Source organism: Lentzea sp. NPDC005914, from assembly GCF_040629405.1.
Lineage (GTDB): Bacteria > Actinomycetota > Actinomycetes > Mycobacteriales > Pseudonocardiaceae > Lentzea.
In genome coordinates this window covers 1-52130 of sequence record NZ_JBEXVQ010000055.1, presented here as the reverse complement: position 1 = coordinate 52130, position 52130 = coordinate 1, and the positions used below count along the sequence as shown (strand labels likewise).

The window sequence follows — 52130 nt, the reverse complement described above, 5'->3', positions numbered from 1 at the left end:
ACTACGCCACCACCACGAGGCCATGGTCCGATGGTCGATGATCCGCATCACCGTCCGACGACTCACACAGCCTCAGTAGCTCGGAAACAAGCACTAACAAACCATGATCACACCTTGGTCATGATCACAGACGACGCGACAGCATCCGTCGCGACCTGACCAAATCGATCACGCAATCAGCGACAGGACCACAATCGGCTAGCGCCATCAAGGCCACGGCTGATTCCGAACGGGAACGTCAAGGGCGGACGGTACGTGTCGGAGACGGTGGCGTTCGTCTCGCTTGATCGGCGAGCCCGCGAGGAGGTGCTGTTCGGTGATGGTCTGGAACTCACCGCCATGTTGCACCTGGCCTACGCCGAACTGGGTGACCTGGGCTTGAACTTCACTGCGGTCGACCAGGACATCACCACCACTGTGCGCAGAGCGCAGGCGGGCTCGTCCTGGTGCTGGCTGAACGCGGCGCCATCGTCGCCGCGTTGACGATGACCTTCCCGCCTGAAGAGCCGCTGCAGCGGCTCAGCCGCGAGGCGACGCTGCCGGACCGTCCATGGCTGAACCAGCCCGCCGTCGATCCGCACCACCGCGGTGGCGGCCGCGCTTCGCGGTTGTGGGCGGTGTCGGTCGGCGCATCTCACATCGGACTGGACACCGCCGTGCCTGCGACACCCTCGTGGACATGTACGAGCGGTGGGGCTTCAAGAGCAGGAGGTCGTGCAGTGGCCGGGCAAGACCTACCCCAACACGGTCATGGTGCTACCGCTCCGGCGCTGACGGATCAACGCCGTCCGGTATCACCGGTACCCGCGACCTGTTCATGACCTGACCGACGTGCCGTGCCTGGCCGGTGCCGGAGTCTCGCTGCTGGTGCTGCGGCACCCTGGGCTTGCGAAGCCGCTGGGTAGCGGATCACGGGGCAAGAGAGGCGAGAGCGGCCGCGGCCAGGGCGACCAACAGGAATGCCACTGCGATCAGGAACAGCCGCGTGGAGGTCTCGAGTTCCTTGAGCGCCTTGGCGAACTCGGCCAACCCTTCGAAGCTGTGCTTGATGGTCGCTCCGACGCCCGCCTGCCGTTGCCCGGCGCCGCCGTCGTCTCGCACGGCGGAGGGCCGGTCGAGCTGTTGGTCCAGCGCGAGCCGCACCTTCTCCTTGACCGGGCGCTCGTACTTGAACAGCTGGACTCCGGCGATGACGAGCAGGATGGCGCACGCGGTGATTCCTGCGAGTGCGACGCCTTCGGCGATGGACGGCATGGTGGTCTCCTAAGGACGGAACGACGCGCCGATCTTCGTGAGTTGGCAGGTGATGTCCTGGACATAGGTGAACGTGTCCTGTGGACATCCGCCGACGACGTGGCCGATGAGTTCGCCGGCACCGCGGGTGGCGGGTGCGCCGGACTGTCCCGCTTTGCTGATGCCGATCGCGGTGTCAACGACGTCTTCCCAGGCGGCGTGGTTGTAGCCCTCGTAGACTGCGAGAATGGCCCGCTTCGCCCAGGAAGTCCGTCCGAGCACTGTGATGTGGTCACGCGGCAACACGCTTCCGGTGACGGTGAGCGCGGAGCGGCCTTCCTCGTGTTTGTCCGGCAGCGCGAGCACCGCGATGTCGGCCTCGGGTGGACAACTCGCCGGGCGGCACATCGGGGAAGCGAAGGTCAGGACGGTGTAGGCCGATCCTTGCACCGTCACCGACGGGGCTTGGCAGACCAGGCCGTGGCTGGAACAGCTGTAGCTGTGGCACTGCTGTCCGGAGACACGAGCGCCGCAGCCGTTCTGGTCGCATCGCACTTCGACGGGCCCTCCCACCACGGAATGCAGCATCGCCGCGCAGACGACGTGGCCCGCTGTCGTCACGCCGGGCGCGCCCGACGCAGTCGTGACGCGGCAACCGAGCGTGCCATCGCGCGCCCTGCCTAGAACCGCGGAGACGGCCGTGCCCGGCGTGCAGTGGTACGGCGACGGGCGGTTGATCCCGCACACCTGCACAGCTATGAGTTCCTCGAGTGCGTTGAGCGGCTCCAGCATGTCGATCAGGTCGAGGTAGAACTGCCATTGCGCCCGGAACCTGGACAGCTCCATGCCTTCCGTCGACGCCATCGTGGCGTCGACGAGCAGTTCGGCGCACAGCGGCGACGCCTGGCTGTCGACGACGGCCAGGCTGATGCCGTAGATCCCGCAGACGCCGGGATGATCCGCCCACTTCTGCACGTTCTGAAGGCGGCCTTGCCGGTCGAGGCCGGGAGCCATGGACGTATCTTCCTGCGGCGCGGTGGTGAGGAACTCCAAGTCGCTCGCGAGGCTGCGGATACGGCCGTCGACGCGGCGGAGAGCCGGCATGACCTCTCTGGAAAGTCTGCCGGCCTCGGCCCAAAGGTCTGCGATCGCCATGGCGGGCCCTCCTCCGGGGGATTGTCTGTGCGGACGTTGTCGCGTCGGAGCGGCGGGTCATTACACAACTGGCACGCGGTTCTCGCGATCTGCCGGTGTTCAGAGCGTCTCCCACTACAACCACCGACGGCCACACAGAGCGCGGGAGCACGCTCCACGACGACCCGATTACCCGCTCACAGAATCAGGCTGTGGGGCCGTTTGTCGTCTGCGAGTACTCGGCGGCTTGATCAACGAGTACGAACCTGCGGCGGCCTGAGGCGCAGGTCAGACCGCCAGGCCTAGTTTTGGCACCCCACACCCAGGTCTGCATCCACGGCCAAGGAGTCGCCGACCGCCTCACGCCAAACGTGCACCGGCCGTTAGCCGAACGCGCTGCTATCTGGGTTCGGTATCGAGCACAGTGGACCAGCGGTCCAGTTCGCGCTGGGCGTGTCGCGTGTCCTGATGGTCCACGCCCTTGATTCTGATGTGATCTTCGACGAGCGCGGCGAAATGAGCCTTCGCTTCGGCGATATCGCCTGCCTGGCCCAGCCAGTGCGCCCAGCCGTGGCGGGTCCCCAACGTGTCGCGGCTGTCCTTGCCCAGAATGTCTTCGCAGTCGGTGAGCACGACCGCGTACAAGGAGCACGCCGATCGAGCGTCGCCCGCCTCACCGGTCCACCAGGCCAAACAGGCTCGAATGTAGAGACTGTCCTTGTGCCGGGCGCCCATGACTCGTTCGTGCACCGGTAGAAGATCGGCGTACATGTCCCTCGCACTGGCCGGATCACCCGCTTCGCCGACCCAGCGCGCCAGACCGATGCGCGCCTGCAAAGTTGTCACGTGTTCGTCGCCGAGCACCTGGGCTGCGTCCTCGGCCAATGACGCGTACAGATTCCTTGCCGAAACTACTTCTCCTAGTTCACCTGTCCACTTGGCAAGGCTGTCACGTGTCTGGAGCGTCTGCGGATGATCCGGTCCAGATATCCGTTCCAGGTCGGTCACGATCACCGCGTAACGATCGCGGGCGTCGTGAGGATCTCCCGTTCCTCCTATCCACCATGCGAGGTTCGAGCGAACTCCTAGCGTTTCAGGATCGTCGCCGCCTCTGACTCGTTGATAGTCTATGACAAGATCCGTCAGCATGGCTTTCGCCGTGGCGTCGGCGCCTAGGTATCCGGTCCACGCCGCGATGCGCACACGTAATCTCAGGCTGGTGATGTCGTCAGTAGGAAGGTGCCCGACAATGGTCAGTGCGTGCGGCTCGAGTCTCAGCCATGTGTCGATCGCCTCCCGGTCGGCGAACGCGGTCGGACAGGCCGCGAGGAGTAGGGCCGCGGTGTTTCCGGCCCATGCCGAGGCGAGTCCGGTCGACTCGAGGTGATCGCGGGCAAGAGCATGGAGCAGTCGGTGCACGCTCACGGTGAGCGCCGAATGCCAGCTGAGCAGACCTGACCTGTCCAGTTCCGCGCACGCCTTCCGGAGCATCAATGGGTCGTGAATCAATTGCTCTAACGCTTCGGTCACCGGGCCGTGGATACCTGAATCGACGTTCGCCCGTAGAATTTCGAACACTGGAATATCGTCCGGGGTCAACCATGCGCAGAAGTCGAACACGTCCTTCGCTGACGGAGACAACCGTTCATGGGCAAGATTCCAGGCAACAGTGACACTGCCGTCGTAATCCGGCGCCCTGCCCGAGGCGAGTACGGCCAGGCGGTTCTGGTGATACAGGTCGATGTACTCGCGTAGCGCCATTCGGTGCGCCGAACTGAACGCGCCTGCCTGGGCCAGGGCGAGCGGCAGATCGCCGAGCTCTTCTGCGACCGTCTCGGCGGTGGCACGGTCGTCATCATTGGACAATGACATGAGGACCTCGACCGAATCCTCGCGTTTGAGCGACGTGACTTCAATCCGGTGCCACGATCTCGGCCATTCTCCACTTCGGGTAGTGATGATGATGTCACCGGGGCCGACTGTGGGCAGTAATGAGGTGAAGCCGTATGCGTCGACAACGTTGTCGAACAATAGCAGCCATCGTCCGGGCGCGCTCGCGAATGCAGCGAACGCGGCGTGGATCGGGTCAGTGATCCACCGTGCCTGGTCTGGAGACAGAATTTCCAGCAGTTTCCTGAATTCATTCGGGATCGTGACCAGGTTCTCCGCGTGGATCCACCATATGATTTGGTACTGAGTGGCGTGTGACCGTGCGAATGCGCGCGCGAGACTGGTCTTGCCGACTCCGCTGATGCCGTGTAATACCTGTATGGCTGGCGTGGCGGTGGGTTCGCGTCGTGAGCGGTCGAAGTTGGCATCGATGCGGCTCAGCAGTCCCGCTCGCCCGACGACTTCGGTGAAGCCGCTCAGATGTCGTGAAATGGCCAGGAATGACTCAGGGATTGTGATGCCCCGGGTCTCTTCATTTAAATTGACATTATCGATGTGACCAGCCTGAACGAGGTTGTTGATTAGGTTGGCGGTGGCGGTGTTCAACACCTTAGTTTCACGGTTCTGATCTTCCACTGCGATCCTCTGAAGTTTTGAGGAACTGGCGAGAAGGTGAAATCGAGAGTGACCGTCGAGCTCGGCGTAACCAGCGGGCGGGCTGCAGTAGCGGCCATCCTGACGAAGTCCACACTGAACTGTTCCTCGCGAGCTGTCATCGGTAGCCGCTATCAGGTAGCTCCTCAAGCGTGGGCTTGTCGCCTTCGCCGACCATTGGCTCCTTCCGGGTGCGCGGCGAACCGGAGCACCCTAACTTCCTCATGATTGGTATCTCGGCAAGAGAGGAACAATCACCCGATGAGATGAGTAAGAGGAGGTCGGCTGCTCAGGTCTCTCGGCTTGGTGGGTGGCGGCGTATCGCGCATGCGGCTTCTGCCGACGCCAGGAGACGGTAAAACGCCGTAACGGCTGTGGTGAACATCTTGGCCTTCCCTGCATCGGCGCCATCGAGAGCTTTGACAGCTGCGCGTGTTGAGAACCAACCAGCCAACGAACAAGCCGGATGAGGATCAGGTACAGCAGTCGTAACGCTATGCCTGACGATCATGCTCCGTGGTGGACGATGCGCAATCGCTGGAGGTGAGCGAACCGTTGCAGAGTTCTGGCACCCCGCACCATAGGTTCGCCAGCCGAGAGATCAACAAAGGCGCCGTGGCCGCGTCCGAGGACACCCGAATGCCGGACCGCCAGGTCGAGCTGGAACTGGAGCGATTGTCCGTGGTCGCGTTCGCGATGTTCCATCGGGGCGCGCAATGGGTCACCGCAAGTGACCTCGACGACGATCTCGAGGCCCTGCTCGGCGCGACGCAGCCGAAGCCTTACGGGATGCGCAAGCCACTGAGCGAGGCAGACCGGATCGTCGGCCGGTTCTTCTCCGTGCAGTGCGCCAAAGCGATCCGCGAAGAGGAGACACTGCGCACCTACGAGTTCCTGCACGCCACCTTCGGCGAGTACCTGGTCGCGAGGTTCACCTGGCGCATCCTCAACGACCTGCACGCGAGCGAAGCTTCCCGATACCACCGCGTGAGCGGAGCACAACCGGACGACAGCCATCTGCACGCACTTCTGTCACTGACCCCGCTCACGTCCAGCAACTCCGTGATCGACTTTCTCATCGAACTCGCAGGCACCTCCGACGAGCGTGACTCACTGCTGAAACTGACCAGCGCCATCCTCGCGCTCGCACAGCACGGCAGGCCCAGAACCACCGAGGCGTACCAACCCGTCGTACGCACAGTGCCCGCCCGCCACGCCATCTACAGCCTCAACCTCGTCATCGTGGCAGCGATCCTCGGACGCGGTGCCCAATCCAAGGAACTGGGCATTCCCGACTGGTCCACTCAGGCGACCTTCTGGAAAGCCCAACTGTCCCCTTCGGACTGGCGCACCTTGTTCAGCTCCGTGAACGTCCGCTGGTCCAACGAGTCGTCGGTGTCCATCACGATCGGGAGCATGCTGCCAGACAAGGTCGAGTTCACCAGCTTGCACAGCCGCGTCACGCTACGCGAAGCCGCTTTGGACGCACACTTCACCGGAGACGCGTCGATCAACAAGTTCAAGTACGCGTTCGAGGCACTACCGGAAGGCCGCTTCGACGTCGAGTACGCCCGTGCCCTGATCGAACTCTTCGCCAGTCCGGTCGCCCCGACGGTCCGCGCCACAAGGTATCTGCACTGGGCCAGCCTCTTCCCGGACCTCGTGCTCGACGCCCTGCGTCGCGACATCACCGTCGACGCCGCCACACTGGCGAAACTCGCCGACACGGAGATGGGCGCGAGCAGCGCCTTCGTCATTCAGATCCTGGACCGCGTCGGCCGTGGAGGCGACGACAACGAGCTGCTGACGATCTTCAGATCGCTGGCCGGCCGCAGGCTTCGGGGAACAAACTACGGCCTGGCGCTCTTTGATGCCTGGCTGCGCCTGTACGAGAGCGGCTTCATGCCGGGCCAAGCCATCACCGAGATCGTGAACCTTGCTTCCGCGGTTGACCTTGTGCAGATCGAAGCAGCGCGCCCTGATCTGATCAAACGTCTGGACCTCGTCCTGACGGAAGCCGGCATCACCGGCGACAACCCAGACGCCACAGCCACCTAGGGCGTTGTCTCGGCAGGGTCCGAAGTGAGGCGTAGAAGATCTGGTTGGCGGCGTGGCCGTAGCGGTAGGACCGCGCCGCCGGTGCCACAGAGCGGACGCTGGAGCAGCTCAACTGTCCGAGGCTGCTCGCCGAGCGTTCCTAGCCTCGGTGTGCCTTCTCGAATTCCTCGATGATGTGGGCCGGGATGCGGCCGCGATCGGAGAGATCGTGGCCGTTGCCCCTTGCCCAGTCGCGGATGGCCTTGGTCTGTTCCTTCGTGCGCGACTCGGCCACGATGGTGCGGGTGGCATTCGCTGACTTCTTGGTGCGGCCGTTGGTGCGGCGAGCGCCGGCCACGAAATCGGCGAGAGAGTCACGGAGCTTGGTGGCGTTGTCCGGCTTGAGGTCGATGTCATAGGTGACGCCGTCCAGGCCGAAACTCACGGCCTCAACGTCTTCAGCGGTGGTGCCATCGAGGTCGTCGATGAGCTGGACGAGCACCTTTTGCGCCATGACCTTGTCCGTTTCCATGAGGGGCTGGGTTGAGCGAGGGTAGCAAGATCAACCGACTCCGCTAGTGCCTTGACACTCGGCTGGTGACCGCCAATAGGACCTGCGGCGAAATCGTGTGGCGATGGTGCCCTGGCGGGGGATTGTGGAGAGAGGTCCATGGACGTGGCGCGGCCGCCCGCGCTGAGGGAACAGGTGCGCGACAACGCCTTCCGTGAGAGCCCACCACGACAAGCATCCCGTGATCAGTACGGCGGCCGCGCAAGTAGCCCATTCGTGGTCAAATGGACGTGGCGCTGGTAACGGTAGGACTGTGGTGTCCTTGCTTTGATCGCGGCATGTCCGCAGAGCCCGGGTGATCATTCGCGCCGCACGCGGTTCATCTCAGCAGCCGTCTTCGGCGCTTGTCGGGGCGTGTCCTCGAATGCCAACGCCGTTGAGGTAGGTGATTCTGGCTCGACCGGTGGTGTAGTCGGCGGGTGAGGCGTCGGCGAGGCCGAACGCGATCGAGCCGCCGGGGCCGTTGACGATCACGCCGTTGGTGCCCTGGCCGAAGTCATGGTCGAGGTGCTCTTCGATCTGGTGGCCCGAGAATGCTGTGCGCAGTTCGTTCAGCGTCGAGTTGGCGCGGATGTTGCCGACGTGGGTGTGCAGCGTCTTGTCGCCTGACGAGTTGCTGATCGCAAGCACTCGGCCGGAGGGCGACTCGACGCTGAAGTCAAGCGGGTGCCCGTCGTGGGCGTAGCGGACGCAGGGGGCGTCTGGTCCCTCGTACAGGTTGCCTTTGTTCACGTAGCCGTGGGCGAGAAGATCCGCGGCCGTGAGGGCGAGGGAGAACTCGCCGATCCCGTCGAAGCGCACCTCGGACGCGTCGGCGGTGGGTTTCGGCTGGACCGGAACCGCAGCGGGCAATTCCTTGATCATCTCGACGACCTGGTCGATCGCTTTCGGGTCGGCTGGAAGGTCCAGATGGCCGCATGCGGCGATGAGCATCGCGGCGAGCGACAGACCGTTCACTGCCAGGGACCGGTCGCCTCGTTGCAGGTCCTGCATGGTGATGTAGTCGAAAAGGAGGGTGGGGACGTTGATCTGCATGGCAGCCGCGTAGAGCATGGCGAAGTCGGCCCGGCACGGGTCTGAGCGCGACTGCACCTTCGCTCCGCTTGGAGGTCCGACGCCTGAAGTCGCGTACCCGTGCGCTGAGCTGACCGGAACGACGCCGTCGGTAGACAGCGGCAGCGAGTACAAGTGGAATCCGAACAACGTGCGGTCCACGGTGATATCTCCGGCGATCTGGCTGATGGTCACACCATGCGGCAGGTACGGCGGCAGCGGGCCGCAGCCCTCGAGCAACGGCGCTTCCCTCTCGTGCCAGGCCAGGCAATGCCCACCGCTCGCGCCTGGTGGTTCTTCCCTGCCCATGTGGGTCAGCAGGGTTTCCCTCAAATCCGCGGCCGCTGTTCCGCCCAGCGGTGACCCGAGGTGTGGCGTGCCGAGAGTGATCACCCGGAGAACCTTGTCGGCCGGCAATGTCGCATAGCGCGTTGCCAGGCCGCCCATGGAGTGCGTGACGAGGACTACCTTGCCGTCGCCGCCCGCTTTGTCGTGGGCTTGCGACACATCGTTGATGTACTGGGCGAGGCACGGTGCGATGTGCTTGTCCGATGCCCAGTACAGCGACCACGGGAAGTAGTCGAACGCGAATGTGCTGATCCGGTCGCCGAGCTTGTCCCTCAGCATCTCCGTCGTCTTGGTCAGCGGCTTGCCTCCCCAGCCGTGCACCGCGATGACTGGCCGCCGTGATGCCGACTGGCCGGATTTCGCCGGGGTGGAGGAGGTTCCGACGCAGTCGTCGGAGGGTGCGGCCTGGGATCGTGGTGGTGCGGCAGGAAGAACAGCGAGTAGAAGCGTGATCGTCGCTACCGTGAGCCTTCGGCGTCGGGTTGTCACGGTGCGGCCTCCGTCCGACTGATCCGCCACTGGCCGTCGACAGCGACGAGTGACACCGTCCAAACGGCCGCTGCCGCGCCGGTCGAGCGTGCGGTCACTTTCGCGGAGCCGTCCGGCTCGAGGCGGAAGGTTGAGAGGTCCAACTCGAGCGAGGTGATGGAGGCCAGTTGGCCTGCCGCGCCGGCGTCCAACGGCTGGTCCGGTGAGATCGCGATCGCCTGCCGCAGCCGATCCTCTGACCCGCTCGTGAGGTTCTCGCATAGCGTCGTCGCCTGCTCCTTGGTGAGAGGAGGCGGAGCGGACGTGCTGGACGGCGCCGCGGCAGAGGAAGACGTGGACGCGTCGGTCACCCCGTGGTTGTCGCGCAGCAAGAACACGGCGACCGCTCCGATGACCACCAGCGCTACAACGAACGTCACGACCAGCGTACGACGAGTCATGGGTCCTTCCTCACGAGCGTGGACCGGCCCGAACCATCCTCTGTAGACACACGAGTGCCGTGCCGGCGTTGCTCATATCGGTGGCCTGTGCATCGCCGTGACCGCCTGAACGACGTTTCACTCAACTGGCTCAACGCAATCGCTTATCGCGCGCGGAACTCGCGAACCTGTAACGCGAACTCGCCGGGGTGCAATAACAAGAGGCCGCTGTCCGCAGAACGGAGGGTCGCCGTGGCGACAACCGTGAGCTTCGCAGGCCGCTCGGCGATCGCCGTGGTCGTTCTGCTCGTGCTGGGCGGGTGCAACGCCATCCAGCCGCCATCATCCGCCCCCGAGGTCGAGGTCGTCGCGCCCGGAGTTGAGGTGCGCGCACGTGATTTAGGCGCTGGCGAGCCGCCCGCACCCGATCTGCGTTTCATCTCTCGCCTCTACTCGCTGAACGCCTCCGGCCCCGCGTCCTCCCAGGCGACGATCACCGTCCAGTTGTCACCGCCGGTCGCGCAGAGCGACGCGGTTGTCGTCGTGACGAGAGCGAGCAGCGCCGCTCCGTGGGAGTACCTGCCCGCCGTCGTTGCTCCGAACCGCACCTCCGTCTCCTTCGCCACCGTCCACATGAACGATTTCGGAGTGCTGGCTTACGACCTCGGTCGGGCGGTTGAACTGTTCCAGCGGGACTTCCTGGACGCTCTCTCCGACCTCGAGACCGAGGAAGCCGGTAAACCGGCTTGCGACAACGAGGAGAGCGCTCGGGGCGACGGGTACGGCGCCACGTCCGACTCCGGCAGCATCTTGTTGTGGTGTTTGGGAAGAGACGCGACCGGTCGTCGAGTGCTCAAGGTGACCAACCACCGCGGCTATCCGCTACTCGCATCCCACCAGGGCATGGACCTGATCGAGAGCGGCGTGGACTGGGTCCGATGGTCCGCGCTCAGCCGGATAGCGGCCGGGGACAAGGCGATCCTTGCTCCAGGTGGCACGATTGTCTTCGACGCCGACCTGGCGCCCGGCGGGAGCGCGCGGATCGCGACCGGGTCTGATCCCGTGGCGCACTCGCTCTACGCGTTGGAGGCCAGCATCACGGCGTTGGCGAAGGTTCTGGTCCGTTTCGGGGCGGCCTCCGGCGTGCAGGCGGTTGAGATCACCGACAAGGTCCTTGTTGGCCAATCGTGTCCCGCCACACTCGGCAAGGCCGTCGATGCGATGATCGCGGGCTGTCTCGACCAGAAGACGATCGTGGATGTGTTCGGTTCCAAGGGGCTGCTGCTCACGCCGATCACGGCCGCCGAGCCGGTGGTTGACTTCCTCACCCGGCAGTGGAACGCGATCGTGGAGCGGTTCAAAGGCAGCAGCAACTATCACGTCGAGGTCACGCGCGCGAAACCCGCGGTGGACCTAACCGTCTTCGTCGGACAGTGGACGGGACACACGCGTTCTCTGACCATCACGCCGGACGGCCGAGCGAAAGAGCACGTGGGCGACGGTTGTTGTCACCCGATAATCGACCTGGAGTTCAGCGTGTCAGCACCGCGAGGTATCCCTGCTGCGGCAACCGCGACCATCACCGTCACCTCGGTGGCCGTGCACGACTGGCCGATGACGCAACCCGCTCCGAGAGTCGGGCAGGCAGCAACGATCGGACTCGCCAATGGCGTGATCACCGAACCGCTCGCAGGCGGTACGTACTGTGACCACGCAGCGTCGATGGCCGGAATCTGCGGCGCGTGAAGTGACGCCGATGCCCCTTGTTGCATGATCGCATCGAATGTTGGCCCGAGATGGGTTCACCGGCCGGAACGCCAGCGGCACCCCGACCACCGCCGCCGTCACCAGCCACAACATCAGGCGCTGTTCCATCCGAGCCTCAGCGGTGCCGTGCGGCGGCTGCGGATACTGGGCCTGTTGATGATTGACACCACAGGAACGGTGCCCATGCCGGGCTCGTCGCGATTGAGCTCCGACCAGGTGTCCCCGCCGTTGTCGCTGGTGTACCAGACGGTCTCGTTGGGCAGGTAGAGCGTGGCGTAGGCCTCGGTGTAGCCGTCGCCGTCCTCTTCGTACTGCCGTTTCAATGCGGCCCGGACCTCGCGCGTGCGCGGGTCCAGGTCGACGTGGACCTCCAGCGGGGACTCGACCGTCACCAGCGGCGTGGAACGGTCCTTCTCGTTGCTGCCCACGATGGCGTAGGAGCGGTCCAGCGCCAAGGCGTCCACGTGCGCCTGCTCGGAATGCAGGTCCAGCCGGTTGGACTGCCAGATGTGCCACAACTCCCGATCGGCGGCCGCCTCGCCGCCGAGCCGGAACCCGGTGACGTCGAGGCGTTCATCCAGGGAGTCCACGATCAACTGGGGCCAGTTGATCACGACCGAGCGGAGCCGGGAGTCCAAGCGCCGCAACAACTCGGGGTGCATGTAGGACAGCGGCTGTTAGCCTTCGTAGTAGGCGTCCAGCAACTCCAGCTCTGGGAATTGTCGGTTGTGTAACTGGGCGAGGCAGGTCACCCACTGTTCGGGGGACAGCTCGAATTTGGTAGAGATCGACAATCCGAACACCACCTACGCAGGTACGGTGCCCGCTATGTCGAACGTTCCACTGTGGGTGACGTACTCACTGGCCGTCATCGCGATCCTCGGCCCGATCGGCGGTGCGCTGTTCGGCGCATGGATGACCGCTCGACGTGATGACAAACGGTGGCAGCTGGAGCACGACCGCGAAGAGCGTGCCTGGACACGAGAGCAAGAGCAACGCGTGCACGACGCTCGTATGACCGCCTACGCCGAGGCCTTGCTAAGGGCACAGCAGTGGCACCACGAACTGGAGGCCTACCAGGCCTATCTCTACAACCCAGACGACGAGCGCAGGCCGGACCGCGCGGCTTTCCCGGGTCTGGAGCTGGCGGCGCGAAACGGTCTGGTTGGCGTAGACCTTGTAGGGACTGAAGAGGTCGCCGCAGACTTGCGAGACTTGATCGTCAACCTGAAACAGTGGTTCTACCGCTTGGAGAGCATGCACGAGTTCGCTTCTCAAACCCAGCACTACTACGGAAACGAAGTTGACTCCACCGACGCTGACAACGCGCTGGATGCGCTTCGCACCCGGATGCGTTCTGAGGCAACGAAGGTGAACGACCTGGCCGTCACCCCAACACGATCATCCGGCTCGACTTCTTGACCTTCGAGCCACGTAGCTTCCAGCCGCCGACCGCCATCGCGGCCGTAGGTACGGCGTCGATGCGCTTGCCGGTCTTGCCTCGTTCGGGCTTGTCGGGTGTGTCAAACGAGCGGCTCTGGCTCGTAGTCGGTGGTGACGTGGAGTGGCCGTCAGGGCAGAAGGATGCGGTGGCGGAGAAGGTTGAATCCGGCGCGTCCGTGCATCTGTCTCATGATCCTCTTGGTGCGGGTGTTGACGCCTTCGGTGCGGCCGTTGTGGTAGGGCAGGGTGACGGCACCGTCCACTGCGGACCGGTCGATCTCGAGACCGTTGGTGAGTCTGCGTAGATGCGGCAGATCGACTGCGCGCGCCTGCGCGATCCACTCGGTGAGCTTCATGTCGTTACCCGCGGCCGGTGTCAGCAGTGCGGCGAAGCCGGGTATCAGCCTGGCGAGTGCGGTCATTTCTGGGCAGGCTGCGGCGATTTTCTCCAGCAGGGTCGTGTCCTTCGGGCGCAGGTTCGTGGGTTTGGTGAGCAGGAGGCGGCTGGCGTGACGGGCGGTCGTGACGGGGCGGTCGCCTTCGGCTCGGCCCTGGTTGAGGTAGCGGACCAGCAGGTTGGCACTGCCGGTGTAGCCCAGTTCGCGGATCTCCGCGAGCAGTTGGGTGACAGGGACCGCGGGGTCGGCCGCGCGGCGGGCGCGCAGATGATCGCGGTAGGGGTCGACCAGGGTCGGGCGGTAGGTCGGGGTGATGCGCAGGGCCTGAGGTTCGGGCATGCGGGCGTAGCGTTTGACCGTGTTCAGGGCAACGCCGAGGCGGCGGGAGCAGTCGAGCAGACCGACCCCCTGGCCGAGTAAATCGTGGACCTTGTTCCAGCGTTCACGAGTGGTCTGCTCGTGAACGCCGCCGGGGCGGGGCGGGTTGACGGTGGCCCAGCATCCGGCGTGCGCGCGTACCTCGAGCAGAACCTTGTCACAGAGATTCCGCCACAAGTGCCATCGATCACTGACCTGCACCGCGTCGGGCAGGGCTCGGCGGACAGCTTCGGCGTAGGTGGCCGAGCCGTCGCGGCACACGATCTCGACACCGGGGTGCTTGCGCAGCCATGACTCCAGGGTGGCGGCGTCGCGACCGGGCAGGACCGCGACACGTCGGCCGGTCTCGGCATCGATGATGATCGTGGCGTAGCGCTGGCGGCGGCGCAGGGCGAAGTCGTCCACGCCGATCACCCGCGGAATCGTCAAGCGGGCAGCGGCAGGCACCGCAGACGGCGCAACGCGGTGCTACGGGACATGGGCACAGCGAGCAAGCCGGCCAGGCGTGCCGCCGCACGGTCACACAACTCTTGCGCCACATGGGATATCTGCCGGACAAGCCGCACCCGTGCGGCGCTGATGGCGTTCCAGCAGTCCGGGAATCTGATCCCGGAACGTCTGCCGCGGGCAGTTCCGAGCCGGGCAGACCAGCCGCCGTACGCGCAGGTGGACGACGACCTGGCGGCCATCGACCGGCACGTCCTTCACCGTCCGCTGGTGATACCCGTGCACCTTCGCCGTCGCAGTCCCGCAGACCGGACACGGCACGGCCACATCCCGACTGCGGGCCGTGACCACCACCATGCCGCTGACCTCCGTCACGTCCTCGATAACCAACGCTGACAGTCCGGAGAACACCGTCCCCACAAGGGAATCGACAGCCATCACAAGATCATGATCGCGAACAGCTACTCGTCGTCACCACCGACTACGAGCCAGAGCCGCTCGTTTTACAGTCCCGCTAAGATCACCTACGTGCGGCTGCCGTACCAGGAATGGCTCCTCGGTGCTTTGCGAGCCTGGATGTTAGACCGAATGAGCGAAGTGTCTTGCCGTCGACCTGACATGGGTGTTTTGGCCGTTGTGGGCGGTGCTGCGAGTGGGCACTATTAGCCCCCGTCTCGTAACCCAGGGGACCGAATCATGGGCAGATAGTTCCGCCGGTGTTACGGCCGCGCCTGAAGACGCGATGACGTAGTTAGGACGACCGGACCAGTCGGCCGTGGTGTTGCGCGGCCAGCGAAGGAGCGGGCGATGGCGGCGACATATGGCGCGCCAGGGGTCTACATCGAGGAGCGGCCAAGCGGGTCGATGCCGCTGCAAGGCGTGAGCACCGCGGTAGCGTCGTTCATCGGCTTTACCGCGACGTACAACCCCGACGAAGGTGATCCTTCCGACGCTACTGGGGTGCGGCCGCAATTGATCACCAGTTGGCCGCAGTACGAGCGGGTCTTCGGTGGATTCGTTGTAGGGAGCCGACTGCCATTCGCGGTGAAGGGATTCTTCGAGAACGGCGGCGGTGTCTGCTATGTGGTGCGTATTCCACGTGAGAATGGCGAGGCCGTCTCGCGGCGGTCGTTGCCAGCCGCGGGCAACGCCGAACTCGAATCACTGACAGTAGAAGCCCTCGACGCCCTCTCCTGTGAGGTCCAGATCGACCAGGAGACGCCCGAGGAGGGCCAGGAGGCCAGCCAGGCGTTCACGGTCCGGGTGATCGTCGACGGCAAGATCACCGAGGAGTTCCCCAACGTCAGTGTCGGCAAGGGCCAGCGCGGTGTCGAGAAGATAGTCAACGAGAAGTCGAAGTTGATCAGGGTCGCGGTGCACAGCAGCCCTGGGGTGTCGTTGGCCGAACGGTCGCCTGCACCCGGCAGGTACGCCGTCGACCCGGTATCCCCGCCGGTCGGCAGCGTGACGCCCGACGACTTCGAGGGCTCGGAGACCCAACGCACCGGCTACCAGGGGCTGGCGATCGCCGAAGATGTGACGATGGTGGCGATTCCGGACCTGATCACTATCGCCACGAAACCGGACGGTTCGTTCGACCGCGACCTGTACCTGGCCGCGCAGGGCAAGCTTGTCGACTGGTGCGAGAACAGCCGCACCAAGATGGCGATACTCGACGCGCCACCAGGGCTTACGGCCCAAGGTGCGCTCGACTGGCGGACTGACCTCGCCCGCGACAGCGCGTTCGGTGCGGCGTACTACCCGCATCTCATCGTGGCCAATCCGTTGGCCCGGCCGGGTGCGACCGCAGCGGACAAGTTCGTCACGGTTCCCCCGAGCGGTCATGTCGCGGGCGTGTGGGCCCGCACTGACGCCGCACGTGGTGTCTGGAAGGCGCCGGCGAACGAGGTGTGCCGGGGCATCATCCGGCTCGAAACCGATGTCACCACCGGCGAACAGAGCTTGCTCAATCCTCAGCAGGTCAACTGCATCCGCTCGTTCGGTGTCAACGGGATGCGAGTCTGGGGCGCCCGCACGCTGGCCGCGTCGGACCAGAGTTGGCGCTACATCCCCGTTCGCAGGCTCTTCATCTTCATCGAGGAGAGCATCCGTCGCGGCACGCAGTGGGTGGTGTTCGAGCCGAACAACCCCGACCTGTGGGCAAGGGTGCGACGCACCGTCAGCGCCTTCCTGCACCAGTTGTGGATGCAGGGCGCGCTTGTCGGCGCCACACCCGAACAGGCTTTCTTCATCGCGTGCAACGACTCCAACAACACGCAGGCATCGATCGACGACGGCAAGTTGATCGTCGATGTCGGGATCGCGCCGGTGAAGCCCGCCGAGTTCGTGATCTTCCGCATCAGCCAGTGGCAGGGCGGCGCTGAGACAGCCGAGTGACGCAGGCGCCCACGGACCGTTAGGAGACCCAGATGCCGGACTTGACCACGACCGCCGTTTTCGTGCTCGAGATCGACAGCGTGGAGATCGGCAGCTTCCGGAAGGTCTCAGGTATCGAGTCCGAGACCGAGATCATCGAGTTCAAGGAGGTGAACAAGGAGGGGCGCACGATCATACGCAAGCAGCCCGGCAACCTGAAGTGGTCCGACATCACCCTGGAACGGCGCATCGACAGCACACAGAAGCTTTGGGAGTGGCGCAAAGAGGTCATCGACGGCGATATCGACAAGGCGCGCAGGAACGGCTCCATCGTCGCCAAGAACTCGAGGATGGAGGAAGTCGGCCGCTGGAACTTCACCAACGGCTGGCCGTCGAAGTGGAGCGGCGCCGACTTCGACGCGGGCGCCAACGATGTGGCCTGCGAGAAGGTCACTGTCTGCCACGAAGGGCTTGTTCGCGCATGAGCCTCAGCACCGAGTTCCCGTTCACGCTGCCGAAGGGCTACGTAGATGAGGAAGGCACGCTGCACCGCGAGGGCGTGATGCGCCTGGCGTGCGCTCGCGACGAGATCGAACCGTTGCGTGACGCACGGGTCAAGGAGAACGAGGCGTTCGCGACCGTGATCGTGCTGGCCAAGGTGATCACCGAGCTGGGCTCGCTGAACCGGGTCACGACCAAGATCGTCGAAGGTCTGTTCGCCGGCGACTACCAATACCTGCAGGACTTCTACCGGATCATCAACTTCGGCGACCCCGGAATCCTCGAGACCGTGGAACCGGGTACCCCTTTTCCTCGGGAGGTCGTCGGGGTGGACTAGGCCGCTACGCAGCCGACGAGCTGTGGCGGGAGATCGCATACCTGGCGTACCACCTGCATTGGGGTATGGCCGACCTGCTCGACCTCGAACACGGCGATCGGGTCAGGCTGCTGGAGGAGGTTGGCGTGCTGAACGAGCGGTTCATGCGGGGGTTCGACAGTGACGACTAAGCCGGCGCGCACCGTCGACCCGCCGTTCACCGGCCGGTTCAAGCTGACCATCGATGGCCTGGAGATCGGCGCGTTCACGGAGATATCCGGTCTGTCGGTGCAGATCGACGTCGAGGAACTGGCCGAGGGCGGGCAGAACCAGTACACCCACAAGCTGCCCGGCCGGATGAAATGGCCGAACCTGGTGTTCAAACGCGGCATCACCGACACCGACAACCTGTTCGCCTGGTTCGCCAAGTGCTCGGGGGACGGTCTGGCGGCGGCCGACGAGAAGGTCGAACGCCACCACGGCGCGATCACCCTGCTCGATGCCAAGGGCAAAGCGGTACGCACATGGAACTTCGTCGACGCGTTCCCGGTGAAATGGAGCGGACCCCGGCTGGCCGCGTCGTCGCGCGACGCGGCGGTCGAGGAGCTGGAGGTGTGTCACTGTGGCTTCAAAGCGGAGCGGTGACAGCAGCAGCCGACACCTGACCGGGGTCGCCCGCTCCCTGGCGTCCCCGTCTCGGAGCGGTCCGGTCGTTCAGGGGATGGGAGTCCGCGACCTGCCGATCCGAGCGCCCTGGTGGCGTTTCTTGATCCAGCGACTCAGCCGTCTGGTCGGTATTCGCGCGCGTCTCGCTGACCCCGCGATGCCCATTGCGCCGGCTCCGCGGACGATCGGAGGCAATCAGTTACCTCTCCTGCCTCAGCGTTCAAGCATGACGGGAGCTGCTCGGCCGGGTGTCGTGCGGCGACTCCCTGTCGCGGGGAGGGCCCTGATGACAGGCGTCGCGTTGCGCCGGGCCGCCCCCGCTGCGACGGCGAGCGTTCCTCCAACCCGATCGTCAGTCCTCATTGGACGGAATCGGTCCCGAGCAGCCAACCCCGAGCACGTGGCCCCTGCCTTTCCTGGGTGGACGTCGGCCGGTCACCCTGTTGGCGCTGGTGGCGTGGCGGGAGGCGTAATGCGGAGCCGAGAACGACGGGCCGGCGCCGTGGGCAGTTCTTCGGTTCGGGATGCGCCTGTCGTGGGTGTGGCAAGAAGTGCAAGGAACTCTGATATGCCGGTCGGCGCGCCGACACCAGGTGGTGCACGGGCCGCGGGGGTGCGCGTTGGCACAGCAACTTTCGTGGGTGCGCGGACGCCCGGCGGCGCATTTCGGGCACGGCTGCTCACGCGTAGTCGTACCTTCGCCGGCGCACCAACCGCATTCGATCCGCCGACGCCCGGCAGCGGACGTGGGTTCGCGCGTGGACGGTTCGTGCCGGTGAGTCGAGTGACATCGGCGCCACTGTCGGCTCGGACGGCTGAGGAGCGATGGCGGGCTGCTGTGGCGGCCGTGCCGCTGGAGTCGCCGCGCCCGTTCCCCACCGCCTTGCGGCCGCTGGTGCGGCGCTACGCGGGTGACACCGAACGGCCTTCGTACACCACAGGTCCACGTACTCGGCGTGCGCTCGCGGAGGCAGGGGCGCTGGGAGCCACGACCGGTACCGTCGTGCATCTGCCCGAGCTGCCGAGTACCCAGCCGTCGGTGGTCGGTGTTCTTGCGCACGAGCTGACTCACACGCGCCAGCCGGTCACCCGGCCGCGGTTCCTGTTGCGGAGGGCCACCGGCGCGGTCGACTCCGACGAACGCGCGGCGTTGTCCGCGAACCGGACTGTGCGGCGATGGCCGGATCTCACGTCGGGCCCGGCGGGCGCGTTGTCCACGGCGGCGGGGGTGGTGGACCAGCTGCCGGTCGGCGGGGCAGGGGCGGCTGTGGCGGAGGCGGCGGCCACGGCGGCGCGGGCAGCTGTCGTGGAGACGTTCGCCTCGGCCACCGGCGGCAGATCTGCCTTGGCGGCCGCTGGTGGTGCCGTTGATCAGACGTTGAGCCAGGTGGCCGAGCTGCCGGGCGTGCCGGGAAGCGACGCGCGAAGTCTTTCGGGGCAGGCGCAGGCCACAGTGTCCACTGTGGCTGGACGGACCGCGGATCAGGTGCCTGTGACTGCGGCAGGACAGCAAGCCGCCGGACAGCAGTCTGTTCAGGCGGGCAGGATCGATATCGACCGGCTTACCCGCGAACTCGAACAACGCCTGCTGCGCCAGCTCGAACGGCGCGGAGGCCGGTACACGGGGGTGTTCTGATGTCAGCTCCGGTCAAAGCCCGCCTGCTCATCGAGGGTGACGAGCACAACTCGATCGAATGCATGTTCAACCCGGCCGAGTTGACCATCAGCAAGTCCAACGGTTGGAACGCGGGTGAGGCGCCGGGGCAGAACGCACCCGAACTGAGGTTCCAAGCAGGCCAGCCCGCGACGCTGACGATGAGTCTGACATTCGACAGCACCCGCGAGGGCAAGCCCGTTACCAAGTACACCGACAAGCTGCTCAACGTGATGAAGGTCGATCCGAACCTGTCCGGCGCGGACCGTGGCCGCAACTCCGCCCGTCCGCCATGGGTGCAGTTCCGGTGGGGTGACACATCGTCGTTCAAGGCGGTCGTGGAGCGGCTGCAGATCAGGTTCACCTACTTTGCCGCCAGCGGAAAACCCTTACGTGCCAAGGCTGATCTGTCGCTCAAGCAGTGGAAGGACGAAGAGCTGCTGCCGTTGCAGAACCCGACGTCCTCCACGCCTGCCCTGCACACTGTGCACCAGCTTCGGCTCGGCGAGACGCTCGACCGTCTCGCCGCGCGCTACTACGGCGACCCGGCCAGGTGGCGGCTGATCGCCGAGGCCAACGAGATCCTCGACCCACTCGACCTGCCCGATGGCACGGTCGTGGTCATCCCCGAACCGGCGGTGCGCCGCCGTGAGGGCGGGATCTCATGACCGAGCCGCGGAGGCTCGACGGCGTCATCCTCACCGTCGACGGCTCTCCGCTGCGCACGGAGCTGTACGGGCGCCTGACGATGGTCCACGTCGAGGAGTCGGTCCAGCTTCCCGACTCGTTCGAGGTGCGTTTCGACGACCCGCACTTCGAGCTGTTCGACGAGGACAGGTTCAGGTTCGGCACCCGGATGGAGATCGCGTTCCGGGCGGAGGGAGATCCTGTCGTCGTCACCTCGGGCGAAGTCACCGCGATCGTCGTGGAGCCGGGGATCTCAGGCAGGCACGAACTCGTGCTCACCGGACTCGATCTGACCCACAGGCTCGCGCGCGGGCCGAAGTCGCGCACCTTCACCAACATGACCGACGGCGACATCGCTCGGCGTGTGTCCGCGGAGTACGGCCTGGAACCGGACATCGACGCCACGAGCGATGTCCGTGAGCACACGATGCAGCACGGTGAGACCGACTACGCGTTCCTGCGCAGGCTCGCGAGCCGCATCGGGTTCGATTTCTGGATCACCGAGCAGACGTTCCATTTCAAGGAGAAGCCCAGCGGCCGCGGACAGCCGCCGAAGCTGACCTGGGGCGAGAACCTGCGCGAATTCGACGTGCGGTTCTCCTCGGCTGAGGCATGCGACGAAGTCGTTGTCACCGCCTGGGATCCGGTGGACAAACGGGCTATCACTGGCCGGGCCACCACGCCCGAGCACGGCACCGATGCGCCTGCGGCTGCCGAGATGGCGAGCGCGGCGCGGCAGAGTTTCGGTCAGGTCACCCGGACCGCGGGTCAGTTTCCCGCGGCGAGCCAAGCCGAGGCGGACGCGCAGGCGCAGGCGTTGCTGCTCAAGGCGAGTGGCGGGCTGGTAGTGCTGCGTGGTGAGGCAGCGGGCAACCCGTTGCTCGGCGCGGGCAACGAGGTCACCCTCGATCGGGTGGGCCGCAGACTCGCGGGCAAGTACCGACTGACGAGCGTGGAACACCGCTACGGCAGCGATACCCCGTACGTGACCCGGTTCGTCTGCGGCGGCAAGGACGCCGACGGCCTCATCGACCTGCTCGGTGGCGGGGGTGCCAACCGGAGCCAGGAGAACCGGTCGTGGGGCAGCCTGGTTGTAGGACTGGTCACCAACAACGACGACCGCGACGGCCAGGGCCGGGTGAAGGTCAAGTTCCCGACGCTGTCCGACGATGAGAGCACTTGGGCCAGGGTCGCCGCCCCCGGTGCGGGCGCCGAGCGCGGCATTCAGTGGCTGCCCGAGGTCGGCGACGAGGTGCTGGTGGGTTTCGAGAACGACGACAAAGCTCGCCCGCTGGTGCTCGGCGGACTTTGGGGGCGCAAGGACAAACCGCCCGAGGCATCGTCCACTCAGAACGGCAAGGTGAACCAGCGCGTTCTCGCCAGCCGCAAGAATCACCGGCTGGTGTTCACCGACGACCCGACCACATCGATCGAGCTGAAGCTCGGCGATGTGGACTGCGTACTGCGCCTGGCCGAACAGGAGTCGAAGCTGGCAGTTGTACGCAAGCTCGTGGTCAGCGCGGAGGAAATCGAGATCTCGGCGCAGCGCAAGCTCGTGCTCAAGGCCCAGCAGATCGAGATCGCTGCGGACGCCACGCTGACCGCGACCGGCAGGCCAATCAAGCTCAACTAGGGGTGACGATGCCACAACCTGTTGCCAGGCAGAACGATCCGATCACCGGAATCGACATGCACCTGGTGGTGACCGCCTCTGGCGCCCCGGCCACGGTACCGTTGCCGTTCGCGGGCAAGCTCATGTCCGCGCTGTCGACCGACGTGTTCGTCAATGACCTTACGGTCGCCACGACCGACAGTGTCGCGCAGAACCAGCCGCCGCACCTGCCGCCGCCCGGAGCGTCGTTCTCCAAGCCACCGTCGAACCAGGGAAAGGTGGTCATGGGATCGGCGACGGTGCTGGTCAACAACAAAGGCATCGCGCGCGCCGGTGACCAGGTGATGTCCTGCAACGACCCAGTGGACCTGCCGACCTCGGCGATCTCGTCGGGGTCGACCGATGTGCTGGCGGGGTGAGCCGGTGGCCAGGCCTGGCGACATGATCGGTACCGGATGGAGCTTCCCGGTGCGGCTGACCCCCGGCGGCGGCATCCGGCTCATCGGTGGTGGAGAGGAGATCGACGCGGCGTTGCGGATGATTCTGGCGACCGCGCCCGGCGAACGGGTGATGCGGCCCGACTTCGGCTGCGCGATGTGGGAACTGGTCTTCGCCCCGGTCAACGCCGATACGCTCGGTCTGATCGAGCAGCGGGTGCGTGAGGCCGTGACCCGCTGGGAGCCGCGGATCGAGCTGGTCGGGGTGTCCGCACAGCCTGGCGAGGACGGTTCGGTGGTCCACATCGACATCAGCTACCAGGTCAAGGCCACCAACGACCACCGCAACCTCGTTCACCCGTTCTACGTGATCCCGCGGGAGGAACCCGCCCCATGAGCCTGCCCGCGCCCAACCTGGACGACCGCAAATTCCAGGACATCGTCAACGAGGCCAAGCGCCTGATCACCACGTACTGTCCTGAATGGACGGACCACAACGTCTCCGACCCCGGTGTCGCCCTGATCGAGCTGTTCGCGTGGATGACCGAGATGATCCTCTACCGGCTCAACCAGGTGCCGGACCGACTGTACGTGAAGTTCCTCGAGCTGGTCGGTATCGAGCTGGCATCGGCGTCGCCGGCGCGGACCGACTTGCTGTTCACCCTCTCCGCGCCGCCGGAGCAGCCGATCCGGGTGCCCGCGGGCACCCAGGTCGGCACGGTTCGCGCCAGGGACGAGGACCAGATCGTCTTCATGACCGATCGCGACCTGGTGCTGGTCAACCCGACGCTCACCGCATGCATGTCGCGCACGGGCGGCAAGTTCGAGGACCACACCGACGAACTCGGCCTCGACGCGGCGCAGATCCCCGTGTTCCCGGCGCTGCTGACCGGCGACGCGCTCTATCTCGGCTTCGACACGGGCATGGAGGGCAACCTCATTCGACTCACGGTGACGGTGTCCGGGGCGGGCGGCCGCGGGATCGACCCTCGTAACCCGCCCAGGGTCTGGCAGAGTTGGGATGGGCGCGACTGGCGCGAATCACAGATCCTGTCGGACAGCAGCGACGGCTTCAACACCTCCGGAGACGTGACGATCCTGTTGGCGGGTAGGCACGAACAACTCGCCATCGGCGCCATTCGCGCGCACTGGGTGCGATGCATGCTGGTCGAGCCCAAGGAGGACGGCCGCACCTACGACACGTCCCCGACGGTCGCGCAGGTCGGTGTCGTCGGACTGGGTGGCGCTGTGCCCGCGCACCACGCCGAGCCCGCGCCGCGCGAATTTCTCGGCACCAGCACCGGCCGCGCCGGCCAGGTGTTCGTCGTCAAGCGCGCGCCCGTGCTGACGAGGCGAGGGGGCGAAACGGTCGAGGTGATGCGCACCCGGTTCGATCCCGGAAAGGATCCGGCACCTGAGTTGTGGACGGAGGTCGCGGACTTCACCGACGCGGAACCGGACGACCGGGTGTTCACCTGGTCCGGTGCGACCGGCGAGATTCGGTTCGGGCCTCGGGTGATCGGCCGCGACGGCCGTGCGCGTAACTACGGCTCCGCGCCTGAGGAGGAGGCCAAGGTCTGGGTCACCGGTTACCGCTACGGCGGTGGCACGCGCGGCAACGTCGGTGCGGGCAAGCTGACCGTGTTGCTCAGCGCGATCCAGTCGGTCGATTCGGTGCGCAACCTGGAACCCGCCACAGGAGGAGTGGACGCCGAGTCCGTGCAGAATGCAAAGATCCGTGGGCCACTGTACCTGCGCGGGGGTCACCGCGCGGTGACGGCCAAAGACTTCGAGCGGCTGACACTGGCGGCCGCTGCGGGAGGCGTGGCGCGGGCCAGATGCGTGCCGCCTGTCGGCGCGGGGCTGCCGGTGCGGGTACTGGTCGTCCCTTGGGTGGACATCGCGCCGGAATTGCTGCGGTTGCAGGACATGGCGTTGAAACAGAGCCTGGTCGACGACATCAAGGTTTACCTCGACGCCCGGAGGCTGCTCACCGCGCAGGTACAGATCGACGTGCCGTCGTATCAAGGAATCACTGTCGTCGCTGAGGTGCACGCTTCACCCACCGTGCGGCCGGAGACGGTGCGGGCCGACGCGGAGTCGGCGCTCTACCGGTTCGTGAGCCCGGTGACAGGCGGTGCAGACGGCCAGGGCTGGCCATTCGGGGGGGACCTGTCGATCGGCGACGTCTTCTCGGTGTTGCGTGGGGTCGCCGGCATCGAGCGGGCGGAGACGGTGCACCTGTTCCTCGCCGATCTGGCCGGTCAGCGTCAACCTGAACCTGTTGCGCGGCAGCGGGTGTCGCTCAACCCGGACGAGCTGTTCATGTCCGTGGCGCACCGGGTGGTGGTCCGTCAGTGAAGGACTCCGCGCACGATCCTGGTTGGCTGCTCGCCCAGCTTCCCGTCGAGCTCGGTCGCGATGAGGTGGTGGCCGGATTCGTGCGGGCGTTCGAGGAGATCGCCGACTCGGTGCGCGACCAGGTCGACGACATCGAGCACGAGCTCGACGTGAACCTGGCATCGCCGGAGATGCTCGGCTATCTGGCGTCATGGGTCGGGCTTGACATCGATGTGTCCCATGTTGCCTCGCAGGAGCCGAATGCGCGTGCCGCGCAACGCCGGATGATTAAGTCCATAGGACAGGCGCTGGTGTGGCGGGGTACTCGTCGCGGCGTCGAGACGTTGTTGGAGGCGTTGACCGACAGCCGGGTCGACGTGGTCGACTCCGGTGGCGTCTTCGGGCCGGGGGAGAACGTGCCCAGCGCGTCCGACGTGGTGGTGGTCGAGTTGGACCACACCGGATTGTTCACCAGGGAACAGGTGCTGGCGTTCATTGCCGAGGAACTGCCCGCGGGGATTCGCGTCGACCTTCGGTTGCGGTCCGAAACGGCCGGCGGCCGGTGATGACATGTCCAGAGTGCGGGCGGGATGTGCCAGGGGAGGGGATGTTGCTGTGTCCACACTGTGGCTACCCGCTGCTGCTCGACCGTCAGCCGCCGGTCGATGACACCGCACGCAAGATCGTGCGCAAGCCGACGGGCGATCCTGCACATCGCACCCAAGGGACGTCGACGCCGCAGGGGCCGCCTCATTTCCCCGCCGGCCCGCTAGGCGCGCCTCCGCCGCAGATGCAGGTCCGCGGGCCGTTGTGTACTTCGTGCGGGCAGGGGAACGCGCCGCACCGCAAGCGGTGCGAAACCTGTGGCCGGGAACTCTGGCCGGGGGCAGCCTTTCCCCCGCGGATGGCTCCGCCCACGCCGCCACCTGTCGCGGTCGTCCCCAGGCGACGGTCGTGGTGGTGGCTCCTCCTGATCCTGCTCGCCGTCCTCGCGGTCGGTGGCATGTGGCTGCTCGCGTGGTTGCTTTGACCGCACGAGCAGTACGGTCTCAGCCCTGTGCCGGAAGCAGTGCGATGGACTTGATGACGGTGAACGATTTCGTCTTCTGGGTCGGGTCGGCAGGGCCGAATGTGACGGACTTGATCGGCGACGCCGCGGGCGCCTCATACGGGATCTGCGTGACGGCGTTCGGCGCGGGTGTCTGGCGTACTTCCTCGAGCTTGCCGTCGACGAGGCGGACCGTCAGCACGTACTCTCCGTTGGTGGCGATCGCACCGAGGTTGATCTGCCTCATGGGTGTGGCGAACTCCAGGCGCACCGGCAGGTTGTTGCACAGGCTGGCGCCTGCGGGCCGTGCGCTGGTGAGGAAGCTGCCATAGGTACCCGTGGTGCGCAGCGCCACCGCTGAGGCGTCCTTGCAGTCCGGCGCCGCCTTCTCGGCCACCACGGACAGCGTGACGCCCTGCGCGGCGTAGAGGTCCGGCTCGATGATGCGGTCGCCTGCGGGCTTGTTGTCGGGGAGCCTGCTGAAATCGACGATCGTGGCACCCGTGGCAGGAGCCGACGACGGAGCCCCTGCCGAACTGGATACGGCTTCTGAAGGTTTCGTCGGCTCAGCTGGTCCGGACGACTTGGCAGACTCGCCGGAGATGCCCGACTGGGGTGCGGGCTGTGTCTGGACGACCGGGTCCGTCTTGCCGTCTTTGATGATCAACGCCCCGCCGACGGCGGCGACCGCCAGCACCGCGATCCCGGCCGCGATGCTGCCCACCCGCAGCAGGCCGCCCGCAACCTTGGGCCGCTGCACGAACGTGGCAGGTCGCTCAACGGTGATGTCGCCCGCGTGTGCCCGCAACGTCAGTGCCCGGCGGACTTCCTGGCCGGTGAACGGCGCATTGGCCCGCACCCGGATCTGTGCGCCCGTCGCCGTCCCCGGCTCGAGGGTGGCCTGCGCAGGCTCGAACTCGAACCCCACCCGGTTCTCCGGGTCACCGCCCGCGAGAGTCACCCCCATGGGCGTGTTGCCCTCATTCGTCAGTGTCACTGCGTAGAGACCCGTACCGCCGCCGATCACCACCTCTGGCTGGACGCCCATGGCCAGAGCGGGCACGGCCCGTACCGCCAACGGCAGTTCCTCGCAGCGCGACACCTCCCGCTGGTACGGCGACCGGACCAGCAGCCCGAGGGTGTAGAGGCCCGCGATGAGTATTCCGCGCTCCGGCACGGTGATCCGCACCCGGACGCTGCCGATCTCCTTGGGGCGCAGTTTCACCACAGCGGGTTCGCACTGGTAGAGATCATCGCGGGGCAGGCCCACCACCGACGCGGCGAGGTGCTCCACGACGGGGCTGGCGTTCTGGATGGATACCTCGACCTCGCCCGTCTCGCCCGGCCCCAGCGTGAGTTGTGCGGGAGCGACGGTCACTTTCACCAGTGTTGCCATGGTTATCCGTTCACTCTGCCGGTTGGGGTGACGTAACACGGTCCGTCTGCCGGATTGGCGTGGTAGTCACCTGCTCACTTCGAAATGGGCTCTGGCAGACACGTGGTTGTCGACGACGATCGCACAGTTCTCGGCGGTCAGATCGGGGCAGGGCCCGTCCCATCGCAAGAATCTGAACCCAGGGTTCGGCGTCGCCTGGACGGTCACCCTCGCACCGTGGCGCGCGGTGCCGGAACAATGCGGCAGGCACGGCGTTCCGTTGAGCTGGAGGCTGCCCGCAGCGGTATTGGTGTTTTCCACGTTGACCGTGTACTTGAACACTGCGGTGGCCGCCTTGTTGCCGTCCATCGATAGAGCGCATTGCCGGTTAGCGCCTGTGCATGCTCCCTCCCACACGTCGAACAGTGATGAGCGTGACTGCGGGAATGCCTCGAGGGCGATCTGCGAGCCGCGGGCGACGGTGATCGTGCATTGCGGCGGACAGGAGATGTCCGCGCCCGCCGTCACAAAGCCCTGGCCCAGGTTCGAGATGGTCAGGGTGACCATGCTGCTGTCGGTGATGGTGATGCTGATCGACGCCGTCGCCTCAGAGCGGTCAGTCATGGTGGCCCGCACGGAAACCTGATGTGTACGTGCGGTGGTCCACTGGTGGGTCGTCGTCGTCCCGCTGCCGACGTTCCCGTCGCCGAAGTCCCACTGCGCATTGGCAGGTGTCTCACCGCGCGTCGTACCAACCTGGAACGTGATGGCCTCGCCCACCTCGGCGATCGACTTCGACACGGTGATCCGCAAGACCGGTGGTGGTGGCAGTGACGGGGGCGGCCTGCTCGTCGACTGCTGGCCCGTCTGCGATGAGGTGGGACGGGAAGCTGTAGTTCGTCCGGCGGACGTGGATGGCACTGCAACGGGTGTTGTGGGAGTCGATCTGGTTGCCACTGATGCGGGAGACGACGTGCGCAAGCCCTTGTCAGGGTTCGTGGGGTCGTATTTGGCCGCGGGCCGCACGCTTCCATCCAGCCGCACGACGCCTGCGCGTTCGGAGTCAGGATCGTTGTAGAAGACGACTCCGTCGCGGGTCAGCAATTGGAAACGGGCGGGCGGGGTCATCAACGGCTGAGAGGAGCGCACGGAGTTCGCGGTCAGGTCTACGATCCAGACGCCGCCGGTGCGGAAGTCCGGGACGAGGACGTGGTGGCCGATCTCGACCGGTGCCCCGAAGTCGCCCGCCGCACCGAGTGGGACGACGTGGTCGCAGTTGTTCGCGGCAAGGTCACACACGACGAGTACCCCGCGTGATCCGACCACGTAGAGCCGGGACTCGTTGAGTGATCCACTGATGTGCACGATGTCCTCAGGCCGCAAGTCGATCGCGAGTACCCGCAGGGCCGCGCCGGTCCCGGGGTCGATCGGGGCGACCAGCCGGCCGCCGGTGTCGACCAGCACCGGGCGATCGGCTGCCAGGGTGATCAGACCGCGGCCCGGCTGGCTGGCCCCTCGCCTGGTTGCGCGCTGGCCGTCAGTGACCCAGGTGAGATCGCCGGTCGTGTTGTCGATCACCCACAGCGTGCCCGCACTGTCCACGGTGGCCCCGCCAGCGGTCAGATTTGCCCCCAGCGACAAGGGTGGTCCCCGTGTCGGCAGCGTCTTGCCGTTGTAGGTGGCCAGGATGCCCCGGTCGAGGTCAAGCGCGTGGACGATCTCCTTGCCGGCGAACGCGGTGAGCCCGGCTCGTGCATCCAGAATGGGAGTTTCCGGTTGCGATGCCTCGAAAGTACTGCCGTCGACCCTGCGAATGGTGCCGGTGCTGCGGTTTACCGCGTAGGCGGTGGTGCCGTGTTGGACGACGTCCACGATGTCACCGGGTGAGGCGACCTTGACCTGGGCGGCGACTTCGCCGGACGATCCGTCGAGCAGGGTCACCTGTCCGACCTGCGCAGATGCCAGCCATGCCGATCCTGGCAAGAGATGGATCTCCTCGGTCGGGTGGGTGTTGCCTGCACCCCAGGCGATCATGGCCAAAGTTGTTATCGCGCCGAAAGCAGGCAGGCCCACGCCCCACCGACGTCGTCTTGTTCCCCACGGGCGTCTCTGCATTCTCCGACCCTTCAGCGGAAGTACGCGGTTTCGGCGCCAATGGGACCGCTCGACCTCCCGATGTAGCAGGCTCGAGACCACTGTTGCGCCTCCCGTTTGATGCGGATGGCTTGTGGCTCTGTGCGTGCGGCGAACATGAAGAGGCCGCCGTCGCGAACCGACCACCAGTGGCCGAACGAGTCGTTGGTCTCGACGATGGTCAAGTTGCCCGCCCGGTACCCGATGCAATCCTCCGGCGATACCGATCCGGCCTGCCCGGATCCGCCTTTCCAGTAAGGCGAGATCATGTCCGTGCCGCGGCCCACGAAGCATTGCTGGTCGAAGCCACGCGCTACCAACAACCCGTTGTTCGCGTCGATCTGGTTGTAGAACCTTGCCATGAACATCTCGGCCCCGCCGCGGGTGAACCCGATCAGGCGCCAGTCGTCCGCGCTGAACTGCCGCAACGACAGCCTTGCCGGGTCGTATGGAATGCAGTCCTCCGGCTCGGCTAAGTCGGCGAACGTCGCGATGACGTTGGCCGGTGCGTCCATGCGCAAGGCACACGTCGGGGTACCACCGGAGCAAGCGCCACTCCATCGGTCGAACCGATGGTCCGCCGACGGATACGCGTCGATTGTGATGTTGGTGCCACGGTTGACGTCGATGGCGCATTGCGGCGGGCATGGACGCCCTCCCGCCGCGATCACATGCCCTTGGCCCTGGACCGAGATGGTCAGGCGGACCGTGGGCACATCGGTGATCTGGACGCTGACCGAGGTGGTCGCCTGGCCACCGTCGGACATCGTCGCCTGCACCGAGACCTGATAGGTACGGGCAGCCGACCACCTGTGGGGCACGGTGACACCGCTGCCGGTCGATGTGTCGCCGAAGTCCCATTGCGCCTTGATAGGTGCCTCGCCTTGAGTCGTACTGACCTGCATGGTGACGTTCTCGCCAACCTCGGCCGTGGTCTTCGACAGCGTGACCCGCAGCACCGGCGTCGAGGGCACGGTCGTGGGCCGGGTCGTCACCGCAGTGGTTCCCGCGGTTACAGGACCGGGCCGCCTGCCAGTCGTCGGAATTGGCTGTTGTGCGGCTGTTTGCTGCGTAGGCGGGGGCTGGTTTCCTTGCGTGGTAGGCGCGGACGTGGCGATGGTGCTCTGCAGTGGGGCGCTCGGTGGCGGTGTATTGAGGCCCTTGTCGGGGTCTGCCGCGTCGTATTTGGCCGCAGGCCGGACCGTGCCGTCGAGTCGCAGTACGCCCGCGCGCTCGCTGTTCGGGTCGTTGTAGAAGACGACACCGTCGCGAGTGATCAACTGGAACGGGCCGGGTGGGGTCAGCACGGGCTGCGACGGGAGGACGCGGTTGTCGTTGAGGTCGACGATCCACACACGGCCTGTTGTGTAGTCGGGCACGAGCACGTAGTGGCCTGCTTCGACGGCGGCACCGAGGTCGTTGTCGGCCGCGCTGAGCGGCACCACGGTCGAGCATTCGGTGCTGTTTGCCATGTCGCAGATCGTCAGTACGCCGCGCGAGGTGATCAGATACAGACGGTCGTCGTGCGGTGAGCCGCTGATCGTCACCTGGTCGTCCGGCCGCAGGTCCAGGCTGACGGCGCTGTTCGGCTCACCGGTGGACCGGTCGAGCATTGTCGCGGTGCGTGCGCCGGTGTCGACGAGAACCACGGTGTCATTGACCAAGGTGAGCTTGCCGCGCCCGGCCTGGGTGGCCTGCCGCCGTGTGGTGCGCTCCGAACCGGAGACCATGGTGAGGTCGCCGGTGCTGTCGTCGATCACCCACAGCGTGCCCGAGGAGTCCAGGGTGGCGCCGCCGTCGGCGAGTTTGGCCGCCAGTGGCAGCGGCTGTCCGCGTGGGGCAAGGGACGTCGCCTCCATGGCGGAGAGGACGCCGCGCTCGGTGTCGAGCGCGTAAAGGGCGTCCGGTCCGGCGAACGACCGGAGTCCGTCGCGGGCGTCCGGGATCGGGGAAACCGGCGCGGACACGGTGAACGCGCCCCCGTCGACTCTGGTGACGACGCCGCTGCCGCGGTTCACCACGAACGCGGTCGACCCTTGCTGGACGACGTCGATGGGGTCGCCGGGAGCGGCGACTTTGACCTGCGCGGCGATCTCCGCCGACGAGCCGTCGAGCAAGGCGACCTGGCCGACCTGGGCGGACGCCAGCCACGCCGAGCCGGGTAGCAGCCGTACGTCCTGGGCGGGGTGGCCGTTCCTCGCGCCGACGAGCAACATCACGCCGATCACCGTGCCGGCCCCGACCGCGAGCAGCGCGGCGCTGCCTCTTCGGCTCAACCACCCCGTGCGCATCGGTCAGCCTCTCGTCAGCTTGTCCAGTGATCTGCGTCTGCGTCTGCCGTCAAGACGTGCGGAGTACAGCGGACGCGGGTCGAACCACGCGCCCAGTCGCTGGAAGATCCCGCGCGTGCCCTTGAGCTCCCGCCGGATCCGCGAGTTGAGGCTCCACGCCTGCTGCACTGTCTCTTCCTCTGGTTCCCTCGGGTCGAACGTCGCCGCGGTGGCCAGCGGAGCCAGCGCTGCCAGCGATCCAGCGCCCTTGCCCAGCCGGGACTCGGCCTCGTGGGCGACCTCGGCGGCCGTCCACGCCGCGGACACCGGCAGGCCGCACTCCACCATCCTGTCGATCACGTCGTGCCAGGCACCGAGCACTCGCGCGGCCCGGCTGCCCGTCCGCCGTCGCTGCGTGCGCAGGAACTTCGCCACCCGAACGCCGACGACGACGGACATGAGCAGAATGCCCAACCCGATCAGCGCCCACAGCGCCCAGTCGAGGACACCCGGCTTGCCGGTGTCGACGCGGGGGAGGTTCGGGTCCTGGGTGGCTGTCGACGCCGATTTGTCCTTGTCCAGGACATCGTTCTCCGGGGCGGTGTCGGTCTTGGGCCGGTCCTGGGTCGCTCCTGGTCTGCGCTCCGGATCGGTCGGCTCGAACGCGACCCAGCCATGGCCCGCGAGCAGAACCTCGGGCCAGGCGTGCGCGTTGCCCGTGGTGACCTTGTAGGTGTCTCTGTCCAGCTGTTCGGGCAACAGCTGGTAGCCGACAGCGACGCGGGTCGGAAACCCTTGGGAACGTGCGAGAACCGCGAACGCGGCGGCGAACTGCTCGGCGTAGCCGACCTGATCGGCCTGGTTCGTGCCGAACAGTCTGCGCAGGGCGTCGTAGGAGTGGCCGGGCCGGGAGTCGAGGTTGTACGGCATCGTGCGCAAGTGGTCCTGGATGGCCAATAGCTTCGCGTAGGGCGTGTCGACCGCACCCGCCAGTTGCACGCCCTTGAGCTGTACCTCGACAGGCAGTCCGGGCGGCAGCGCCGTGTTCTTGTCGTCGGTGATCGTCGGCACGGCCGAATCGAGTCCGTCCGGGGAGCCGATGTCGGCGATCACGTCGTAGCGAAGGCCGGTCAAGGCGGGGGTGTCGGTGACTACCACGCCGGACTGGGCGCTGAATCCGAAGCGTGGCGCGGACACCCGGACCGGCGCGCCGAACGCGGGCAGGTACGGGCCTGGGAGGTCCTTGATCTCCACCGTCGCGGTGACCCGTCGCGGCCCGGCCAGCGACTCATCGGCGGGCAGGGTGCCGCCCGCGAGCAGGAACCGGTCGCTGGAAGACCAGATCGCGCCGTCGTAGGTGTCGAGAGCGGACGTCCTGACCCGGTCGATCACCTTCGGGTCGCCGTGCACACGCAGGGAGAACAGGTCCTGGTTCGGTTCGCGCAGCTGACTCTTGAGGGTGGCCAGTGGCGAGATACCGTCCGAGATGTCGAGCCGCATAGGGATCAACGTCTGCGGGTCGAACCGGTCGGCGCCGGTCGCCACCGGGACATAGTGCATACCCGCGACCCCGATGGCCGTGGCGATCATGACGATCGGCAGGCCGAACAACAGCCTGCTGAGGGTGCTGCGCGCGACGATTTTCGGAGAGCACGGATCGGCGGCGCTCGCGCGGGCGAGTGCCAGCAGCCCCAGTTCACCGAGTACGACCGTGACCAGTACGAGGCCCGGCATCGGGCGGCTCGCCGACATGGTCACGCCGAAGCCATACGCGAGCAGCAACGGCAGCACCGGGCCGAGCGTGGAGCGGGTGCGCATGGCGAGCACGACGGCCGCGGCGGTCGCCACCCAGGTGACCAGGGTCGGGGTGATCACCAGTTCGCCGGTCGGGTCGGCGGGCACCGTGACACTGAGCATCCGGGACCAGCCACTGGACAGTCCTGTGCCCAGACCGGTGAACGTGTCGAAGGAGGGGACACCGCGACTGAGCGTCGCACGGAACACCACGAACACCGCGACGACAAGGAATCCGAGCGCGGACAGGCCAGTTGCTGCGAGAGCGTTCCACCGACGGGCTGTGGAGAACGCCGAGGTGAGCGCGGCGAGCGCCGCGGCGGCGCCGGTCGCGATGAGGAAACCGGTGCCGCTGTAGTACCGCAGGTATGCCATGCTCGCTGTGGCCGAGGTGAGCGCGATCAGCAACACCTGGGCCGAGGCAGCCAATCCGCTGGCGCCCTGGGGCTCGGCCTGCTCAGGGAGTTGCGGCGGTAGCGGATGCTGATGCTGTGGCAGCGGGTGCTGCGCGGGTGGCTGGTGCTGTTGGTACTGGGGCGGCCCCTGAGGGCCTGCGGGACTTCCGGCAGGCGCGGTCACCCAGGTCGCCTCGCTCGCGCCATTGCCCTGCACCGCCTCACCGGCCGGCATCATCTGCGCACCAAGGTGTTCCAGGCACCCGCGAACTCGTCCACGGTGCGCGCGGTCAGCGACACGACGCCGTGCAGTGACGCCGGCGGGGCGTTGTACTGGTCGATGAACTGCACCAGGCTGAGCATGAGGAAATGCCGCCGCACGGCGGGAAGGACACCCAGTAGGGCCATATCGGGCTGGCCGGTCACCACGCCGAGTGCCACCCGGTCGTCGGTGGACACCATCTCCGGAAGAGCGGCCAGACCTCGATCATCGGTGGACAACTGGGCCGAGGCCAGCAGATCCAGCGCGGGAACCGTTCCTGCGCCGCCGCGTTCGGCAGCCATCGCCTGGCCCGCCGTGGTGCGTAGCTCGAGCGGGAACCCGCCGCGGATCGCCGCGATCGCCAGCGACGCGGCCGCACTCACCGCATGCTCGAAAGACTCTTCGGTGTAGGCGGCCGCGCTGGTGTCGAGAACGACCATCATCCGCGGCTCGTTCGGTACCACGTTGTGCCGCACCATGAGTGAACCTGTGCGGGCACTCGACTTCCAGTGGATCAGCCGCCAGTCGTCGCCGAACTCGTACTCGCGCAGGCTGTGGAACGCCACACCGCCTTGTGGCGAGTAACTGGACGTGGGGCCGTCCATGTCTCGGGTCTGGCCCGTGGGTACGGGCTCGACGTGGACCGTGCGCGGGTGCACGTACAGGGTCGAGTAGGTCGAATAGGTACGGCCGACGGACAGCAGGCGCAACGGGTCGCTGTGTCCGATGGTGAGCGGGCCGACCTGGTAGATCCCGCGTTGCCACGTGGGAAGCTGGTACTGGGTCGTGTACGCCTTGCCGGGCGCGAGGCTGGGCACGAGGACTTGGACCGGCCTGCCCGTGACCGCCTCGGCGGCCATGATCGGAGGGCTGCGCCTGCGGCCCTCGTTCGTCAGGGTGACGACTCCGTGCGCTTCCTCACCGACCTTGACCCGGTCGGGCTTGATCTCGCGCACCGCGGAAAGGTCAGGCCGCAGCAGCATCCAGAAGCCGGCCAGCAGCAACGCGGCCATGCAGGCGAACCCGATCGCCACGAGCTCAGGGTAGTCGCTCAGCCTGCCCAGTAGCAGCAACACGACCGCGCACACCGCGACCGCGATACCTGACTTCGTCGGCACGGCGGGCTCACACGCCCACCGGCGCCTGCGGTACAGGCACTGCGGCCAAGATATTGTCCACAATGGACACTGCGCTGAAGTTCTGTACCGATGCCTCCGGGGTCAGCATCAGTCGGTGGCACAGGACGGGCCGGGCGATGGACTTGATGTCGTCCGCGGTGACGAACGGGCGTCCCTCGACAGCGGCCCTGGCCTGTGCGGCATTGGCCAGAGCGTTGCTGGCGCGCGGGCTCGCCCCCAGCTTGAGTTGTGCGATCGTGCGGGTGGCGCTGGTAATGCTGACGATGAACGCCTGTAGTGCGGGAGCCACATACACCTCGCGCACAGTGTCGATCATCTGCTGCAGCTCCTCGATCGTAGTCACCGACTGCAGCTGTTCGGGCAGCCTTCGGGCGATCGAGTCGCCGATGACTCGGACCTCTTGCTCCGCGCTCGGATAGCCGATGTGCAGCCGCATCATGAAGCGGTCGAGCTGGGCCTCGGGCAGCGAGTAGGTGCCCTGTTGGTCGACCGGGTTCTGGGTGGCGATGACCAGATTCGGCCGGGGCAGTGCATATGGCGTGCCGTCGACGGTGACCTGGTGTTCAGCCATGGCTTCCAACAACGCCGACTGAGTCTTCGGCGACGCCCGGTTGATCTCGTCGCCGAGCACGACGTTGGCGAACACCGGTCCTTCGCGGAAGGTGAACTCCTGCTTGGTGGTGTTGAAGATCTGCACGCCGATGACGTCGGACGGCAACAGGTCCGGGGTGAACTGGATGCGCCGCATCGTGCCGCCGACCGACTGTGCGAGTGCCTTCGCGAGCGACGTCTTGGCGACGCCGGGCACGTCCTCGATCAGGATGTGGCCCTCGGCAAGCATTGCCACCACGGCATTCCACACGACATTCGACTTGCCATGGATGAACTGCTCGACGTTACCGACCAGATCCTGGGAGCGGCGCTGTACCCAGCCGATTCGCTCAGCCAGACCTGTGTTGTATGTCAAGACTGCTCCTTGGACATAGCGACTCACCTGAACGTACTCGGTGAGGCGTACATACCAGGCAATCGGCCGTAGTCCCGCTTTGGTTACAGTCGGCGGACGGTCGGCACCCGTACGGTTGCACGGTGACTTATCCGCTGGGCGTGGACATCGGCACGACCTACACCGCGGCAGCGCTGTGGCGAGATGGTCGCGTGGAAACCGTGCCGCTTGGTGATCGTGCGAACGCCGTCCCATCAGTGCTGTTCCTGCGACAGGACGGCACGATGATGATCGGCGATGCCGCCGCGCATCGCGGCATCGCCGAACCGGAACGGCAAATGCGGCAGTTCAAGCGCCGAATGGGCGACGACATCCCAGTCATGGTGGGAGGGAATAGTTTCCTGGCTCACGACTTGCTCGGATTCGTGTTGCGGTGGACGGTGGACAAGGTCTCCGAACGGCAGGGCGGCCCGCCGGGCCACGTTGTTCTCACTCATCCGGCTCAATGGGGGGACTATCGACGCGGGCTGCTCGTGGAAGCGGCGCGGTCCGCCGGCCTGCCGTCGGTCGGTCTGCTGCCAGAGCCGGTCGCCGCAGCGACCTGGTACGCCGCGCAGGAACGTGTGGAGCCGGGCGCGCAGATCGGGATCTACGACCTCGGTGGTGGCACGTTCGATGCCAGCGTCGTGCACAAAACGGCTACCGGGGTGGAGATTCACGGCGAGTCTGGCGGTGACGACTCGATCGGCGGCGTCGACTTCGACCACGCGTTGTTCCGGCACGTGGGTACCGCGGCAGGGGTGGATGTGACCGCGTTCGACCCAGCCGACCGTGCGGCAGCGGCTGGGCTGGCGCACCTGCTCCAGTCGGTGGTGGAGGCGAAAGAGGCGTTGTCCACCGACATCGAGGCGCTGATCTCGGTCGTACTGCCCGGAATCACCCGACAGGTTCTGGTCACGCGTGCCGACTTCGAGTCCCTGATCCGGGCCCGCGTCCAGGCCACGGTCGGCGCGTTCGGCCAGGTCGTGTCGCGAGCGGGCGTCGACCCGACGCGGCTGCACACGGTGCTGCTGGTCGGCGGGTCGAGCCGCATCCCGTTGGTGCGTCAGCTGTTGTCCCGTGAGTTCGGCGCCGGTATCGCCGTCGACGCCCACCCGAAGTACACGGTCAGCCTGGGTGCCGCGATCGCCGCGGCACCCAGGATCGCGCCGCCTCCGGAGTATCGCCCGCGCCCGCCCGCGTCGCCGCCACGGGTGGTTCCGAGCCCGGTAGTCGTGGCTGTGGCCGAACAGGTGGACCTGGCGAAGACCGGGTTGACCGCGGCGACGGATGTCCGGGTGCCGATGGGTCCGTCCGCGGTGGCGGTGCGGACCAGTGACAAGACAGGATCGCGGTCGCGCGGGCGATGGACGGCGGCAGTCACGATGGCCGCCGTCGCCACCATCGGCGCAGGCGTCGTCTACGTCGTGTCCCGCGACCGTGAAGAGTCGACTGCGCCGGATCGCCGGTCATCCGCGATCTCGACCCCTGCGGTGCCGCTTGCGGGCACGCTGAGGTTGTCGGGTGCACTGATCACCGCACCGGACGGTGCGGACGTCGTTCGGTCGGTGACGCTGTCGGCGTCGGGGGAGCAGGTCGCGGTCGGGTTGTCGGAGAAGCAACAACCGCGGTCATGGTTCGGCGGCGCACCTGTCGACGTGCCGTTCGAGAACCAGGGCGCTCTCGCGGATGTCGTTGCTGGGGCAGGAAAGTTCGTCGCGGTCGGCTGGACGGGAACGGGCCCGGCGCGGCGTGCCGCGGTGTGGACGTCGGCGGCAGGCCGTTCCTGGACCTTGGTGCCGCCCGGTGGGGAGATCGCCCCCGGAGCGCCAGTGAAGGAGTTGACCGCGGTGGTCGTGGGACCAGACGGGCGATTCCTGGCCTTCGGGGTTGATCGTGGGACCGATCGTGTGGACGGAGATGTGGCGGTGCTCGCGTCGGCGGATGGCGTGGTGTGGTCGCGGGTGCCCGCTGTCGGGTTGAGCGGGACCGGTCCGCAGAGCGTTTCCCGTGTGGCGCGGGTGTCCGACGGCTTGGTGGCTGTTGGTGCCGCATTGGCCGGGGCGCGTCAGGGGCCCGCCGTATGGACGTCGGTTGACGGGATAGCGTGGCAGCAGTCTCCATATGTACCGGATGGGGCGCCGACGATGACCGGGATAGCGCAGGCGGCGGATGGTGTGCTGTGGGCGTGCGGATCTGTTGGGACTACAGATAGACCGGCGATGGGGTGTTGGCGGCAGGTTGATCGGCAGAAGTGGGAGCGGTGGGACGTGCGGCCGGAGACGGATGTTCCGCAGGTTGTTTACAGCTACGGGCTGATCAAGACGCCGAACGGCCTGTTGCTCGGGGGAGTCGGCCACGCTGGTACGGCCACGGATGCTGCAGTTTGGAGGCTCTCCACCTGACCTGATCGGCGAAGGACTCAGTCCGCACCCATCCGTTCCAAGGCCACTTCGAACGCAGACCGCAGCATGGTGATGATGTCCCGGAGTTGGGCGTCCGCGGCGGCGCCGATCTCCGCGGCGCCCGGAGTGGGAGCCTCGTCGCCGCGCCGCGCACTGTTGGTTTGGGTGAACGTGTCCTCGGTTTCCCCGTTCTCCTGATCGATTGCGTCTGAGGTTCGTTTCGCGGCGGCTACGCGAATGGGTTCCAGCTCCTGCTCAACACGGTCGACAAGGGACACTAATAAGCTCGTGTCCCGCGCCATTTCACCGAACTCGCCAAGGATATTGATGACGTCGACCTTGCGGTTCACCTCGCGCGCGATCCTCGGAGCCGCCTGTTGGGCGAGCCGGGTGAGTGCATTGTCGTCTGGGGTCTTGATCCTGGCTGCGCGCCAGTAGATGACGATCGTGGTCTGCTCGTGGTCCTCGAACTGGCCGCGGATCGGTGTGGTCGCGCATAGCGCAGTCCACAGCGTGCTCGCGGTTCCGAACGGGATCAGGTGCTCCGCTTCGGTCTGCCAGATCTGCGGTGCGCGGATGCGGCTGTTCGCCGGACCGCGGATCCGGCCCGCCTGTTCGCCGTACTTCTCCACCATGCCGATGTTCGGTGCGCTTGCGCCAGGGTTCGAGGACAACCCGATCGAGCTGACGTGCTGCACGATCTCCAGCACTTTCGCGTCGAGCTGGGCCTTCGCCGCGTCGGCTTGAGCCTGGGTGGTGGCGCCTGTCGCCAACTGCGTGAGAGCCGTCTCGTAGGCGGTACGGCGCGTCAGGTAGTCGGTGTTGAGCTGCACGATATTGCCGGTCGGGTCGTTGATTTGAGTGAGTGGGATCGGTGTGCTGTGCAGGAACAGCTCCGGCGATCCGCGCTCGGTTCTGAGGTGGTGGCTCTCGCCTTCTGTGTTGACCGGCTCGTCAATGACCACTGCGTCGGGGCTGGATGCGGTCGTGGGTCCGCCGATCCCCAACGTGTTCAGCGCCGCCGCGCCTAGTCGCATTGCTTGTTCGAACAGCCAGTCCAGTGCGCGGTCGATCAACTCACGCAGCCCGCCGATGATCTCGACGATCTTCTCGGGGATGTTCCCGATCCCCACCTGGTTGGCCAGGAACCCGATCGCGATCGGAACGGCGTGCGCCAGCCCCATCTTGATCTTTTCCGCGCCCGGCCCGACATTGCCCGCCGCCACCTGTGCGAAGGTCGTCACGTACTCGTTGACGATCTCCAGAATGTCGCGCAGGTACTCGATTCCCGACTGGATGGCGTTGAACAGGGCCTGGACGCTCCTGATCACCGCCATCACACCGGTCGGGTCCAGCATCGAGATCAGCCGGGTCGTCACCGCCTGGACGATCTCGGTCATGATCCAGTCGCGGGCCATCCCGATGATGCTGTCCCACAGGTTGCCCAACTGATCGACAATGTAGGTCCAGATCGCCGAGACACCGTTTTCCTGCACGTCCTTGATGAACGCCCACGCACCTTGGACCTTGTCGATGCCCGCCCGCAGCATCGCGACCTTGTCCTCGCCGATGTGCTTGCCGAGTTTCTGCCACAGCGTCTCCATGCTGACGCCGAGGACCTGCAACACCAGCGGCAGCACCGACTGCATCGAGAAGTCGGCGGGAATCGTGATCCCGATCTGCGCGAGGCCGCGGAACAGCCACGCTCCCAGGCCCTGGATCAGGAACGTCACGATCTCGTCCAGGAAGCCGACGAAGCCGTTCTTGAGCGCCAGCAACATGTTCACCAGGAACGCGACCGGATCGCGCTTGATGTCGTCGATGGCGGCCATCGCGTTGTCGATGATGCTGCCGACCAGGTCCGAGGGGAAGTTCATCAGCCGCAGGATCAGGATGATCACGACCTGGATCACCTCGGTGGCGAACTCCACGAGCCTGCCGAGCGGTTCACCGAACTGGGTCAGGATCCGGTCGAACGCGCCGATCGGGTTGAGCAGGTCGTCGAGACTCATGCCGTCCCAGATCCCGCGGAACGTCGCGATGACCAGGTCCCACGAGATGCCGAGACGCACCATCGCGGTCTCGATGCGGGTGGCCGCCTCGCTGATGACACCGGCCTCGGCGAGCTGCTCGTAGGTCGCTTCGCCGCCGGGCATCAGCGTGATGAAGCCACGGATCAGGTTCTCCGCAGTGCGGGGGACCGCGTCGCCGGTGAACGGGTTGCGGCCGAGGATCACCGTCAGCAGATGGAAACCCGGCAGTTCGTGGGCGTGTTCGCTGAGCCAGCCCAGCAGCGAGTGCTTGACCAGTTCAAGCACCTTCGCGATGAGGGTGGTGGCGAAGTCGGCGATCCGCTGCACCAACGCGAAAGCGCGCTGTGCCAACGCGGGCAGGGTGTCGAGCAGGTCCGGCAGATTCGCGGGCTGGATGGCTTCCCAGGCAGCGCGGAACAAGGCGATGAGGTCGGTGCCGATGCTGCTGAACGTGGCGAACTGGGTGTCGAGCCAGTCCGCGGCCTGCTGCAGGGTGCCGCGTTCCTGCATCTGCGCGAGGCGTTCGTCCTGATGGATGAGTCTCAGGAAGTCAGCGAGGATCTCCACCGTCGGTGCGCTGACATCCTCGCCGCGCAACGGATCGTAGTGCAGCACTTTGCGGGCCAGGTCCCAGACCGGCTTGATCTCCGGGGTCTGCAGAGCGCGTTCAGCCACCTCGGCGATGACCGACCGGACGATCTCGATGACTCGGTCGACGAGCGCGCTGACCGCGGCGAGGGCGTCGTCGAGGATCCCGTCGACACGCCGCTTGAGCATCGCCGCGTTGCCATCGATGCCTTCGGTGATCGACAGATCCGACCATGCGGACTCGATCTCGTCGCCGATCCTGTCCAACGTCAGGTTGTGCGCGGTCAACTCGCTGGACACCGTGGAGAAGACGTCATCCAACACGTCGATGGTGTTGAGAAGGTGCCCGACCGACGACCCGAACGGGCCGAAGGTGAGCAGGTTCTCGATCAGGCCCTCGCGCCCGACAGGAACGGGATCGCCGGTCAACGGGTCGGTGCCGATGATCTGCGTCAGCATCGTGTAGCCGGGGATGGCGGACACCAAGTACCTGACACCGTCGAGGACGAGGTCGGGAATCAGGTCGTCGAGGAACGAATCATCGTCGCGCTGGACTGTACGGGGGATTTCTTGCGCGGCGACGCGCGTGATGTGGGGCGCAGGGCCCGGCATGATCGAGGGAGACTCGGCCGTTGAGGCCGAGCCGCGGGCGGCAGCGAGCCGCCGGGCCGTGCTGTACGCGGCCTGTTCGTCGCGGTCGGTCGGGTCGCTGACGCTGAGCCCTGGCGACACCACCTGCCCCGTGACCGGACCGGCGGACTGCTGCAGGGTGTGCGTCAGCTCGTGCGCGAGCACCTCGTAGCCGTCCGGTGTCGCGGGGTTGTAGACGCCGGAGTTGAAGAAGATGTCCTGGCCACTGGTGAACGCTCGCGCACCGAGCCGCGTGGCGAGATCGGTGGCTTCGATGTCGTCATGGATACGGACGTCCCCGAACTGTTGGCCCATCCCGGACTCGACCTCGGCCCGTATCTCCGCGGGCAGGGGACGACCTCCGCCGGCTCGAGCGGCGATCCGGGAGGCGATGGCGTCGCCCGGCGATGCTGCGGGTCCTTCGCCGGCCAGCAGTTGGGCGATCATCGAGTTGCTCGCCGACGGCGGCAGCATCGTGACCACGGCCGACCGAACGGCTGAGTCGCCTGAGGTCAGGGCGGTAGACATCGATCGCATCGAGACCGACTGGGTGACGACCGGTCGCACGGGTGTGCCGGCGCTGACATCGACAGTGTGATCCGGGGTGGACCGCAGGCGTTGTCTGCCAGACATCTCCGGAGTATCGCTTATCCAGGAGTGCCGGTACCAGGAGCAAATGGTCTGTCTGAGCGAGGAGTCGGCGGCGGGGCCTGGGCGCGGCGCATGGACTCACTGAGGCCTTCGCACGTGCGTTGCAGGACTTGCGCTGCCCGAGCCAGCGGCGGGTCGGACAGCGGGTTCTGCGCCACCCTGCGCCAGTGTTCGAGCAGGCCGCCGACAACAGCCCAGGCGGTCTCGGGTGGTGAGTCAGGGCCGATCCCGAGGCGGACCGCCGGGTCCATGCCGTGGCCACCGAGCAGGCGTTCCATCGCGGTGAGCTGGTCCGGGGACGCGGGGACGCCGCCGAGCCGCAATTCGGTCAACAGCCGCAGCTCGGCGAACTCGTGGGCGCCTGCGCGCAGCCGCTCGACACCGGCGCGCAGCCGGGGTGCGGCCGGGATCGGATCCTCGAGGGTCAGCGCTTCGATGATCCGCAGAGCATTGTCAGCCTTGAGGATGTCGCGCCGTTGAGCGAACTGGGTGAACAGCAGACCGAGCAGATCGCTGAGTCCACTGTGGTCACGAAGCACCGCGCGGAGCTCGTCCGCGGACGAGGTGCCTGCGCGGATGGCGTCCAGGCAGACCCGCACGCCGTACAGGCCAAGCAGCTCGAGCAACTGTCGGCGCACCGTGGGATGCACCCGCACTGCACGCGACGGTGCGACGAACCGTGCCGCTGACCGCAGGATCGGCGCAAGCACCGCCGGGTCGACGGCCGCCAGCGCGCCCAGAGCAGTGAAGTCCGCGACGTCGAGCGTGGCCGCGGTCTCGGCGAGCAGACCCGCCACCGGTACGACCGTGTGCACCAGCCCGCGCAGTCGGGAGTCGGCTCGATAGCCGACCGCGATCCTGGCCGCGGATTTCATTGGCGCGCCGTGACCACCGCCCAGCTCATCGACACGCGACAACACGCCAACCGCGTTGATCGGGCTGCTGTCGCCGACACCGTTGTCAGTGAAGGCTTCCAGAAAGTCCACATCGGACGAATGCAAATGGCGGAGCAGGTACAGGACGGCGTCCACGCCGGCCCGCTCGCCGAGGAACTCCTGGGTGCGTCTGCCCGCCGACTCGCTGAGTGAGCCCATGCCTGGGGTGTCGACGAGCGTCACCCGCGTTAGCCACTCGCTCGGTAGGACGACCTCGATCCGGTCGAGGTCGTCGGCCGACCGGCCCGCCAGGTCCGGGACGTGCCTGCCGTCATCCATGGTGAATCCGAGCCCGACCGGCGCACCGGACCGGGGAAACGCCATCGCCCGTGGCTCGGTGCCATGGCCGTACCAGGTGACGACTCTCGTGCACTCGCCCGCATCGGTTGCGGCCACTCGCATCCCGACCAGTGCGTTGAGCAGCGTCGACTTTCCCGCCTTCACCCGCCCGGCGATCGCCACCCGTAGTGGCCCGTCGAGGTGTCGAGCGACGTCGAGTAACCTGCGCCGGCCAGACCTGCCCTGGTATGCGGCGGTCGCCTCGGTGAGCAGTGAACGCACACGCGCGGGCAGCGACACCGCGGGCCGGGTCATGTGCTGGTCCCGGTGAGTCGCTCGGTGGCGGTGAGCAGGAAACGGACCCGGTCGAGTTCGGATCGTGCCGCACCAGCCCTGGCCGCGATCTCCGCGTCGTCGGCTGTGGCCGCGCTGGTGGCGACCGCGCGGTCGTGCTGTGCGGCGGCGGTCAGTTCGGCGGTGCGGTCGAGGTAGTAGTCGCGGACTCGGGCGTGGCCAAGACGGATGACCTCCTGTCCGCCGTCGAGCGCGTCGGCTCTGGCCTGGCCCAGGTACGTCGCCACGGCGCGCACTGCCTCGTTGCGTGCCGTGTCGACCTTGGCCACTCGATACGTCCTGACGGCGCGGATCGCGAAGACACTGCCCAGCACCGCGGTGACCGGCAGTGCGATCAGCAGGCCAGGGTGCAGCGTCGTGATCAGCAACGTCGTTACGACCGAACTCGACAGCGACCAGCCGCGCGCGGCGTGCATGCCGACCTCGAGCTTGCCGCCCTTGCGGGAGCTGAGCGCGTCCAGCCTGATGTCCTGGCCCACCGACCACGTACGTCGTGGCACCGCTGGAAAGCCGACGATGTCGGCCGGATCGTCGAACACCGCGGCGATGTCGCGTGCCAACTCGTCGATCGAGCGGATCAGGCGGGTGTGCGCGTCGGTGAGCTCCTCGTTGGCACGTCGGTAGAGCCAGGGCACGATCTCCGCCCACTCCGTGGTCGGGTCGCCCTCCTTGATCCGGCGTCCCGCTTCGGCCTCCAGTCGCCTGCAGCAGTCGACCAGGTCCGACCTGTGTTTGCCCCTGATGTCGCCGACCCGGTCGTTGATCGTGTTCATCCACCGCGCGGACGCGGCGGCGAAACCCTGGGCGCGGGTACCCGCCGCCTCGACCCTGCGGACGGTCGACGTCCGCTCCTGCGGTCTGGTCAATGCCGTGTGCTCGATGGCCAGCGACTCGGCGAGGCTGGCCAGTGCCGACCGAGTGGCGTCTGCCGCCGCGGCGAGCGACCGCCGGCGGTGCTGCCCCGAGAGACGGGTCCGGAGCCGGTCGAGCAGGACGGGGAAACCGGACTCCGCGTTGAGCGCCGGGTCCCCGGTGTCCAGGGCCAACTCCCGCAACGTCGACGACACCGCGACCACTTCGGCGTCGATTCCCGCGCTACGCAGATGATTCCGGTCGAGGTCGAGTATGCGCCGCCAGTGCGGGTAGAAGTCGGTCTTGGTGAGTGCCACCAGGACGCTGGGGCAGGTCTGCTGGGCGTGCCGAAGGAAATCGACCTCGGTGGCAGTGAGCTCCTGCGACGCGTCAGTCACCACGATGAGTCCGTCGGCCATCGCCAGCGCCCGCATGGTCGACGCGGCCGAGGCGGCGGCGAACCCGCCGCCGAGCCCCGGCGTGTCGATCAACACCAGACCGTCGGACAGCACCGCACGACTCAGCGAAACCTCGACGGCACGCAACCTGCTGCCGTCCTCGGCAGTGCCGCGGAGGCCATATTCCGCTGCCGCACGAATGTCAATCCTGTTGCGTGCCCTCGGATCGCCGTCGGGAACCGCGGCAGCGGCGGGTGGACCACTGCGCACGAAAGTGGGCACCGCGGTGAACTCGACCGCGTCCGTTCCGCACACCTCGACCCCCAGGATCCCGTTGACCAGAGCGCTCTTGCCTTTCTTGAACTCGCCCACGACCAGGACGTGCCACGAGCCGGACGTGAGCCGACGCCGAGCGCCGATCAGCTTGTCCGCGAGGTCGGTTCGTCCCGCCGCGCGTGTTCTGGTGACGGCGGCGTCGATCAAGCCGAGCATCTCGGTCGTCTGGCTGGCGGAACGGGTCATCGAGGGTCAGTGAGCTCCTGTCGCGTCGGGGATACCGGGGTCACTGTCGTCATCCGCGAAGTCGGCCCACGACGTCGCGGAGGCAAGTGCGTCATCCACCCCATCGTGGTCGACGTCTCCGATGTTGCCCTCAGGCAGGTCATTGGCCACCTCCTGTGCGGACGGCGGTTCGGCTGCGGTGAGCTGCCTGCTCGCCTCGAGGACGGTGGGGTCGGTGTCCATCGCCGCCGGGTCGGTCTCGACCCGGTGGGCGAATGGGTCGGACGGTGCGGCGGCGGGCGGAGGTGCCGCACTCGGCACGGGTAGGTCGGAGATACCGGGGATCACCGCCGCGTACTGGAACCGTGCCGTGGTGGCTGCCCACGACCCGACGCCGTACTCGGTGCCCATCGCTTCGATCGTCTTGCCGTCGCCCAGGCTGATCGCCACGTGCGCGCCACTGGGTTCGGCGCCTTCCGGATCGGACGAGAAGCTGAACAGCAGCGCGCCAGGAGTGTTGATCGCCTGCTCGACCGGGATGAGGTGTTCCCGCAAGTGCCTGTACTGATAGATGACGCCGTCGGGGATCTCGACGCCGACCCGGTGACCTGCCCACTGCACCAGCTCCGAACAGTCGAACGCGCTCGGATCCGGATCGTCGAGCTCGACCTCGGCGCCGTAGATGTACTGGTCGCCGGTCTGCGCGAGTGCGGTGTCGAGGAACTCCTGCGTTTTGTTCGGCCGCGCTGAGCTCGCAGGCTGCTGGGCCGGGGCGAGTTGCCCGTCGAGTGGAATGCCGTACTCGGCGCCGGTTCCTGTTGGTGTGTCTGAACTACGCGTGACGCCATCGACAGCCGGAGCGGCCACATCGAGCGGAATGCCGTACTCCTCACCGACACCGGTCACCGCGGAGGTATTCGACGTGACGTGGGCGGACTGGCCGGTGACTGTCGCGCTGCCTTCGTCGCTCGGTGTCTCGCGGCCGTCGCTCCTGCCGGCACTGGTCGGGTCGCCGTACCCGCTGGTGCCGCTCCACATGCCCAGCCCCGGACCGTCGCCGTACGCCACGGCGGCGGCCTGAGCGTCGTCGCGGAACCGCAGGTACCGCGCTGACAGTCCGCCGTGAGTGGTCGTCCACGGTGAGATGTCAGTTCCACCTTGCGAAACCTCGAAGGCGGCCTTGGCATTGACCGCGGGGTCGTAGAGATCCTGGCTGACGCGGTCGGTGTGGGCCTGCACGTTGATCTGCCACAGTCCGCGGCTGTCCTCGCCCTCCGCGTTGCGGGCGCCGGATTGACCACGTGACTCCGCGAGGGCGATCGCTGTCATCGTAGCCGCCTGGTCGGGGGCGAACCCGGCCTCACGCGCGAAGGCATAAATCTGTTCGGCCGTGTAACGAGCCATCATCTGACTCTAAGTTAAGGGAGGGCGGAGGCCCAGCGGATCGGAGTACCGGATGAAAGCTGATGGCACACCGGCTTGGCAGGTGCTTGCCGACACCCTGCTGCAACGCGAGGCGTTGCTGTGCAGGCTCGGTGACGGTCTGCTCCCACACGACTTCGCGGGGCTTTATGTTGGCCGCGAAGAGATCGAGCGCGTGCTGCGGGAGCTGCCCGGTCTCGGCGGAGCCGGCCGTGCGGCGGCCGAACAGCTGGTCGCCGAACTGGAACCCGACCTGGCCACGGCGCAGGCGTTGTTCGCTGACGACCTTGCCGCGGGCGAGTCGAGGTTCGCCCGGCTCGTTCGGAACGCCGGGCTCGGCAGAAGCGACGCCGCGATCCTCGCGCTGGTCACCGCCGTCGACCACTCACCGCACAGGATGCGCCTGGTCACCTATATCCAGGACAACGTGCACACGCCAAGGTTGACCCTGGCGAGCATCGATCGGTTGGTGGACAGTGGTTCCCTTGCCCCTGGTACACCTTTGCGACGGTGTGAACTGGTCAGTGTCGGCGCTGATGGTCCGTGGGCGACAAGGATGGTCTCGCCCGCGGACCGGGTGATGTGGATGCTGTGCGGCAGCGATATGGTCGACGCCGCGCTCCCCGCGGGCGTCCGGATGATCGGTGAGCTCGGTGATTCCAGTACGCCTGAACTGATACTGGTGTCCGGCGCGGACGCGCAGAGCCGGATCCGCGCGGTTCGGTCGAGCTGGCCGGGCAGGCCGCTATTGGTGTGTCCGCTGCCCACGACCGACGCGGAGTGGGCGGCGACAGTGCGCGAGGCGAGCGTCAGCGGCCGCACCGTCATGGTCGAACTGGCCGCTGCACTGAGCAGATCGGCAGCGGACCGTGTCGACCGTGCCACGCACCTGAGTTGGGTGCTCAGCTCGCCAGGTGATCTGGCGCTGGAGAGTCTGCCGTCGCGGCGATGGACTGAGATTCGCGTCGAGTCCGGACTCGCTGACGACGCCGACTGGAAGGACGCGTTCGGTGTGCCTGCGGTCGCCGACGCGCCACTGACCCGGACCCAGCTGCGGCTGGTGGCCGTCGCCGCGAACGGTGCGCCCGACCGGGTCTCCGAAGGGGTGCGGCGACTGGCCGGCGGACACCTCGACGGGGTCGCGCTGCGCATCCGGCCGCGCCGCGGCCCGGATGACTTGGTGTTGCCACCCGACCAGACCGCACAGCTCGACGAGCTCGTTGCGCGTTGCCGTGGCCGTGCGACGGTGTACCGGCAATGGGGATTCTCCGACCTGCCATCGACCGGTGTGGTCGCGATGTTCTCCGGCCCGTCGGGCACCGGCAAGACCCTCGCCGCCGAGATCATCGCCGGCCGGTTGGGACTCGACCTCTATAAGATCGATCTGTCGGCTGTGGTCAGCAAGTACATCGGTGAGACCGAGAAGCAGCTCGAACGTCTCTTCGGGTCAGCCGAGGCAGGTGACCTGGTGCTGTTCTTCGACGAGGCGGACGCGCTGTTCGGCAAGCGCTCCGAGGTCGCCGACGCGCACGACCGATATGCGAACATCGAGGTCGCGTATCTGTTGCAGCGCTTGGAGTCCTACCCAGGGCTGGTCATAATGGCCACCAACCTGCAGCGCAACATCGACGACGCGTTTCAGCGGCGGATCTCGGTGACCGTGGCGTTCGAGGCGCCGGGCGAGCCGCAACGCAAGCTCATCTGGCAGCGCTCGTTCCCCGTGGGCGCGCCCGTCGACGAGCTCGATTTCGACTTCCTGGCCAAGCAGTTCCGCATCACAGGCGGCGTCATCCACAACGCGGCGCTCGGCGCGGCCTTCCTTGCCGTGGACGCGAACGGGCCGATCACCATGGAACGGGTGGTGCTGGCCATGAAACGCGAGTTCCAGAAGCTCGGCAAGCTGCGCGTCGAATCGGAGTTCGGTCGCTACTTCCACCTCGTGAACGGGGATGACGATGCTGCACCTGCTCGATGAGTCGCTCGAGGAGTTCTTGCGAGCCGAGGTCCCGTTGCCGCGCAGCGAGATCGACATCGCCTTCGCCGCGCCCGACAAGGAGTGGTCGGCCAGGGTGTCGCGACCGACGATCAACCTGTATCTGTGGGACGTCCGCCGCAACCTGTCCGCCCGCGAGCTCGGCATCGAGACCGTGCGCAGCGAAGACGGGCAGGTCCGCCAGCGCCCACCATTGCCCAAAGTGGACTGTCGGTACCTGATAACCGCGTGGACATCCGACATGCGCGACGAGCACGCGTTGCTCGGTGCGACATTGGCGGCGCTGCTGCGTGTTCCCGAGTTGGACGGCCGCTACCTGCACGAGATGTACCGGTCGGTGAAGCCGATTCCGAGCCTGACCCTCGGCCTGGGCGGTGGACAGGAGAACTCGGACTTCTGGTCCGCGCTGGGCGGCCAGCTCAAGCCGGGTCTCGATGTCACCGTGACGGCCACCGTAGACATCGAGCTGTTGGTTCCTGCTGGCCCGCCGGTCCTGCGCTACTCCGTCACTGCGACGCCAGAAGGGGGCCAATCGGCGCCGCGTTTGTTCGTCGGTGGCCATAGCGACGCCCCTGAGGGGACCATCATCGCTACCAACCATGGGGCCACCCAAGTTCGCGCCGACGGCACGTTCGTGCTGTCAACAGTCGAGGGAGACGAGGTCCGTGTGGGCGGCGAGCCGCAGGGCGATGTTGACGCTACGGGGGAGATCGATCTTCGCTAATACACGTCGAGGAGTTGATGGATACCGATTGTCGTACAGACTGATGGAGCGTGCAGAAGACAGCGACGTTGGGGTGGTGGGCCCATGGCCAGACGAGCGAAGCCGAGGAGCCTGTCGGGCGAGCGGCGGCTCTCGGCCGCCGACGACAGCACCGCGACGATTCGTCCCACTCCCCATCTCAGCAACCGGGCCATCGCCAGCCTCCTCAGCGCGGGAAAGCCGCTACCTGTGTCGATCACCGGTATGGAGCAGGTCGGCAACAAGGCCGTCGCGCGCATGCTCGGCGGCCACGAGGTCCGGCGTGTCAACTCCTCCGATGTCGCTGGTGCGACACTCACCCCCCACGTCGCGGCTCACATTGACGCGCGGCGCGGCGGCGGCTCGGCGCTGCCGGACGACGTCCGGCTCCCGATGCAGCAGCACCTCGGCACCGACCTGGACGGCGTTCGCGTGCACACTGACGACATCGCTGCCGCGCTCACCCGTTCGTTGGCCGCGAAGGCATTCACCAGCGGGCACGACATCTTCTTCAGTCCGGGTAGCTACGCGCCGCAGTCCTCCTCGGGCCGCCAGTTGATCGCGCACGAGGCAGTGCACGTCGCACAGCAGCACGTCGGCCGAAGCGGTCTCAGCGGACGGATCAGCGATCCGTCCGACGCCTCCGAATCTGAAGCGCGCGCCCTGGCGCCTACTGTGGCCCGGTCGGTTGACACCGCGGTGTCCCTGGTCGACCTTTCCGTCGATCCGCCGGTCACCGTCCCGGCGGGCGCGGTCACCCAACGTGCACCGGGGCCGGATGCACTGGCGCCCGACCTCGGTACCCTCCTGTCCGTGCCTGCGCTGGAGGCACTGCGTCGCGAGGCAACCCAGGTGTCGTTGCTCGCCGGGGCGTACACAGAGCGCGGAATACAGACGGTGGACACGCTCAAGACGGCTGTGGTTGGCGCCAGCGACAGGTACACCCAGGCGTACGAGGCGTATGCCAAGGTGATCCGTGCGGCTGGTGAGGAAGCCCGCAACCAGCAGGACTGGATCAACATCTTTGTGGGCATTGGGATCGGGGTCAGCGTCGGGCTGCTCTCCGCGGCGGTCGTGCCGGAGGGTCTCGCTCTCGGCTGGGCGACCTTGGCCGAGGTGGCCGGGGAAACCGTCGAAGCGGTTGCGGCCGCCGGGGTGCAGGCCAGCGGTATCACCACCGTCGCCGGCACAGACCTGCAACCAGGCGGGCTAGACCCGCACGTGCTGAGCACCGGCGTCTGGCGAAACCTGGCGGATCTCTACCGCGGGGTGCTCGGGGTGCAGCGACACACCCAGTACCTGCCCTTGATCTTAGGCGGCACCGAATACGCACTCGGCCAGTTCCGCCTGGCGGAGGTCGGAGCGTCGGCCGACATGAAGCAGTCTGAGCTGGTCGACATGGCGGTTTCGCTGAACCGGGCTGGTGTCCATCTGCGCCTGCTAGGCCCCGAACTCACCAGACGCCTCAGCGCGCTCGACCGGCTGCGGGAGGCGGCAGCCGCGATCAAACACCGGGGGATCCGCGAGGTCGAGCAGGACGTCTGGATCATGTGGATGGAAACGGTGCCGGACGGTCAGTCGGACATCCTCGACCTGGACGAGATCGAGGACCACCTGGCGGCGATCGGGATGCTCGGCTCCGGCAGCATCCTCGGTGTCGACTTCGGGCTGTGGACCTCGACCGACGACGAACTGGAGGCTCTGGTGGCGGCTCGGGCTCAGGCGCGTGAAGTGCATGCCCGCTACAACGCACTGGGCCGATGACCGCGCCGCTTCAGACGTAGAAGTTGATGTACACGGCGGCGAAGTATTCGCTCTCGCCCCGCGTCTCGACGGCCCTTCGATGAGCTCGACCTTCACCGGCGATCGTGTCTGCGGCGGACTGCAGAAAGCACGTCGCCGCATGCGTCGGGGCTTCGGGACCTTGGATGATCGTGTTCGGTCTGCCTGACGGCATGATCGCGGGCGTGGCGTTGCGACTGCTGTACCTCATCTTCGTCCGGCTAGCCCCGTCTTTCGCACATGGTGATGAGTGAGATGGTCCCGGGAATCGGGATTTGTTGATCATGGTGGTTGTGTTGGGTCGACGGCAAGAA

The 52130-nt window shown here is 66.6% G+C and carries 38 protein-coding genes and 1 pseudogene; 20 read left to right on the top strand and 19 right to left on the bottom strand.

Annotated elements, in window-relative coordinates; all coding sequences use genetic code 11:
• Positions 1-255: 255 nt before the first annotated feature.
• Positions 256-483 (top strand): hypothetical protein, encoded by a 228-nt coding sequence (locus tag ABZ345_RS44465; RefSeq protein WP_359861311.1) that lies wholly within the window; start codon positions 256-258, stop codon positions 481-483.
• A gap of 426 nt (positions 484-909) precedes the next feature.
• Here ABZ345_RS44465 and ABZ345_RS44460 read toward each other — a convergent pair whose 3' ends face one another.
• The 3 genes from ABZ345_RS44460 to fxsT form a co-directional block, all read right to left on the bottom strand.
• Positions 910-1254, bottom strand: coding sequence for a hypothetical protein (locus tag ABZ345_RS44460; RefSeq protein ID WP_359861309.1), 345 nt, complete (start codon positions 1252-1254; stop codon positions 910-912).
• Positions 1255-1263: 9 nt separating this feature from the next.
• Positions 1264-2388, bottom strand: coding sequence for a hypothetical protein (locus ABZ345_RS44455; protein WP_359861307.1), 1125 nt, complete (start codon positions 2386-2388; stop codon positions 1264-1266).
• 378 nt (positions 2389-2766) lie between these two features.
• Complete coding sequence (gene fxsT / locus ABZ345_RS44450; RefSeq protein ID WP_359861305.1) at positions 2767-4893, bottom strand: FxSxx-COOH system tetratricopeptide repeat protein; 2127 nt, start codon at positions 4891-4893, stop codon at positions 2767-2769.
• 699 nt (positions 4894-5592) lie between these two features.
• Between fxsT and ABZ345_RS44445 the strand changes: the two genes are divergently transcribed.
• Positions 5593-6969: a hypothetical protein gene (locus ABZ345_RS44445; RefSeq protein ID WP_359861303.1), complete on the top strand. Its 1377-nt coding sequence runs from the start codon at positions 5593-5595 to the stop codon at positions 6967-6969.
• A gap of 139 nt (positions 6970-7108) precedes the next feature.
• Here the strand turns inward: ABZ345_RS44445 and ABZ345_RS44440 are convergent, their stop codons facing one another.
• From ABZ345_RS44440 to ABZ345_RS44430, 3 genes are all read right to left on the bottom strand, one after another.
• The gene (locus tag ABZ345_RS44440; RefSeq protein ID WP_359861301.1) at positions 7109-7462 is read right to left on the bottom strand and encodes an Lsr2 family protein; all 354 of its coding nucleotides are present in this window, start codon (positions 7460-7462) and stop codon (positions 7109-7111) included.
• 381 nt (positions 7463-7843) lie between these two features.
• Positions 7844-9241, bottom strand: a complete 1398-nt coding sequence (locus ABZ345_RS44435) for a hypothetical protein (protein WP_359861299.1) — start codon at positions 9239-9241, stop codon at positions 7844-7846.
• 164 nt (positions 9242-9405) lie between these two features.
• A complete protein-coding gene (locus ABZ345_RS44430) occupies positions 9406-9849 on the bottom strand; it encodes a hypothetical protein (RefSeq protein ID WP_359861298.1) in 444 nt (147 codons plus the stop codon).
• An 87-nt stretch (positions 9850-9936) separates the two neighbouring features.
• Here ABZ345_RS44430 and ABZ345_RS44425 point away from each other — a divergent pair, with 87 nt between their 5' ends.
• Positions 9937-11574: a hypothetical protein gene (locus tag ABZ345_RS44425; protein ID WP_359861296.1), complete on the top strand. Its 1638-nt coding sequence runs from the start codon at positions 9937-9939 to the stop codon at positions 11572-11574.
• A 113-nt stretch (positions 11575-11687) separates the two neighbouring features.
• Here ABZ345_RS44425 and ABZ345_RS44420 read toward each other — a convergent pair whose 3' ends face one another.
• Positions 11688-12257 carry a phage portal protein gene (locus tag ABZ345_RS44420; RefSeq protein ID WP_359861294.1) on the bottom strand — a complete coding sequence of 190 codons (570 nt, stop codon included), beginning with the start codon at positions 12255-12257 and terminating at the stop codon, positions 11688-11690.
• 166 nt (positions 12258-12423) lie between these two features.
• On the opposite strand from ABZ345_RS44420, the gene ABZ345_RS44415 reads away from it, so the two are divergent.
• Positions 12424-13017 (top strand): hypothetical protein, encoded by a 594-nt coding sequence (locus ABZ345_RS44415; RefSeq protein WP_359861292.1) that lies wholly within the window; start codon positions 12424-12426, stop codon positions 13015-13017.
• Between the two features lie 149 nt (positions 13018-13166).
• On the opposite strand, the pseudogene ABZ345_RS44410 reads toward ABZ345_RS44415, so the two are convergent.
• Positions 13167-14699, bottom strand: a pseudogene (locus tag ABZ345_RS44410) (ISL3 family transposase).
• A 369-nt stretch (positions 14700-15068) separates the two neighbouring features.
• Between ABZ345_RS44410 and ABZ345_RS44405 the strand changes: the two are divergent.
• From ABZ345_RS44405 to ABZ345_RS44350, 12 genes are all read left to right on the top strand, one after another.
• The gene (locus tag ABZ345_RS44405; RefSeq protein ID WP_359861291.1) at positions 15069-16658 is read left to right on the top strand and encodes a phage tail sheath C-terminal domain-containing protein; all 1590 of its coding nucleotides are present in this window, start codon (positions 15069-15071) and stop codon (positions 16656-16658) included.
• Between the two features lie 32 nt (positions 16659-16690).
• Complete coding sequence (locus ABZ345_RS44400; RefSeq protein ID WP_359861290.1) at positions 16691-17122, top strand: phage tail protein; 432 nt, start codon at positions 16691-16693, stop codon at positions 17120-17122.
• Positions 17119-17475 (top strand): hypothetical protein, encoded by a 357-nt coding sequence (locus ABZ345_RS44395; RefSeq protein ID WP_359861289.1) that lies wholly within the window; start codon positions 17119-17121, stop codon positions 17473-17475. Before ABZ345_RS44400 ends, ABZ345_RS44395 begins: the two co-directional genes overlap by 4 nt.
• Complete coding sequence (locus tag ABZ345_RS44390) at positions 17370-17645, top strand: DUF6760 family protein (protein WP_359861312.1); 276 nt, start codon at positions 17370-17372, stop codon at positions 17643-17645. The genes ABZ345_RS44395 and ABZ345_RS44390 overlap by 106 nt, the downstream gene beginning before the upstream one ends.
• Positions 17635-18099 (top strand): phage tail protein, encoded by a 465-nt coding sequence (locus ABZ345_RS44385; RefSeq protein ID WP_359861288.1) that lies wholly within the window; start codon positions 17635-17637, stop codon positions 18097-18099. The genes ABZ345_RS44390 and ABZ345_RS44385 overlap by 11 nt, the downstream gene beginning before the upstream one ends.
• Positions 18100-18895: 796 nt before the next feature.
• Positions 18896-19756: a DUF4157 domain-containing protein gene (locus ABZ345_RS44380; protein ID WP_359861287.1), complete on the top strand. Its 861-nt coding sequence runs from the start codon at positions 18896-18898 to the stop codon at positions 19754-19756.
• Positions 19756-20442, top strand: coding sequence for a tail protein X (locus ABZ345_RS44375; protein WP_359861286.1), 687 nt, complete (start codon positions 19756-19758; stop codon positions 20440-20442). The genes ABZ345_RS44380 and ABZ345_RS44375 overlap by 1 nt, the downstream gene beginning before the upstream one ends.
• Positions 20439-22094, top strand: coding sequence for a VgrG-related protein (locus ABZ345_RS44370; protein ID WP_359861284.1), 1656 nt, complete (start codon positions 20439-20441; stop codon positions 22092-22094). The genes ABZ345_RS44375 and ABZ345_RS44370 overlap by 4 nt, the downstream gene beginning before the upstream one ends.
• A gap of 8 nt (positions 22095-22102) precedes the next feature.
• Complete coding sequence (locus ABZ345_RS44365; RefSeq protein ID WP_359861282.1) at positions 22103-22492, top strand: PAAR domain-containing protein; 390 nt, start codon at positions 22103-22105, stop codon at positions 22490-22492.
• Between the two features lie 4 nt (positions 22493-22496).
• A complete protein-coding gene (locus ABZ345_RS44360) occupies positions 22497-22907 on the top strand; it encodes a GPW/gp25 family protein (RefSeq protein WP_359861280.1) in 411 nt (136 codons plus the stop codon).
• Positions 22904-24871, top strand: a complete 1968-nt coding sequence (locus tag ABZ345_RS44355; RefSeq protein WP_359861279.1) for a putative baseplate assembly protein — start codon at positions 22904-22906, stop codon at positions 24869-24871. The genes ABZ345_RS44360 and ABZ345_RS44355 overlap by 4 nt, the downstream gene beginning before the upstream one ends.
• Complete coding sequence (locus tag ABZ345_RS44350) at positions 24868-25416, top strand: phage tail protein (RefSeq protein WP_359861277.1); 549 nt, start codon at positions 24868-24870, stop codon at positions 25414-25416. Before ABZ345_RS44355 ends, ABZ345_RS44350 begins: the two co-directional genes overlap by 4 nt.
• Before the next feature lie 483 nt (positions 25417-25899).
• Here ABZ345_RS44350 and ABZ345_RS44345 read toward each other — a convergent pair whose 3' ends face one another.
• From ABZ345_RS44345 to ABZ345_RS44320, 6 genes are all read right to left on the bottom strand, one after another.
• A complete protein-coding gene (locus ABZ345_RS44345; RefSeq protein WP_359861275.1) occupies positions 25900-27276 on the bottom strand; it encodes a hypothetical protein in 1377 nt (458 codons plus the stop codon).
• A gap of 84 nt (positions 27277-27360) precedes the next feature.
• Positions 27361-29346 (bottom strand): PKD domain-containing protein, encoded by a 1986-nt coding sequence (locus tag ABZ345_RS44340; RefSeq protein ID WP_359861273.1) that lies wholly within the window; start codon positions 29344-29346, stop codon positions 27361-27363.
• Positions 29347-29399: 53 nt separating this feature from the next.
• Positions 29400-31697 (bottom strand): PKD domain-containing protein, encoded by a 2298-nt coding sequence (locus ABZ345_RS44335; RefSeq protein WP_359861272.1) that lies wholly within the window; start codon positions 31695-31697, stop codon positions 29400-29402.
• A gap of 3 nt (positions 31698-31700) precedes the next feature.
• Complete coding sequence (locus ABZ345_RS44330) at positions 31701-34103, bottom strand: transglutaminaseTgpA domain-containing protein (RefSeq protein ID WP_359861271.1); 2403 nt, start codon at positions 34101-34103, stop codon at positions 31701-31703.
• Positions 34100-35245 carry a DUF58 domain-containing protein gene (locus tag ABZ345_RS44325; RefSeq protein ID WP_359861269.1) on the bottom strand — a complete coding sequence of 382 codons (1146 nt, stop codon included), beginning with the start codon at positions 35243-35245 and terminating at the stop codon, positions 34100-34102. The genes ABZ345_RS44330 and ABZ345_RS44325 overlap by 4 nt, the downstream gene beginning before the upstream one ends.
• A 7-nt stretch (positions 35246-35252) precedes the next feature.
• A complete protein-coding gene (locus tag ABZ345_RS44320) occupies positions 35253-36233 on the bottom strand; it encodes a MoxR family ATPase (RefSeq protein ID WP_359861267.1) in 981 nt (326 codons plus the stop codon).
• Positions 36234-36355: 122 nt separating this feature from the next.
• On the opposite strand from ABZ345_RS44320, the gene ABZ345_RS44315 reads away from it, so the two are divergent.
• Entirely contained in the window at positions 36356-38656 is a 2301-nt protein-coding gene (locus ABZ345_RS44315; RefSeq protein ID WP_359861265.1) for an Hsp70 family protein, read from the top strand.
• 17 nt (positions 38657-38673) lie between these two features.
• Here ABZ345_RS44315 and ABZ345_RS44310 read toward each other — a convergent pair whose 3' ends face one another.
• The 5 genes from ABZ345_RS44310 to ABZ345_RS44290 all read right to left on the bottom strand — a co-directional run bounded on the left by ABZ345_RS44310 (position 38674) and on the right by ABZ345_RS44290 (position 47684).
• The gene (locus tag ABZ345_RS44310) at positions 38674-42435 is read right to left on the bottom strand and encodes a DUF4157 domain-containing protein (protein WP_359861263.1); all 3762 of its coding nucleotides are present in this window, start codon (positions 42433-42435) and stop codon (positions 38674-38676) included.
• Between the two features lie 119 nt (positions 42436-42554).
• Positions 42555-44087, bottom strand: a complete 1533-nt coding sequence (locus ABZ345_RS44305) for a dynamin family protein (protein ID WP_359861261.1) — start codon at positions 44085-44087, stop codon at positions 42555-42557.
• Positions 44084-45898 carry a dynamin family protein gene (locus ABZ345_RS44300; protein WP_359861259.1) on the bottom strand — a complete coding sequence of 605 codons (1815 nt, stop codon included), beginning with the start codon at positions 45896-45898 and terminating at the stop codon, positions 44084-44086. The genes ABZ345_RS44305 and ABZ345_RS44300 overlap by 4 nt, the downstream gene beginning before the upstream one ends.
• Positions 45899-45904: 6 nt before the next feature.
• Complete coding sequence (locus ABZ345_RS44295; protein WP_359861257.1) at positions 45905-47206, bottom strand: NlpC/P60 family protein; 1302 nt, start codon at positions 47204-47206, stop codon at positions 45905-45907.
• A gap of 31 nt (positions 47207-47237) precedes the next feature.
• On the bottom strand, positions 47238-47684 hold the full coding sequence (locus ABZ345_RS44290) for a hypothetical protein (RefSeq protein WP_359861255.1): 447 nt from the start codon (positions 47682-47684) through the stop codon (positions 47238-47240).
• Between the two features lie 12 nt (positions 47685-47696).
• Here ABZ345_RS44290 and ABZ345_RS44285 point away from each other — a divergent pair, with 12 nt between their 5' ends.
• From ABZ345_RS44285 to ABZ345_RS44275, 3 genes are all read left to right on the top strand, one after another.
• Positions 47697-49274 (top strand): ATP-binding protein, encoded by a 1578-nt coding sequence (locus ABZ345_RS44285; RefSeq protein WP_359861253.1) that lies wholly within the window; start codon positions 47697-47699, stop codon positions 49272-49274.
• Positions 49255-50016 (top strand): DUF4255 domain-containing protein, encoded by a 762-nt coding sequence (locus ABZ345_RS44280; protein WP_359861251.1) that lies wholly within the window; start codon positions 49255-49257, stop codon positions 50014-50016. Before ABZ345_RS44285 ends, ABZ345_RS44280 begins: the two co-directional genes overlap by 20 nt.
• 84 nt (positions 50017-50100) lie before the next feature.
• Positions 50101-51798 (top strand): DUF4157 domain-containing protein, encoded by a 1698-nt coding sequence (locus tag ABZ345_RS44275; RefSeq protein WP_359861249.1) that lies wholly within the window; start codon positions 50101-50103, stop codon positions 51796-51798.
• Positions 51799-52130 lie beyond the last annotated feature (332 nt).

Excerpts from the sequence above, each read along its gene's own strand:
- ABZ345_RS44460 (WP_359861309.1), bottom strand. The coding sequence starts at position 1,254 with ATGCCGTCCATCGCCGAAGGCGTCGCACTCGCAGGAATCACCGCGTGC.
- ABZ345_RS44455 (WP_359861307.1), bottom strand. The coding sequence starts at position 2,388 with ATGGCGATCGCAGACCTTTGGGCCGAGGCCGGCAGACTTTCCAGAGAG.
- ABZ345_RS44440 (WP_359861301.1), bottom strand. The coding sequence starts at position 7,462 with ATGGCGCAAAAGGTGCTCGTCCAGCTCATCGACGACCTCGATGGCACC.
- ABZ345_RS44430 (WP_359861298.1), bottom strand. The coding sequence starts at position 9,849 with ATGACTCGTCGTACGCTGGTCGTGACGTTCGTTGTAGCGCTGGTGGTC.
- ABZ345_RS44420 (WP_359861294.1), bottom strand. The coding sequence starts at position 12,257 with ATGCACCCCGAGTTGTTGCGGCGCTTGGACTCCCGGCTCCGCTCGGTC.
- ABZ345_RS44415 (WP_359861292.1), top strand. The coding sequence starts at position 12,424 with ATGTCGAACGTTCCACTGTGGGTGACGTACTCACTGGCCGTCATCGCG.
- ABZ345_RS44405 (WP_359861291.1), top strand. The coding sequence starts at position 15,069 with ATGGCGGCGACATATGGCGCGCCAGGGGTCTACATCGAGGAGCGGCCA.
- ABZ345_RS44400 (WP_359861290.1), top strand. The coding sequence starts at position 16,691 with ATGCCGGACTTGACCACGACCGCCGTTTTCGTGCTCGAGATCGACAGC.
- ABZ345_RS44395 (WP_359861289.1), top strand. The coding sequence starts at position 17,119 with ATGAGCCTCAGCACCGAGTTCCCGTTCACGCTGCCGAAGGGCTACGTA.
- ABZ345_RS44375 (WP_359861286.1), top strand. The coding sequence starts at position 19,756 with ATGTCAGCTCCGGTCAAAGCCCGCCTGCTCATCGAGGGTGACGAGCAC.
- ABZ345_RS44370 (WP_359861284.1), top strand. The coding sequence starts at position 20,439 with ATGACCGAGCCGCGGAGGCTCGACGGCGTCATCCTCACCGTCGACGGC.
- ABZ345_RS44365 (WP_359861282.1), top strand. The coding sequence starts at position 22,103 with ATGCCACAACCTGTTGCCAGGCAGAACGATCCGATCACCGGAATCGAC.
- ABZ345_RS44355 (WP_359861279.1), top strand. The coding sequence starts at position 22,904 with ATGAGCCTGCCCGCGCCCAACCTGGACGACCGCAAATTCCAGGACATC.
- ABZ345_RS44335 (WP_359861272.1), bottom strand. The coding sequence starts at position 31,697 with ATGCGCACGGGGTGGTTGAGCCGAAGAGGCAGCGCCGCGCTGCTCGCG.
- ABZ345_RS44330 (WP_359861271.1), bottom strand. The coding sequence starts at position 34,103 with ATGATGCCGGCCGGTGAGGCGGTGCAGGGCAATGGCGCGAGCGAGGCG.
- ABZ345_RS44310 (WP_359861263.1), bottom strand. The coding sequence starts at position 42,435 with ATGTCTACCGCCCTGACCTCAGGCGACTCAGCCGTTCGGTCGGCCGTG.
- ABZ345_RS44305 (WP_359861261.1), bottom strand. The coding sequence starts at position 44,087 with ATGACCCGGCCCGCGGTGTCGCTGCCCGCGCGTGTGCGTTCACTGCTC.
- ABZ345_RS44300 (WP_359861259.1), bottom strand. The coding sequence starts at position 45,898 with ATGACCCGTTCCGCCAGCCAGACGACCGAGATGCTCGGCTTGATCGAC.
- ABZ345_RS44295 (WP_359861257.1), bottom strand. The coding sequence starts at position 47,206 with ATGACAGCGATCGCCCTCGCGGAGTCACGTGGTCAATCCGGCGCCCGC.
- ABZ345_RS44285 (WP_359861253.1), top strand. The coding sequence starts at position 47,697 with ATGCGCCTGGTCACCTATATCCAGGACAACGTGCACACGCCAAGGTTG.
- ABZ345_RS44280 (WP_359861251.1), top strand. The coding sequence starts at position 49,255 with ATGCTGCACCTGCTCGATGAGTCGCTCGAGGAGTTCTTGCGAGCCGAG.
- ABZ345_RS44275 (WP_359861249.1), top strand. The coding sequence starts at position 50,101 with ATGGCCAGACGAGCGAAGCCGAGGAGCCTGTCGGGCGAGCGGCGGCTC.